The sequence below is a fragment of the Pectobacterium betavasculorum genome (assembly GCF_000749845.1).
Lineage (GTDB): Bacteria > Pseudomonadota > Gammaproteobacteria > Enterobacterales > Enterobacteriaceae > Pectobacterium > Pectobacterium betavasculorum.
In genome coordinates this window covers 1-57,671 of sequence record NZ_JQHM01000007.1, presented here as the reverse complement: position 1 = coordinate 57,671, position 57,671 = coordinate 1, and the positions used below count along the sequence as shown (strand labels likewise).

Genomic DNA, 57,671 nt, shown 5'->3' with positions numbered 1-57,671 from the left:
ATTACCGACGTCGCCGAGCTGGATGGCATGCCGGAAAGCGCGCTGGCCGCCGCCAAAGCGCAGGCGGAATCCAAGGAGCAAGAAGGCTGGCTGCTGACGCTGGATATCCCGAGCTATCTGCCAGTGATGACCTACTGCACCAATCAGGCACTCCGTGAAGAGATGTACCGCGCCTACGGTACCCGCGCGTCCGATCAGGGGCCGAACGCGGGCAAGTGGGACAACAGCGAAATTATGGCGGAAGAGTTGGCGCTGCGTCACGAACTGGCACAGCTGCTGGGCTTCGACAGCTACGCGCACAAGTCGCTGGCGACCAAAATGGCGGAAAACCCACAGCAGGTACTCGATTTCCTGACCGATCTGACGAAACGCGCCCGTCCGCAGGCGGAAGAAGAGCTCGCCCAACTGCGCGCCTTCGCTAAAGAACACTTCGGCGTAGATGAATTACAGCCTTGGGATATCACCTACTACAGCGAGCAGCAGAAGCAGCATCGGTATTCCATCAGCGACGAGCAGCTTCGCCCGTACTTCCCGGAAGACCGCGCGGTGAATGGCTTGTTTGAAGTGGTTAAACGCATTTACGGCATCACAGCGAAAGAGCGTAAAGACGTCGATGTGTGGCACCCGGATGTTCGCTTCTTCGATCTGTTCGATGAAAGCGGTGAACTGCGCGGCAGCTTCTACCTCGATTTGTACGCTCGTGAACACAAACGTGGCGGCGCCTGGATGGACGACTGCGCGGGTAAACTGCGCAAAGGTAACGGCGAACTGCAAAAACCAGTCGCCTATCTGGTCTGTAACTTCAACCGTCCGGTCAACGGTAAACCGGCTCTGTTCACGCACGATGAAGTCACCACCCTGTTCCACGAATTCGGCCACGGCTTACACCACATGCTGACCCAGATCGATACCGCCGGTGTCGCTGGCATCAACGGCGTACCGTGGGATGCGGTCGAACTACCGAGTCAGTTCATGGAAAACTGGTGCTGGGAACCGGAGGCGCTGGCCTTTATCTCTGGCCACCACGAAACCGGTGAACCACTGCCACAGGAGTTGCTGGATAAAATGCTGGCAGCAAAGAACTATCAGGCCGCATTGTTCATTCTGCGTCAGTTGGAATTCGGCCTGTTCGATTTCCGTCTGCATGCCGAGTTTGACCCTGCGATAGGTGCCCAGATTCTGCCAACGCTGGCGGAAATCAAAGCGCAGGTGGCCGTGGTGCCAAGCCCAAGTTGGGGTCGTTTCCCACACGCATTCAGCCACATTTTCGCGGGCGGTTATGCCGCAGGCTACTACAGCTATCTGTGGGCCGACGTGCTAGCGGCCGATGCTTATTCCCGATTTGAGGAAGAAGGTATCTTCAACCGCGAAACCGGTCAGTCATTCCTGGATAACATCCTGACCCGCGGCGGTTCCGAAGAACCCATGGAGCTGTTCAAACGCTTCCGTGGCCGTGAACCTCAGTTGGATGCCATGCTTGCGCATTACGGCATCAAAGGATGAGTATCTGCTTAATCGCAGAAGAAGGCGCCGATAGTGGCGCCTTATCTTCTTTGGCTGAGCGCTGGGGGCTGGTGTCCGATCCCACGGCGGTGATGGCGCTGGTGCTAACAACGGAACGTCTGGAGTTGCGTAAGCAGGATGAGCCGAAGCTCGGCGCTATCTTCGTAGATTTCGTGGCCGGGCCGATGGCACACCGCCGTCGCTTTGGCGGCGGACGCGGTGAAGCCGTTGCTAAAGCTGTTGGTATCAAAAAAGATTACCTGCCGGACGTCGTGGATGCGACAGCCGGGCTGGGGCGTGATGCCTTTGTACTGGCGGCATTGGGTTGCCATGTACGCATGGTGGAGCGCAATCCGGTGGTTGCGGCGCTGCTGGACGACGGGTTGCAGCGTGGCTATCAGGATGCAGAAATCGGCCCGTGGCTACGGGAACGGCTTACACTCTTGCATGCGTCGAGTATGACCGCGCTGCGTGACATCACACCGCCGCCGGATGTGGTTTATCTCGATCCGATGTTTCCACACAAACAAAAGAGCGCGCTGGTGAAGAAGGAGATGCGGGTGTTTCAGTCGCTGGTGGGTGCGGATGACGATGCCGATGCGCTGCTGGAGCCCGCCCGCGCGCTGGCGAAAAAACGCGTCGTGGTGAAGCGGCCAGACTATGCACCGCCGCTGGCTGGCGTACCGGCACAGTCTATGCTGGAAACCAAAAGCCACCGTTTTGATTTCTATCTTCCCGCCTGAACAATCTCATCGCCGCGACGCTAAGCGTATCGGCGACTAAAAACTTAGCCTGCTTCGCATTTCCTACGCTGCTTTTGCAAAGTCTGTGGCACTAATGAGAAGCAAATCGCATAATTCCACGCTATCAGTTCTTATTACACTAAGATGACATAATGAAAAAAACGCTTCTGTCACTTCTGCTTTGTTTGAGTACCTCTGCTATGGCCATTCAAGAACCGGTAAATATCACGATTCTGGGTACATCCGACCTGCATGGCACCTTTGTTCCCTGGGATTACGCTACCGATACCGCCAATATGGCCGGCAGCCTGAGCCAAATTGCGACGCAGGTGCATAAAGTTCGTGCGCAGCAGCCAAATGTGATTCTGGTTGATGCGGGCGATACCATTCAGGGCAACTTTGTCGAAACCTTCAAAAATGACAAAACCAGCCCGATGATTCTCGGTTTTAACGCCATGAATTATGATGTCTGGGTGATGGGCAACCACGAGTTCGATTTCGGACTGAACGTGCTTTCTACCTCGCTTGAGCAGTTCAATGGCACCGCGCTGGCGGGCAACATTTTTTGGGAGAGCGGTAAACCTTACTTACCCGCCTATAAAATAGTCGAACGACAGGGTGTGAAGATTGGCATCATCGGCATGGATACGCCGATGACCGCTGAATTCGCCAAGGGCACCGACCGTGTGAAAGGGCTGAACTTTACCGATCCCGTCGGAGCGGTAAAAACCGTTATCCAGCAAATCCACGGCAACGTGGATGCCATCGTGCTGGTCGCGCATATGGGGATCGATAACGAGAACCAACGGCCGGGCACTGGCGTGGGTGATATTGCTCGCGCTAATCCTGAATTAGCCGCCATCGTCGCCGGCCATATGCACGTAAAAGTGGATAAAGAGGTGATTAATGGCGTGATCGTCACCGAACCGGACAGATATGGCCGCGCGTTATCGCGTATCGATTTGCAGTTTGAGCAACAGAACGGCAAATACGTGCTGATCAATAAAGACAGCTATACCTATTCGATTAAAGACGTAGATTCTGATCGTAAGATGGAAGACATCTACGAGCCTTACCACAACACCCTGCGCGCCAATGCCAACCGTCCTATTGCCCAACTTCTCGGACACGATCTGGTGCCGCAAGATGCCGTGAAAGGCATTCCTCAGGTACACGTACAGGACACCGGCATTAGCGCCCTGTTTCAGGAAGCCAGTCGTCATTACGCCCCCAAAGCACAGGTTATCGCGCTGCAAATTGATAACGATAGGCCCAAGCTGAACGTCGGCACTATTGCCGCAAAAGACATCGCCTTTAACTATCAATACGCTGGCGGTGAAATCACGGTTTATCAGCTAACCGGAAAAGAACTGAAGAAATACATGGAATGGTCAGCAGGTTACTTCAACCAGCTGCAAGACGGGGATGTGACTTACAGTTTCAATCCGCAGCGTCGTGCTTCCAAGTATTCCACCAATGATTTCTTCGACGGCGTGACGTACACCATCGATCTGACGAAACCCGCTGGGCAGCGCATTACCGATCTGAAAATGAACAACGGTACGTCAGTTACCGACGCCATGCCGATCCGTCTGGGCATGAACAGCTACCGTATGGGCCACCTGACGCAGAAAGGCGGCGTGCTGGAGGGTATGCAGTTCCCAGTGCTGTCGGATACCAAAGTGGAATATGGCGAAGAGGCAGGCACGATTCGTAACCTGACCACCCGTTATTTGACTGAGGTGAAGAAAGGACAATACGAGGGCACGGTGCCGCAGCGCTGGAAGCTGGCGGGGTTGCAGGGCTATGAGCGTGAACGCAAAATTGTCGAATCACTGCTCAACAGTGGAAAAATCGGCGTACCGACCTCAGACGATGGCCGCTACAGCAACGTGCAATCCATCAACGTGAAGTCGTTACTGCTGCCGGATGCTACGCAGAGGGCAAAACGCGTGGCGGAACTGACGCAACAGCGCGACAGCGCCCCCAACGCGTTGGCCAAACAGCGGCTGAACGATCGGCTAGCGATTATCGCGGCGATTAACTGACAGGCCATTATCTCTCGCTACGGGCTTTCCAGCGTTCGCTCGTCAGGTAGCCGTTCACGCCCACATCCAGGAAAGGGCGTGGCGGCAGGTAGTTTGCCTGTCCGAGCGATTGCATATCGCTAATCAAGGTTTTTGACTATCCAGACGGCACACTTGCGTTCAAATATGCCCACAGGATGCTGTCGTATCGGTCGTTCGACAAACTGGCCTGGGTTGACCAGAGGTCCATCGTAGATAATAAGCGGATAGACAAATTTTGGGGCTGCCCGAAACAAAAATGGCAGCCTCGGAGAAGGATTAAATACCGTCGAGAAGAAAATCAATCGCGGCTTTGATCTGAGTACGATAAAGGGACGCATCGCAGAACACCGCCCCCAGAGAACGAACGGGAATGCTCGCCATCTCATGCGTCATAGCTGCATATTCTTTATCGTCGGTCAGTCTGACAAGCGGAACCAGCCGTTCGGGACGAGTGCTGCCAGGGTACTTTTCAACAGGTAGCAGGGGGATCACAATCCTGCGGTTCAACTGGCCGATAATATCGCTGGTTACATCAAGCAGCAAGGGATAGACGGCGCTCTTTCCGGTGTTGCTATATACAGTGAACTGCATTCTTAAAATGTCCTGTACTCATCACTGAAACAACCGTGTTCATCGTGAAATCGGTTAAGAGCTTCCAGCGCTTCGCTATTTTCCTCCTGCCACTTTTTCGCTTCGTACTGACGTAGTTCAGCATCAAGGGCTGCGGTCAGGGTGGCACTGAGATTAATTCCAGCCTCACGCGCACGGCTGAGTAAGGATCGTTCTACGGTCATGGTAACGCTTTGCGTTGCTCGTTGTGTTGTAGCCATAAATACCCCGCGTCAAGTGTCGTGTAATAAACACGGCCCATTAGACGTAGCATAACACCAAAAAGACAATGTAGCGGAAAAATCCGAGTTTCCGGCGTAAAAGGCCACAATGGTGTAAGCCTTGAAGAAAATGGAGTGGCTAGTGTGTCGAGTTGCGCAGCCAACACACCTGTAACTTGAAGTATGGCGGGTAAGAGCGCCTGCGAACACAGGCGCTCAGGGGGAATTATCCGTTACACCACGCCCTGCGCCAGCATCGCGTCGGCCACTTTTACAAAGCCCGCCACGTTAGCACCGCGCACATAGTTCGTCTGGCTATCTTCACCACCGTACTGCACACACGCAGTGTGAATATCCAACATGATGTGATGCAGACGCGCATCCACCTTCTCTGCTTTCCAACCCAGGCGTGCCGCATTTTGCGCCATTTCCAGCCCAGATGTCGCTACGCCGCCTGCGTTAGCCGCTTTGCCGGGCGCAAACAGCACGCCCGCATCCAGGAACGCATCGGTCGCTGGAATCGTGGTCGGCATATTGGCACCTTCCGCCACGGCTTTCACGCCGTTAGCAATCAACGTCTGCGCCGCGGGGAGATCCAGTTCATTCTGCGTCGCACAAGGCAGCGCGATATCTACTGGCACTTCCCACGGCGTTTTGCCTGCGAGGTAGGTCAGTTTCGCTTCACGCGCGTAATCTTCCACGCGGCCATAGCGTTTGTTTTTAATCTCTTCCAACAGCGCCAGTTTCTCTGGGGTAAAGCCGTTTTCATCCACCACCGTGCCGTTAGAATCCGATACCGTGACCACACGAGCACCCAGCTCCATCGCTTTTTCAATCGCGTACTGCGCCACATTACCGGAGCCGGAGACCGCAACCCGCATGCCTTCGAAGCCCAGACCGTGGCGTTTCAGCATCGCTTCCGTGAAGTAAATCAGGCCATAGCCCGTCGCTTCAGGACGAATCAGACTGCCGCCAAACGACAGCCCTTTGCCGGTAAAGACGCATGCAGTGTTGTTGGTCAGCTTCTTCATCATGCCGGTCATGAAGCCGACTTCACGACCACCTACACCGATATCACCCGCCGGAACGTCCGTATCCGCCCCCAGATGACGATACAACTCCGTCATCAGCGCCTGACAGAAACGCATGACTTCGCCCTGACTTTTTCCTTTCGGATTAAAGTCCGAGCCACCTTTGCCGCCGCCCATTGGCAACGTCGTCAGCGCATTCTTGAACGTCTGCTCGAATCCAAGGAATTTCAGAATTGACAGGTTAACGGACGGATGGAAACGCATGCCGCCTTTGTACGGGCCGATCGCGGAGCTGAACTGGACACGCCAGGCGCGGTTCACCTGTACCTGACCTTTGTCATCCGTCCACGCCACGCGAAACTGAATCACACGTTCCGGTTCTACCAATCGTTCCAGCAGGCTGTAATCCGCATAGTGAGGGTTCTGCTCCAGAAAAGGCCACAGCGTGGAAAGCACTTCATTAACGGCCTGTAGAAACTCAGGCTGATGCGGATCGCGTTGTTGAACAGAATCAAGAAAACTTGCCAGAGATACGATTTGTGCCATGAACAGCTCCTGATTGAACGAATAAGCTCCCTTCTGCTTCTTTAATTTTTAGACACGTAGAAGCTTGCGGGATCGGTGAAAATGATGTTGTGTCCTCTGGACTATAACACTGGCGATGGATATTTAAGCAAGCGTTTTCTTTTCAGATAAACGTTATAATCCAATGAGATAGGAAGGGTTTTTTGGATGTTTTGAGAGGAAAGTATGAGATAAGTTTTTGTTATATAACAAAAGGCACAGCCAGGAAGCCATGCCTTTCGTCACTGAAAAAAAATGCAAAAAAAGCTAATTTTTATTCGTCTTCCTCATCACGCAACGGCACGATGAGCATGTCCACATGTACGGTATTAATCAACTGACGTGCAGAAGACATCAGTTTGCTCCAGAAGTCCTGATGGTGCCCACACAGCACGAGGTCAGCATCGTATTTCCTAATCGCATCAACCAGCACTTGCCCTAAATCGCCGCTGCCACTCAGCGTTTCGCTGATGGGATAGCCCGCATTCTGGGACAGCTCGGTTAACGCATTTTGGGTTTCTTCAGAGATACGCTGTTGCATATCTCCCAGATTGACGTCGATAAGCCCCGTGTAGAGATCGGAGTAATTCACATCGACGTGGATTAACGAGACTTTCGCATTGTATGGTCTTGCCATTGAAACGGCTTTTTCCACTAACACTTTGCTTTCTGGAGAAAGGTCAACAGCAATAAGGATGTGTTTGTAAGCCATAATAAGACTCCTTCCGTAAAGACTAATTAAGGGTTAGCAGATATTTCTCCTGCCAATCTGATACTTAACGGCGGATTATAGAATAACACTTATCCGTGCTATCGGACTGTTCAGTCGATCACAACCCGTTTTCAAACCTGTTAATTCTATTAATAAGTGTAGTAGAAACCGCTCCTTTTCACAGTTAAATCGCGCAGCTTCTCCTTTCGGAAAGGGCATTACCTCGTCGAAAATCGTCCTTCATCCTGATTGCATCTGCCTCTCTGGCACAAACGAACATTCTTCTTCTACACTACAAGTAGGGGGTGGTGAGCCTGTCCACTGCGCTCTGGGATAGAACACGAGAATGGGGCTAGCCGTGATGCTGTTGGCTATCCAAAATGGCAATAAAATCGTGCGCAAGCGCATGGCATAACTATTCGTGGTTGAAAAACTCGTCGCAGAGAAACATCGTAGATAAGCGTTGCGGATAATAGCGCTTGTCATCAGGCACAGGTGGACAACGGGAAGATAGGGTCACCGCCTCTGACGAATAGAACGACCGGGAGGGAAGCATGATTAGTACATTTGCGCTTTTCTGGGCTTTATGTATCGTCTGCATCATCAATATGGCGAGGTATTACTCTTCATTACGCGTGTTACTGTTGATTTTGCGTGACTGTGACCCGCTGCTTTACCAATACGTTGATGGAGGAGGTTTTTTTACATCGCACGGTCAGCCAAGCAAGCAAATCAGGCTGGTAGGCTATATCTACGCGCAACGCTATCTTGACCATCACGACCCTGAGTTTATTCGCCGCTGTGAGCGGGTGCGGGGACAATTTCTGCTCACGACCGCCCTGTGTGGCCTCATTGTCATCAGCCTGATTGCCATGATGATATGGTATTAACGCATTGTATTTATATAATTATTGGGACTTACACACTCTCTGGTATTCACACCATCGTTGGTATTAACAATATGAACGTCGATAAAAAGTAAAAAGGCGATTCCCCACAGAATCGCCTTTTTTTATGCCGGACATCCTTGTCCGCCTCCCCTTCGGGCCGCCGCAAGCGACGTTGAAAACGTTCCCTACGTTTTTTATGCTTTATGAATATACCGCGCTTAGATCAGCTTCAACGCCAGCCAGTACAGCGTACCGGACATCAACATTGAGACAGGCAGCGTCAATACCCAAGCCAGCAGAATGCTTTTTATCGTTTTGCCCTGTACGCCTCCGCCGTCCGCAATCATCGTCCCGGCAACCGCCGAAGATAATACGTGCGTGGTGGAAACCGGCATACCGGTGTAGCTGGCAACGCCAATCGATAGAGCCGCTGTCACCTGCGCTGAAACGCCCTGTGCGTAGGTCATACCTTTCTTACCAATCTTCTCACCGATAGTTACAGCAACACGTTTCCAGCCCACCATCGTGCCCAAAGACAGCGCCAATGCAACCGCGATGATGATCCAGAGAGGCGCGTATTCAACCGTCTGTAACATGTCTTTACGCAGATTGCTTAGGTAGCGTTTATCTTCGCCCGATGTTTCTGGCAGCTTAACCACCCGATCCATCGTATCCGCGATGCACATCAACAGGCGACGCACTCTGCTACGATCGTCAGGGTTCAACTGGTCGTAACTTTTCAGGTTATTCAGCAGGCCCTGTGTACGTTCAATCGCGATCATCACGCGTGAACTGTCACAGTGAAACTCTTTCTGACCATTGCCGGGAATCGTGCTTTCTGGCGCAGGAATGACTGGCGGAGACAGATCGATAACGTGCGCCAGCGCGTCGCCATGCTGCTTGTAGTATTCCTGTAAATTGACAACGGCATCGCGGGTACGGCTGATGTCATAGCCAGATGCGTTCATATTGACGATAAACCCAGCGGGCGCGACGCCAATCAGCACCAGCATAATCAAGCCGATACCTTTCTGACCGTCGTTTGCACCGTGAGAGAAGCTTACGCCAATCGCCGATAAAATCAGCGCAGTACGCGTCCAGAATGGCGGCTTACGTTTGCCGTCCTGCTTTTCGCGATCGACAGGCGTCAGGTGCACACGCTTACGCTTTTTACTGTTGTTCCAGAACCGACGCAGCAGCAACAGCAGCAGACCTGCGACCACCATCCCCACAATCGGTGATAGCAGCAGCGATAGGAAAATGCTGATCATTTTTGGCACGTTCAACGCATCAACAACGGAAGTATCCGTCAACAGCGCATTGGTCAAACCAATACCGATAATGGCGCCAATCAATGTGTGAGAACTGGAGGCAGGAATACCAAAATACCAGGTACCCAGATTCCAGATAATGGCAGCCAGCAGCATGGAAAAGACCATCGCCAGACCGTGCGCCGAGCTCACGTTCAGCAATAAATCCGTGGGAAGAAGGTGGACAATCGCATAGGCAACGCTCAGGCCGCCCAGCAGTACACCGAAGAAATTAAAGATACCCGCCATAACAACGGCAAACTCGGCGCGCATGGCTCGGGTATAAATAACAGTGGCAACGGCATTCGCAGTATCGTGAAAACCGTTAATGGCTTCGTACATCAATACAAACAACAAAGCCAATATCAACATCAGGCCGGTGTAGTAATCCAGTCCGGCAAATAAATGTAGCATAAACGTTAGGCCATTTAGTGGTCATGAACGCGGCGCATTATCGGCGACAAGCAGGGGTCGGGAAAAGCAAAATATGACATTTTTTTGACTTAAAATGTGACAATGACCGGTTGAGAAAGAACTTAATCAATAAAAATCAAATAATTATATATTTTTACTAAATTATGCAAATTGTTACGCTGGTATCGAACAGAAACCAACACTACAATTTGCCGCCCCATGGCTTATCAGCCTGCGGCAATCCAAGAAGATAAAATCACTCATCGGAGAAATGCATTGTGGAACAGTTTGATGCTGTCATCATCGGTGCCGGTGCAGCAGGCATGTTTTGCGCAGCACAGGCAGGACAACGCGGGCTGCGTGTTCTACTGCTCGATAACGGCAAGAAGGCTGGCCGGAAAATATTGATGTCCGGCGGTGGTCGCTGCAATTTTACCAATATGTATGCAGAGCCAGCAGCGTATCTGTCCCACAACCCTCACTTTTGTAAGTCAGCACTGGCACGTTATACCCAATGGGATTTTATTAGTCTGGTCAACAGCCACCGCATCGCTTACCACGAGAAAACGCTCGGCCAGCTGTTCTGCGATGATTCCGCACAACAAATCGTGGACATGTTGGTAACAGAGTGCGAGCGGGCTAACGTTACTCTCCGTCTGCGCAGCGAAGTTGCCTCGGTGGAGAAATCAGACAATCTGTTCACCATCCACCTGAGCAACGGGACATCATTCCAAAGTACATCGCTGGTTGTTGCCTGCGGTGGACTGTCGATGCCCGGCCTTGGCGCGACGCCGTTCGGTTATCAGCTCGCCGCACAATTTGGTATCAACGTGCTCCCAACCCGCGCCGCGCTGGTGCCCTTTACGCTGCACAAGCCGCTGCTTGAACAGGTGCAAACGCTCTCCGGCGTTTCGGTGCCAACCATCGTCACCGCCGAAAACGGCGTAACGTTCCGTGAAAACATTCTATTCACGCACCGTGGGCTCTCTGGCCCCGCGATGTTGCAAATTTCCAGCTACTGGCAGGCCGGTGAATTCGTTACCATCAACTTGCTGCCCGACCGCGATCTTACGCAGCTTATTAATGACGAACGTACTGCCCATCCGAACCAAAGCCTGAAAAACACGCTGGCGCAGTGGCTACCTAAACGATTGGTCGAATGCCTGCAAGCGTTAGGACAATTACCTGACGTCACATTGAAGCAGCTTAACAGCACACAGCAGACGCACGTTGAACAGAGCCTGCAACAGTGGCGCGTACAGCCAAACGGCACGGAAGGCTACCGCACGGCTGAAGTGACCATCGGTGGCGTTGATACCAGGATGCTCTCCTCTAAAACCATGGAAGCTAATGCAGTACCAGATCTGTATTTCATTGGTGAAGTTGTCGATGTCACTGGCTGGCTCGGAGGCTATAACTTTCAGTGGGCGTGGAGTTCTGCATGGGCGTGTGCACAGGCGCTGCCTTTTAGCAAATAGGCACTATAATAACCTCTATTCAGCGCTCTCCTTGAATTCATGGAGAAAAGGACGTCTCTACATAAGCCTCTGCTGCCGGACAGGAGATATGGATGAATCTCAGACGTAGTGAACATAAAATCAATATGTTGCAGCTACTGGTTGCAGGAATGCTGCCACTGCTACTCGGATTGCTGTTCACTTTTGTAGAGTCCAGGTTAATGGTAAAGCGTGATTTGGAATCTACTGCGCGAATCGCCATGAATCATGCTGAGAATATTTCGACACAGGCATGGACAATGGTGGATCGTCTCCAACGTTTTCGTGGTCAATCCTGCAACGCTATCGGTGATGAACTACAGCGTCTCGGCTCAGTGTTTTCTTACTTCCGCGCGATTGGGGTTACCCATAATACCAACGTCTATTGCTCTTCAACCTTTGGCAGCACGCTGACGCCACTCAGTCGCGTCATTCAACAGCCGTTACCGGAAACTTACTCTGAACGTTGGAGTCTGTCGATTGCTGGCTCAGATAACGTGAAAGAACGCCCGGCGCTAATCTTCGTCCAGATGCCTCTCACGGGTTACGGCGCTTACGCTATGGTCGATGCGCAATACCTTATTGATCTTATGATTGCGATTAGCCAGATTCGTGGCTACGAACTCATTCTGCAAATGGACAACGGTCACCCCATTCAAACTGGCCCGACGATTACACCCCGTACAGGTTTATTTTCTACCTCTGCGCTTCAAATCAAGTCGAGCCGTTTCCCGATTACCCTCTATATTACTGCCCCTGCTTCTCAGGAAATAACGAACTGGAAACAGGCATTTTTCACGTTCCTGCCGCTAGCAATTATTCTCTCTCTGCTTTTCACAACGGCGATGTGGTATTGGCAAAAACGTAAATTATTATTCCGCGATGAAATTCGTAAAGGCATCGCTAACGGCGAATTTTCCGTATATTACCAGCCAATTTACGATGCGGAGTCGCGCTCCTGTACCGGAGTCGAAACATTACTACGCTGGCGGCGCAGTAATGGCCAGTGGATTAGACCGGATATTTTCATCTCTGCCGCCGAAGCAGAAAGTATGATTATTCCCATCACCCGGCATTTATTTGATCTGGTCGCATCTGATATCGCCAGTTGGCAGGTAAAGCCAGGATTTCATCTGGGGCTCAATGTTGCAGCCGAGCATTTGCATCACCCAAGTTTCGTGCCAGACGTACACCGCTTCGCAGAGAGAGTCGCCTCCCATTCATTAGGCATTACGCTGGAACTGACAGAACGTAACCTCATCAGCAACGGCCCTGAAATCATACAGCGTCTGCATCAGTTGCGTGAGGATGGCTTTATGATAGCCATCGATGACTTTGGTACCGGCCACTGTTCACTCTCTTACCTGCAAAATTTCCCTCTGGATTGCCTGAAAATAGATCAGGGATTCGTGAGTGCGATTTCATCACCGGACGAAGAAGCCCCTATTCTTGATGCCATCATTAATTTAAGCCATCGCATCAAGCTTCAATCCATAGCGGAAGGCGTGGAAACCGAGCAGCAACTCATGTATTTACAACGGCGCGGCGTCAAATACATACAGGGATTCCTTTATGCTAAGCCGATGAACAATGAGTCGTTGCTGGTCTGGCTTCACTATAATGGCAATAAATCGATTGAGAGCTTTATGAATAAAAATGAAGAAGGGGAAAAGAAGTAACAACCGGCAGAAACTGGTCCACCGGTTTTCTATGTCAGAATTCTATATCAGATAAATCAGAAACGATAACCAACACCAATATTAAAGCTGTCTACACGCGTTTCATAAATTTTCGTGCCTTCGTAGCCAATATCAATCGCCCAATTTGCTACTGGCGTAATTTGGATACCAGCGCCGTAAGCAAAGCGGGTTTCTTTCTCACTACCTGAATCGACAAAATTGCCGTAATCGTATTTCCAATCTACTTTTCCATGGCCAACACCCGCTAGACCATAAATACTAACGACGTCGTTAAAACGGTAGGATGGCCCAGCCATCAAGGAATAGTATTTAAGTTTAGTCGTATCATTGGAGTTGAAGTCACGATCATAATAATCTTCTTTTGCCCCCAGATAAGTGAAAGAGCCAATAATGCCAAGAGCGGAATCGCCCTGATAATGGTATTTGGCCGTAATCCCTTTTGGATCTTTAAAATCATCGACTTTCGCCTGGGCATAACCCAAAGATACCGTTTGTGTCGCCTGAGCAACAGACATTCCCATGGCACAAGCAATCAGAGTAGAAAGCAGCAGTGTTGTTTTTTTCATGATCGAAACATCTTCCATGTTTGAATAAAAAGACGGTTTCAACAAAGCGAATATACAACTATCGCGAATGTTGGCCGCACACAAACTTACATTTAAATACGGCGAGGTAAAGTCAGTATTATTTTTAAACAACTGGAAAGATTATTATTTTAATCATTAAAAAACAAAAAGATAACGGCTATCCAGAGTAATTAATACGCACTTTTTCACTCTATTTTTGGGAGCATTCCGAACTAACCGCGGGGAAATATGGCAACGTTTGACATCAAAAAATACGAAGAGAAACCCTAGACTTATAAAGGACTACCATTTTTTTAAATGACTAGTTTCATAAATGAGTTGTATGAACGGACAATGTTGAAACAGGAGGCAAGGTGAAAATGATTTACTGAGGAAGAAAATTGGTCGGCGAGAGAGGATTCGAACCTCCGACCCACTGGTCCCAAACCAGTTGCGCTACCAAGCTGCGCTACTCGCCGAATGCGGGCGCATATTACTGCTACCTTATTAGAGCGTCAATACCTTTTTAGCAAAAGGATTTCGGCTGCTGTTAAAGTATCCACTCCTTGTAGTTACAGCCTGCAACAGACGTCCTTGTCCGTGATTCATATCAATTATACCCGTCATACTTCAAGTTGCATGTGCGTTGGCTACGTTCAGTCACCCGAATCACTTACCTGAGTAAGCTCATCGGGACTCCTTCGCTTGCCGCCTTCCTGAAACTCGAATTATTTAGGGTATAGCGGGTTTCTGACACCAGTTATTTTTAGGGTTAATACCGCCGTCAGGCGATGTGTATCCCACACATCCAAGAATCGTGTCAAACAGCTCTTCATGGCGGTGTGTTTTGCCAATGCGCTGTTGCGCCTTCAACTGCTCAAACGCATGCAGATTATCGGTGTCAGCCAGAAACTTATCCGAGGTCCATACCATCATCGGTGAACGGAACTGCTCAGGTGGTGCCATCTGACGCGGAGTGCCGTGCAAGTGGTAGTTATCATCGATAGATTCACCATGATCGGAGGCATAAAACACAATCGCTTTCTTATCCCGCACCTGATCGATCACGCTATCAATAAAGCTATCGGTATAGAGCACGCTGTTATCAAAAGCGTTGATTAACTGTTCACGCGTACAGGATGCATCAACGCCCATACACTCCGGCTGATAACGCGCATAGCTGCGAGGATATCGCATGGAATACAGGTAGTGAGAGCCTTTGGTATGCAGCACAATCAGGTGCTTACCTTTAGGGTAACGTGCCAGCGATTCTTTGACCTCATCAACCAGCAACATGTCCTGCACTGATTTGCCATCATTGTGCTTCTCTGACGCAATCATTTCGCGGAAGGAGTAGTTGTTCGCTTCAATGCTATTGTAAAACCACACCTCACTTTGCATAGCAAAGAGCTCGGAGGTGAAGCCCAACTCTTTCATTACGGCAAAGACATTCTGTTCTTTCAGCGTGCGTTGCGGGTTGTCTTCCGTACCGCCTTCTCGCACAAACATACAGCGCATGGAAAGCTTGGTTGAGGTATCACACGATTGGCCACGGAATGCGACCAGATTTTTTTCTTTTGATAGCTTCGGCGTAGTATCTCGCTCGTAACCGAGCAGCCCCATATGATCCCAGCGGGTCGTTTCACCGATAATGAAAACCACGTAGGTATCATCAATTCCTTTCGGCGGTACATAGGTAAAATGCTGAGCTGGATCGAAAAGATTAGAAGAATCCTGACTCTCGTCATACTTGGTATACGCAAATAACCCTAACGCAGATAGCCAGTTAGAGGGTAGATAGGAGTGAGCCACCACGCCGCCATAGCTGGGCAAATCCACATTGGATTCTCGCTCGGACACTGACTGAATGTTGTCCATATAGCGAAGCGGCATCCAAACCAATGCAACGACAACGGCAAGAACCAGAAGAGGAATCAAACGCTTTCCCGGTGATTTAAGCTGTTCGATCAACGTATGACGCAGCGAGTTTTTCCAGATCAAAAACAGCGGTAGCGCACTCACTACCAACATCCACAGGAAAAAACGGAAACCAATAACTTCTTTAGACAGATCAATATCCGTAGTCATGACCGCTGCAATAATGCCATAGCCAATCACGACATTAAAAAATGTCATGTAATAGCTTGCCGCAACGGAAATTAGCACTAAGAAAGAAGCAATAACTCGATAAAAGCGGCGTCCCCCGAGTGATATAATTCTCATCAGGAAAAAGGTGAATAAGATACTCGCGGTCAATTCGACCAGAGCGGGAATAAATGTTGGAACCTGGCCACCGGCAGAGAGTGAAAAATAATCAAAACGCCGATAATATACTGAGATATTAAGAAAAAGGCCAATATAGATTGCCAGGAAAAACGATAACTTGGGTTGCGAAAAAGATGCTACAAACTTCATTATGACAAGTGCTCCAACAAAACCTTTCTTATTATCTGAAGCTATACGACAACATCCTTATGCCTGAGTTCAACGGAAATAATTAGCGTCTCAGGCATTTTTGTATCGCAAAACAGCAAATAGGTTTACACCATTTAATTCGTAAATTTTACTTATGATTAAGTAAGGGAAACAGAAAAAAATGGCCCTTTTTTGTGAATAAATGCACGAAAAATAAAAAGTGCGATTCAAAAATGTCCTGAAAAATCACCACCGCTTACCGATGTATTCCTTCACGATCTAATCGAGCAATTAATTCCATAACGATTGGGCGATTCAGGAACGCCATAATCTCTTCTGCACGCCGTTCTCCAATACCTGAGAACTGTCGCCATTGTTGCGCCGTCCGTTGCTGTAACGCTAACCAATCTACATTATCCAATGCGCTAGTTGCGGAACGTGGGACGGGGATACCCAACGCAAGTAACCAGCGAGATAACGGCAACTGCCGTGCCGACTGCAAGCTCTTATAGATATCTCGCGCCCGCCTATCACCCATGCCATTGACCGCATTAAGCTGTGCCTCCGTCAGAAATAACCATGACAGCACATCTTCCAGTAAATCATGTTGTATCAAGCGCAGCCAGATTCCCTCACGCACTCCCGCCAGATTTAAACCATACTCCCCACTCAGCCAAACTAAGCGCGCCAGAAATTGCTGCTGGCAAACTGTACTATACCGAAAACAGCTAAAAACATGGAAATCATGTTCACTGGGGGAAACGATGGCAGGCCGTTCAGTCCCCCGCCATACCACATCATCCAAACGTGGAATCCCCTGCCCAGCCAGGCTGACGCTCACCCGATCGCCTGGCACCACATCCCATTGCTTCCAACGAGACAGCGAGCCTACATTCACCCGACTGACCGATTTATCATCCAATTTCAAAGGACTAAGCTTCAACACCACGGCAATCTTACCCGTACGTCCGACAGAAAATGCAACATCGGTGACTTCCGCAACCCGATGAACAGGTGGATATTTCCATGCGATCGCCCAGTCGGCCGATGTGTTACGCCAATAGCGCCCCTGCGGTTCTTTAGTCTGGCGGATAACCACGCCATCCGTCACGAAGGGTAACGGGCTATGATACCAGTGATAGCGCCATTTCTCCGCATCGGCGAATGACCCAATAGCATGAGTATAATTCGCCGTCATGGCAAACCCCATATCCTTCAATTTCTCCAGACGTTCAGCCATCGCTTTTGGGCCATCCGGCCATTCCCAGACAAACAGGCCAATCTGCGACAATACGGAAGATGGGTGACGACGACGCATCTCACCAGCCACTATTGAGCGGGCATTAACACCGCCCTGAGCCTGCTGTCGATGATCGGTCACCTTTAGGAAAAGCTCCCCTTGTAATACCAATGAGGAAGGCGCGTCGGTTAATAAATGAGGAATTCCCGGAATCAAGCGAACTTTCTCCATCCAGTCTTCACCTTGCAGACCGTTACCTCGGCTGACCGCAGACGTGAGTTTGCCGTGCTGATAAACCAGCGTGACGGCAACACCATCAACTTTTGGCTGAATCCATAAATCCTCACGCTGTGCGATCCATTGCACAAGCTGTACGCGATCGGACAATTTTTTCAATCCCGTATGGGCAACAGGATGAGGTTGTTTACCATTAGCGGGTAGCCGGGCAGGAATCGCATTTTGGGACGGGAAACAGACCTGCCACTGGTTCAGTTGTTCACGCAGTTGATCATAAACGTCATCTTCTATCGGGCTTTTCCCTTCGGTGTAATACACATCATCCCACTGCGCTAACTGCTGGCGTAATGCATCAATTTCTTTGCTTGAACGCGTGTTATCCCAATCAGGGCAAACGTCAGCCGCAACAGCAAAACCGCTGATGCCCCCGACAACGATGACGATCAAAAATGCGCTGTTCCTGAGCCACATAGAGCCTCCAACTATCCATAGCGAATAGCAGCAGTACATAGCAACAGTGGAAAAAATACGAGGCGAAAAAATAAGGAATGCCAAACGCGCCGCAAGATGATTTATCGTTTGCAGCCTCTGTAAAAAAGACGGGAACGCGCTTCGCAGTCTAAAAAAGAAACGTTGGAAAAAAGTTTTCCCGATGGCATAACGAAAAAACAGTTAACGGAGAATTTATCGCAGCGCGACTGATGACATATTGGCGTGTATAATGCGGGGATATGAGCATTTTCGTGCTGCATATCTACATTCATCACCGTAACCGTTAATAAAACTTCATTATGGCTCAAGGCACGTTATATATCGTTTCTGCTCCCAGTGGAGCTGGGAAATCCAGCCTGATTCAGGCGTTATTAAAAACTCAGCCGCTTTACGACACTCAGGTATCAATTTCGCATACCACACGAGCGAAACGACTGGGAGAAAACCACGGCGAACACTATTTCTTCGTCGACGTCGATGAATTCAAGCGTATGATTCAGGATCGTGAGTTTCTGGAGCACGCCGAAGTCTTCGGTAATTACTACGGTACATCCCGCCCTGCAATTGAGCAGGTGTTAGCGACAGGCGTTGATGTTTTTCTGGATATCGACTGGCAGGGTGCTCAGCAAATTCGAGCGCAGATGCCGCTCGCACGCAGTATTTTCATTCTGCCGCCGTCAAAAGAAGAACTGGTTCGCCGTCTGCGTGGGCGCGGACAAGACAGCGATGACGTCATTGCGCGTCGTATGTCGCAGGCCGTGGCTGAAATGACGCATTACGGCGAGTATGATTACCTGATTGTGAATGATGATTTCGATCTGGCGCTGCTCGATCTGAAAACCATTATTCGCGCCGAACGTCTGCGTTTGAGCAGACAAAAAGTTCGGCATGATGCATTAATCACCAAACTATTGGCAGACTGACGCCTCTTTCAGTATGATGCCCAGTCATTTTATTTCCTGTGGAGTAGCACATTATGGCACGCGTAACTGTTCAAGACGCTGTAGAGAAAATTGGTAACCGTTTTGACCTGGTGTTGGTCGCTGCTCGCCGCGCCCGTCAAATCCAGACTGGCGGTAAAGATCCGCTGGTTGCTGAAGAAAACGATAAGTACACCGTGATTGCACTGCGTGAAATCGAAGAAGGTCTGATCAACAACCAGATTCTGGATGTTCGTGACCGTCAGGAACAGCAAGAGCAGGAAGCCGCAGAGATTCAGGCGGTAACCGCGATTGCTGAAGGCCGCCGTTAATCACACCACGAGTCGCCCTTGTACATTTTTGAAAGCCTTAATCTGCTGATTCAACGTTATCTGCCAGAAGACCAGATCAAGCGTTTACAGCAGGCTTATCTGGTTGCACGTGATGCTCACGAGGGGCAGACTCGCTCCAGCGGTGAACCCTATATCACACACCCTGTTGCCGTCGCCTGTATTCTGGCGGAAATGCGTCTAGATTACGAAACGCTGATGGCAGCACTGTTGCATGATGTCATAGAGGACACCCCCGCCACCTATCAGGACATGGAACAGCTTTTTGGTAAAAGCGTTGCTGAACTGGTAGAAGGCGTTTCCAAGCTGGACAAACTGAAGTTCCGCGACAAGAAAGAAGCGCAGGCTGAAAACTTTCGCAAAATGATCATGGCAATGGTGCAGGACATTCGCGTCATCCTGATCAAGCTCGCAGACCGTACCCATAACATGCGCACGCTGGGTTCATTACGCCCGGATAAGCGTCGCCGCATTGCCCGTGAAACGCTGGAAATATACAGCCCACTGGCACACCGACTGGGTATCCATCACCTCAAAACCGAGTTGGAAGAACTGGGTTTTGAGGCGCTGTATCCGAATCGTTATCGCGTCATTAAAGAAGTCGTTAAGGCCGCTCGCGGTAACCGCAAAGAAATGATTCAGAAAATCCTGTCGGAAATCGAAGGGCGTTTGACGGAAGCCGGGATTGCCTGCCGCGTAAGCGGTCGCGAAAAACACCTGTACTCCATCTATTGCAAAATGCACCTGAAAGAGCAGCGTTTTCACTCCATCATGGATATTTACGCGTTTCGGGTCATCGTGAAAGAGTTGGATACCTGTTATCGCGTGCTCGGCCAGGTTCACAGCCTGTATAAACCGCGCCCGGGTCGGGTGAAAGATTATATCGCCATTCCCAAAGCCAACGGCTATCAGTCGCTGCACACCTCTCTGATTGGCCCGCACGGCGTGCCGGTCGAAGTGCAAATTCGCACCGACGACATGGATCAAATGGCAGAAATGGGTGTTGCTGCGCACTGGGCTTATAAAGAGGGCGAGAGCAGCACCACTGCGCAGGTACGCGCGCAGCGCTGGATGCAAAGTCTGCTGGAACTTCAGCAAAGCGCCGGTAGCTCGTTTGAATTTATCGAAAGCGTTAAGTCCGATCTCTTCCCTGACGAGATGTACGTCTTTACGCCGGAAGGCAGGATTGTTGAACTCCCCGCTGGCGCGACGCCCGTCGATTTCGCCTACGCGGTACACACCGATATCGGCCACGCCTGCGTCGGCGCACGCGTTGACCGTCAGCCTTACCCGCTGTCACAGTCGCTCACCAGCGGTCAAACCGTTGAAATCATTACCGCACCGGGTGCCAGACCGAATGCCGCCTGGCTTAACTTCGTGGTTAGCTCCAGAGCGCGCTCCAAAATTCGCCAGATGCTGAAAAACCTCAAGCGTGATGATTCCGTGAGTCTCGGACGCCGTTTGCTGAATCACGCATTAGGCAACGGCCGCAAACTCTCCGATATCCCAGAAAAGTCGATTCAACTTGAGCTCGATCGCATGAAGCTCGCAACGCTGGACGATTTGATGGCGGAAATTGGTATGGGTAATGCCATGAGCGTCGTTGTGGCGAAAAATCTGCTGAATGAGCAATCCGAACTGGGAACCACCGGGTTACGCAAGCTGCCGATCAAAGGCGCCGATGGTGTGATGCTCTCCTTTGCCAAATGCTGTCGCCCCATCCCAGGCGATCCGATCATTGCCCACGTAAGCCCCGGTAAAGGGTTGGTTATTCACCATGAATCCTGTCGCAACATCCGCGGCTATCAGAAAGAACCTGAAAAATTCATGGCAGTAGAGTGGGATAAAGTGACGGAACAAGAGTTCATCGCCGAAATCAAAGTGGATATGTTTAACCATCAGGGTGCACTGGCGAATCTGACGGCTGCGATCAACGCCGCGAACTCCAATATTCAGAGTATCAATACGGAAGAGAGGGATGGTCGCGTGTACAGCGCCTTTATTCGCCTCACCACCCTCGACCGCGTTCATCTGGCCAACATTATGCGTAAAATTCGCGTGATGCCGGATGTGATCAAAGTTAACCGTAACCGAAATTAATCGTCATGACCCCTCAACGTTATGCACGCATAAAAGAAATGCTGAACTGCCGTCAGCCCGATCTGACGATTTGCATGGAGCAAGTGCATAAACCTCATAACATTTCTGCCGTTATCCGTACCGCAGATGCCGTCGGCGTACATCAGGTCCATGCAATTTGGCCTACCAGCCGAATGAAAACGCTGGTTTCCTCTGCCGCTGGCAGTAATAGCTGGGTGCAGGTCAAAACCCATCGCACCATACATGATGCGGTCGGTCACCTGAAGAATGAAGGGATGCAGGTTCTGGCGACCAATTTGTCTGAACACGCGGTCGATTTTCGGGAAATTGATTACACCCGCCCGACCTGTATTTTGCTCGGACAAGAAAAAACCGGCATCACTGCGGAAGCGCTCAAATTGGCCGATCGGGATATCATCATTCCGATGACCGGCATGGTGCAATCGCTGAATGTCTCGGTGGCCTCGGCGTTGATTCTGTATGAAGCACAGCGCCAGCGCCAGATCGCAGGCATGTATCGGCGTGAAAACAGCCCACTGGATGATGAAGAGCAACAGCGCCTGCTGTTTGAAGGGGGCTATCCGGTACTGGCACGCGTAGCAAAACGTAAAGGGCTGCCTCGCCCTTATATTGACCACCAGGGTCAGATTGTAGCGGATACCCCGTGGTGGGCCGCGATGCAATCGTCGGAGTGCTGATGAAAGGCCGCCTGCTGAATACCCAACCGCTGAGCACCCTTGCTGGCGTGGGTGCCAGTCAGGCCGCAAAACTCGCCCGACTCGGTCTGGAAACCGTGCAGGATCTCCTGCTGCACTTGCCTTTACGCTACGAAGACCGTACGCACCTTTACCCGATTGGTGATCTCCTTCCCGGTATGTATGCCACCGTGGAAGGTGAAATCCTACGCAACGATATCACCTTTGGCAGCCGTCGCATGTTGACCTGCCAAATCAGCGACGGCAGCGGTCTGCTGACCATGCGTTTCTTCAATTTCAGCGCAGCGATGAAAAACAGTCTCGCACCGGGACAACGTGTTACCGCTTATGGCGAAATCAAGCGCGGCAAAATCGGCGCGGAAATCATCCATCCGGAATACCGTGTTCAGGGAGATAGCACGCAGGTTGAGCTACAGGAATCGCTCACACCGGTCTACCCCTCCACTGAGGGCATTCGCCAAGCGACGCTGCGCAAACTCACCGATCAAGCACTGGAGCTGCTCGCCGCAAACCACATCGATGAGTTACTGCCTGAATCTCTGAGCCGATCGCTCATTAGTCTGCCGGATGCGCTGCGCACGTTACATCGTCCCCCACCGGATGTGCAGCTCAGCGAGCTTGAGCATGGGAAACACCCGGCGCAGCAGCGGTTGATTATGGAAGAACTGCTGGCGCATAACCTAAGTATGCTCGCCGTGCGGGCAGGGGAACAACGGCATAAAGCCTCGCCGCTACAGGCGCAAGACGGTTTGAAGCAACAGTTGCTCGCTGCGCTGCCGTTCAAACCCACGCAGGCGCAAGAACGTGTCGTAGCCGAAATTGAAACGGATATGGCGAAAGACTTCCCGATGATGCGTCTGGTGCAGGGCGATGTCGGTTCTGGAAAAACGCTAGTCGCCGCACTGGCCGCATTACGTGCTATTGCCAACGGTAAACAGGTCGCGCTGATGGCACCCACAGAGCTACTGGCCGAACAGCACGCCCATAATTTCCGTCAGTGGTTTGAACCATTAGGGCTTGAAGTCGGCTGGCTGGCTGGCAAACAAAAAGGAAAAGCGCGTCAGGCGCAGCAGGACGCTATCGCTAATGGCCACGTTTCCATGGTTGTCGGGACGCACGCCATTTTCCAGCAGCAGGTGAAATTTAACGGGCTGGCACTGGTTATCATTGACGAACAGCATCGCTTTGGCGTTCATCAACGCCTTGCGCTGTGGGAAAAAGGCGAAGAACAGGGTTTTCATCCCCATCAATTGATCATGACCGCCACCCCTATTCCCCGTACGTTGGCGATGACGGCCTATGCCGATCTGGATACGTCCGTCATTGATGAACTGCCGCCGGGCAGAACCCCTGTCACCACCGTCGCCATACCGGATTCACGCCGTAGCGACATCATCGAACGGGTGAATAGCGCCTGTCAGCAGGAGGGTCGGCAGGCCTATTGGGTGTGTACGCTGATTGAGGAATCCGATCTTCTGGAAGCACAAGCGGCAGAAGCCACCAGCGAAGAGCTAAAGGCAGCGCTTCCGAATCTCAACGTTGGATTGGTTCACGGCCGCATGAAAGCACAGGAAAAACAGGCGGTGATGCAGGCTTTCAAACAGGGTGAGCTACAACTGCTGGTGGCAACAACGGTCATCGAGGTCGGTGTCGATGTACCGAATGCCAGCCTGATGATTATTGAGAACCCGGAGCGTCTGGGTCTGGCACAGTTGCACCAATTGCGCGGGCGCGTCGGGCGTGGTGCGGTGGCCTCTCACTGTGTGCTGCTCTACAAAACACCAATGAGCAAGACCGCACAAAAACGTCTACAGGTTCTACGCGATAGCAACGATGGCTTTGTTATCGCTCAACGCGATCTGGAAATTCGTGGTCCGGGTGAATTATTAGGTACGAGGCAGACAGGCAATGCCGAGTTCAAAGTGGCCGATCTCCTGCGCGATCAGGACCTGATTCCACAGGTGCAGCGCGTTGCCCGTCATCTGCATGAGCACTATCCCGAGCATGCTATTGCGCTAATTGAACGCTGGCTACCCGAGCGCGCCCGTTACACCAACGCCTAATCGCAGCAAAGCATTCTTCATTTCTCTTAAAATCTCGCCGCCAACGCACATGTAGCTTGAAGTATGACGGGCATACTCCCTTAAATAATAAGGTCTTGCTCACCAGACAAAATTCATATCGCAAAGATGCGTTGGCAAACGTTTGCTTTCAACAAAGAGATCATTAAAATGCGCTCTTTGTCGTTTCAGGAACGCCAACTTACATCATGACTACCACCACGGAAACGTCCCAAACAGAAGCCGCTGCCACTCCTCAGCGCAGTGAACTCATCTATCGTCTTGAAGACAGACCACCGCTGCCGCAAACGCTGTTTGCCGCCAGCCAGCATCTGCTTGCTATGTTTGTTGCGGTGATTACTCCCGCGCTACTGATCTGTCAGGCATTAGGTTTACCCGCTCAGGATACGCAGCACATCATCAGCATGTCGCTTTTCGCTTCCGGTCTGGCCTCTATTCTGCAAATTAAAACCTGGGGACCCGTCGGTTCTGGTCTGCTGTCTATTCAGGGTACTAGCTTTAACTTCGTGACGCCGCTGATTATGGGTGGACTAGCGCTGAAAAACGGGGGGGCAGACGTTCCGACAATGATGGCAGCACTGTTCGGTACGCTGATGGTTGCTTCCTTCACCGAAATCATTCTTTCACGCTTTCTGCATTTAACCCGCCGCATCATTACCCCGCTGGTTTCCGGTATTGTGGTGATGATCATTGGGCTGTCGCTGATTCAAGTCGGCCTGACCTCCATCGGCGGCGGCTATGCCGCAATGGGTAATAACACCTTCGGCGCACCCAAGAACTTACTCTTAGCGGGAGTGGTGTTGCTGGTTATTATTCTGCTTAACCGCCAGCGTAACCCTTACCTGCGCGTCGCGTCGCTGGTGATTGCCATGGCGGTGGGTTATTTGGGTGCCTGGGTGATGGGAATGCTGCCAGAAAACGCGCCTGCATCACACGATACGGTCATCATGGTGCCCACACCGCTGCATTACGGTTTAGGCTTTGATTGGAACCTGCTCATCCCGCTGATGCTGGTCTTCATGGTGACATCGTTAGAAACCATCGGCGACATCACCGCAACCTCCGACGTTTCAGAGCAGCCGGTAAGAGGCCCGCTGTACATGAAACGCTTAAAAGGCGGCGTACTGGCAAACGGCCTGAATTCATGCCTTTCTGCCGTGTTCAATACCTTCCCCAACTCGTGCTTCGGCCAGAATAATGGCGTCATCCAGCTTACCGGTGTTGCCAGCCGCTATGTCGGTTTCGTGGTTTCGCTGATGCTGATCGCACTGGGACTATTCCCTGCCGTCAGTGGATTTGTGCAGCATATTCCAGAGCCGGTTCTCGGCGGTGCCACTATCGTGATGTTTGGTACGATCGCCGCCTCTGGTGTGCGCATTGTATCCCGTGAACCGCTGAACCGTCGTGCGATCATGATCATTGCGCTGTCACTGGCTGTCGGTCTTGGTGTATCACAGCAGCCGTTGATTCTGCAATTCGCACCGGATTGGATTAAAACATTACTGTCCTCTGGTATTGCCGCTGGCGGGATTACGGCAATCGTGCTGAATATGGTCTTCCCACATGAAGAAAAATAGCGCCAGCACGCAATAATTTCTGTTCAGTTCATGTAAAAGCGAGCGGTGATGCAACACCGCTCGCTTTTTACTGTCTGTAACAGCATTACCTATTGAGCCTTCAGGGAAATTGCGGCATAAGAACAGTTCTCCCTGACGATTGGCATGGACTGACACGATGAAATTTATCGGGAAATTATTGCTGACCCTACTACTGCTAGCCTTTTTAGCGCTGGTGGTCGTATATGTATTACTGCAAACCAGTTGGGCAGCAGGCTGGGTGAGTAATTGGGTAAACCAGAATACTGACTACCAGTTGTCACTGGGCAAAATTAATCATGATTGGTCAACTGTCGATCATATCCAGCTCACCGATGTCAGTTTTGGCCAGAAAAACCAGCCACCGACGCTCACTGCAAAGCAGGTCTCAGTTGGCTTTAGCGTGCGCCAGATTACCGAACCGCGCCATTTCGCTAGTCTGGAACTGGAAGGCGGTACGCTAAACCTGTCCTCACAGGCCGCCACGCTCCCTATCGAAGCCGATGTGCTACAGCTGCGTACAATGGCACTACAGGCAAAGGACGGCGATTGGCGTCTGAATGGTCAACAGATTAACGGCGGTATTATGCCGTGGCAGCCTGAAGTAGGTTATCTACTGGGCAAACAAGGGCAGTTCCAACTCAGCGCCCGTTCACTCGAGCTCAACGATATTCCCGCCAGTCAGGTATTGGTGCAGGGTGAAATCAACCACAACCAGCTGACTCTAAGCAATTTCGGCGCTGATGTCGCTCAGGGACAGTTAACGGGCAACGCCAGCCGTGCAGAAGATGGCAGTTGGCAGATTGGTAGCCTACGGCTCAGTAATGTTCGTTTGCAAACGCAGAGAACGCCGGAAGCCTTCTGGCAGCCCGTCACCGAACTGCCTTCCGTTACGGTTGATCGCTTTGACCTGATTGATGCCCGTATTGAAGGGCCGGGATGGGCGTTTATCGACCTGGATGTTGCCCTGCAAAATGTCACGTTTAAGCAGAATGACTGGCAGAGCGAAGGCGGAACGCTGTCGTTCAATGCGACCGATATTGTAAACGGCAACATGCACCTTATCGATCCTATCGTGAATCTGGATTTGTCACCGGCGGGCGTTAACATCAAGCAATTCTCTACCCGTTGGGAAGGCGGCCTGCTGCGAACCAATGGCAATTGGCAGCGTAATAATCGCCGTCTACAACTAAATGAATTTGTTGTCGCAGGGATGGAATACACGCTCCCCGGCGACTGGCGTCAACGGTGGCAAGCGCCCCTGCCATCGTGGCTGGCAGAAGTGAATGTGCGAAAGTTCACGGCAAATCGCAACCTGCTGATCGATATCAATCCAGATTTTCCTTTCCAGCTAACCGCATTGGATGGCTACGGCAGTGATTTACTGCTGGCTAGCAATCACCAATGGGGCATGTGGACAGGATCGTTGAATCTTAATGCCAGCGACGCGACATTCAATAAAGTCGACGTCCGCCGTCCGTCGATGGCACTAGTGGCCAACGATAATCAGATCGCCATTAACGAACTTAGCGCATTTACGCAAAATGGCATGTTGGATGCCAAGGCAACCATCAATCAGCAACCAGCACGTAATTTCTCCCTGTCGCTGACAGGACGCGCCGTACCGCTGGAGGTTCTGACGCGTTGGGGATGGCCAGAACCCAAAACTGCACCGACAGGCAACACGAATTTGCAATTGCAGTTGAATGGTCGGCTTGCCGCCGATACGCCGCTGAAGCCGACGTTAAACGGTACGCTGCAAGGCGTGGATAGCAACGCCCACCCTATCAGGCAGCAAATGCATCAGGGAACAGTGACAGAAACGCCATAAATATTACATTTTCAAAATACGGACGAACAAAACATCCACAGTGTCATAGCGTGCTGAAACAACAGGGTAAACACTCATATTGGCTACTTAAGCATAGTTTTAGGGGGAAACACGGTGATGAGGCTCCCGCAGGGATGCCTCGCACCGTGGTAGCACCCGGTATCTCGATCCTTAAACCATCGACATTAGGATAAACCCCGTGAAAATCACGGGATTTACTAAAACGAGATGGATATCACGAAGTACTACTGGTTAGCGCGAAGCGTGATGTACGGATGAGAAGAACGTCATAAGACGCCGCAGCGTCTTAATCCGCTTCGGACCCGCCCTCTTCCAATGGTGCATCCGGCTGAGCAGGCAGCACGATATAAACACCTTCAAATAACGCCCCTTTATTGTCATCACCGAACAGCTCGACGTTTAACTGCACACGCGCCTTACGACCACGCGCAAGACGATCCAGATCGCCACTCAGCGACCCTAAATCAGCAATAGCACTCGGTCGGCCACTGACTGGCGAACTGTAACGAATGTGCGCATCCGCCAGAATGATCGTTCCACCAAGGTGCCGCTCGCGCAGCAATAGCCAGATCAATCCCCACCCAGTGAGCGTAGCAAGAGAAAACATGCTGCCAGCAAAAAGCGTGTGGTGCGGGTTTTGATTGCCCGTTTCAGGCATAGTGGTGATAAATTTTTTCCCGGTGTACTGGCTTATCCGCACGCCCATTTTTTCACTCAGGGGAATGTGCTCATACCAAGCCTGTTGCAACTGCCCGCACCAGTCAGGGCGGTGCAGAATATCATCCAGCGTTGCCACGGGTTTGATCATCAGGAAATGCCGTACAGGTGTGGTTTGCGGGGCGGTAATTTCCCCCTGATTAACAAAGCCCAGCTTGGAGAAGAAATCCATTGCGTCTTCACGGGCGCTACAGACCACGCGCTTGACGCCTTCCTGACGCGCGACAGACTCCAGGGTAATCGCAAGCAGCGTTCCTAACCCTTTCCCCCGCACGTCGGGGTGAACAGCTAAAAAGCGGATTGCCGCTTCATTATCCGCATTGATAGAAAGACGCCCAATCGCAACCAGCCTTCCCTGTTCATCCACCACGGTTTGGTGATGCGCCAGAGCATCATAGGCATCACGCTCAGAGCCTAACGGCTGGTGTAGAGGTTTACGCAACATTTCCCAGCGGAATTGATAGTACGCATCCAGTTCTTCTGCGCTTTCAGGTACTCTCAGATGATACATAACCCTTCCTCTGTGCCGATGATGCTTTATTGCACCATGCTTCATAAGATCTCAAACTGCTGACAAACTGATACACGGAACGACAGCGGTGATACCACTTTTATAACGGATGTCTGTAGCCAATTATGTCTGTAGCCAGAACGTCACCGGGCCATCATTCACTAATGTCACTTTCATATCCGCCGCAAACTGCCCTGTTTCCGTGTGAACGCCTTGCTCACGACACTGTCCGACAAAATATTGATAGAGGCGATCGGCCTCTGAGGGATGTGCGCCGCGAGAAAACCCAGGTCGCATGCCACGCTGCGTATCAGCTACCAGAGTAAACTGGGAAACCACCAGCACCTTACCGCCAGCCTGACGCACATTGAGGTTCATTTTTCCGTCATCGTCGCCGAATATCCGGTAGCCCAATACACGTTCGCAAAGTCGTGTGGCTTTTTGTTCGTCATCATCCCGCTCAACCCCCAGCAATATCAGCAAACCGTTATCAATTTTCCCAATGATATTGCCTTCTACCGTAACGCTGGCGCTGGATACTCGCTGAATTAGCGCAATCATAAAACCCGACTACTCCTGATGTCATCATTCCCAATAGGGGCGATGTCCGCCCTTGCGATATAAATCATGCTTTGGCCGTCGTCGCCTGCATAGCGAAAAAGTCTGGAACCACGTGACGATCGGTCACCAGAATACTGTGAATGCCCAGACTCTGCGCAGCATCAACATTTGCAGAATTATCGTCAAAAAACACGGCTTGCGCTGGCGTAAAGTCTTCCTGAGTCAGGACATATTGATAGATAGCCAATTCTGGCTTGCGTAATCCAATGTCTTGAGACAGATAGAGCCTGTCAGCCGCAGCCCCCACTTCTGGGTATAGCACCGGCCAGTGTGAACAATGGAGACGGTTGGTATTCGACAGAATCACCACGCGGTGCCCTTCCTGACGCAGGCGCTGCATGATGTCGATAACCTCAGGGCGCAGGGCGACAAAAATAGCCTGCCAGCCAGCGGTGAATTGCTCGAAGCTCAGGGCGATACCCATTTCCTGACACAGTCTGGTGGCAAACTCTTCATCGCTGATTTCGCCCCGCTCATGCTGTTCAAACGCCTCTCCCATGACAAAACGCTCTTGCAACGTCGCGAGCGGCGCGCTGCTCAGATTACTCCAGACGCCCAATACCCTTTTGAAATCAATATCAATGACGACATTACCCAAATCAAAGATATACAGCATGGCAGCCACCTCCTGACGCAATCGTAGGATTTTCACTCACTCATGACATAACGACTAACTGAGCGGAATCAATTCATTTTCAGCATCTTTAAGATAATCAGTCAAACACGTTATGACCTCAAGCGCTGATTAGTTACACACTATGCCTGAAAGGATGGAGCTTATGGCGCAGGGAATTGAACCGCCCGGATAGGCGGTTATCTCTTTATGCAGACGCCACATCATCCTGAGAAGGGCTAGCCAGGACAATTTCGACCTGTTGGGATTGGAGAAAGTTTTGCAGTGCGGGGCCGGGATACTCATCCGTGAACAGCGCTGTCACCGAAGAAGCATTGCCAATATCCACGGCAGCAGAAGCGTAATATTTCGTATGATCGGCGACGAGGAGAATGTGTCTGGAGTGAGCCATCATGGTCTTCGCGACGCTAGCTTCATTAACATCAAACTCCAGTAGCGCACCATCGCTTTCGATGGCTCCCACGCTGGTGACGAGATAGTCCGCACGAAAATCAGCAACAAATGCCGTTGCCGAAGGGCCGATGATCCCACTGTTATGTGGCCGCAATGTTCCACCGGGAACCATCACTTCAAAGCGTGGGTTGTTATACAGAATATGCGCCACACGTAGGCTATTGGTGATAACCCGTAAATGGTTATGGTTTAGCAACGCACGCGCAACGTGTTCAACGGTCGTGCCAATGGTAATAAACACGGTTGATCCATCGGGAATATAATCGGCCACCGCTTCCGCGATGGCCTTTTTCTCTTCAGTCCAGGAGACTTCACGCTGCTCAAACGCCGTATTCACCACGCTGGATGCCCTGCCCGCACCGCCGTGATGACGCGTAATCAATCCCTGCTCGCTCAATTTACGGATGTCACGACGTACGGTCTGCGTGGATACCTCCAGCAGACCCGCCAGCTCGTCGATATTCATATAACCGCGCTCGCTAATCAGCGTAATCAGCTGATCGTGCCGCGGGTTACCGGTCAGTTCGGTAAGACTCATGAAATTTCCTCGAAAAACCATTGCTCTGGCATTTTATACAAAAAGTGACAAAAAGGATCGGGTTTGATCACAGTCAGGAATCCCCGCGCGTCCACCTGGACGCGTACATTTCAGTGCAGCAACACCACTGGCAAATCTAACGGCCTCGTCCTGTGAAGCCCCAGAAGCCAAGCTGAATGCCAACGCTCCGTGAAAAACATCGCCAGCGCCGGTAGTATCGACCACATCAACGGAAAATCCAGGTTGATGCTGTAACACATTATTTTTTATCCAGTCACAACCTTCACGACCACGCGTCACATAGACATGACCATTTGTGAGCGTTTTTGCGTGTTCTAATGCCGTACTGATCTCTTTCCCCCCTGCCAGGCGTGCCAGACCGGGCTCAGAGAAGACGGCATGATCGCTTAATACCACCAACTCGCTGATATCCTGCGGCGTAACATCACCATCCAGCACTGTCATAACACCCGCGCGACGTGCCAGCGTGAATGCCTGTTTCGCCCCCTCGTGCCAACGAACATCTGCCAGCACCACATCCCACTGGGAAAAATCGATTTCATCAAGCCAGTCAGCATCATGCAGTAAATCCGGGCTGGGATAATTGACGATTATCCGTTCCCCGCGCGCATCAACCATAATTGCCGACTGTGAAGACATCGATTTCAGGTAACGCCGAGTATAGCGGGTATTCACCCCCAGCGATTCCAGCTCCGCCAGCAGACTATTTCCCGTATCGTCATCGCCCACTCGACCAATAAAGTCCACCTGAGCCCCCAGCTTCGCCGCAGCTACCGCGGCCGTCGCGGCTGGACCTCCGCCCACTTCGGTATAGCGTTGCGCGACATATTTCCCCCCCTCTGTTGGTAATCCTTCGACGTAGTAGATGCGATCCATCACGGTAATACCTACACAAGCAATACGAATCATGGTCATTCCTCAAGTGTTTTGGGATAGGAGCATTTTAATTTTATGAAATGTTTAAAAAGTGACGCCTGTCAATTTATTGACCATAAATTACAAATACGATCAAAAACAGACAAAATAAGTCGATTTTAAATGACATAAAATGACACCAATGAATCAGGAGAACGTTATGGCAGTGATAGCATTTATCGGATTAGGCCAGATGGGTTCACCCATGGCGAGCAACTTGCTCAAGCAGGGGCACCAGCTCAGCGTCTTTGACGTTAACCCAGATGCCGTTCAACGCCTGGTGGAGAAAGGCGCACAGCGCGCGGGTAGCCCAGCACAGGCAGCGAAAGCTGCTGAGTTTGTGATCACGATGCTGCCTAACGGCGATCTGGTTCGCACCGTGTTATTCGGTGAACAGGGCATCTGCGAGAGCCTGTCGGCGCAAGCGTTGGTCATCGATATGTCCACCATCCATCCATTACAGACCGACAAACTGATTGCTGACATGCACACAAAAGGCTTCAGCATGATGGATGTCCCGGTTGGTCGCACATCCGATCACGCGGTTGCAGGAACATTGCTGCTGCTAGCGGGCGGGTCGCCAGAACAGGTGGAGCGCGCTACGCCAATACTCATGGCGATGGGTAACGAGCTGATTAATGCAGGCGGCCCAGGCATGGGGATTCGCGTCAAACTTATCAACAATTACATGAGTATCGCTCTGAATGCCCTCTCCGCTGAAGCCGCTGTGCTGTGTGAAGCACTCGGTCTCTCCTTTGATGTGGCCTTAAAAGTGATGAGCGGTACGCCTGCCGGAAAAGGCCACTTCACGACGTCCTGGCCGAACAAAGTGCTGAAAGGCGATCTTTCTCCCGCCTTTATGATCGATTTAGCTCACAAAGATCTTGGTATCGCACTGGATGTCGCCAACCAACTGCACGTTCCGCTGCCACTCGGTGCGGCCTCCCGCGAAGTTTACAACCAGGCACGCGCCGCAGGCCGTGGTCGGGAAGACTGGACCGCCATTCTGGAACAGGTGCGTAACAGCGCCGGTCTGGTTGCCAAAGTAAATCTGTAACGACTGTATAAAGGAAAATTGAATGAGTAATTACACCATCAAAGACATTACGCGCGCCTCCGGTGGTTTTGCCATGCTGGCTGTCGATCAGCGTGAAGCGATGCGCTTAATGTTTGCCGCTGCGGGTGCAGCATTACCAGTTAACGACAGCGTTCTGACTGATTTCAAAGTGAATGCAGCGAAAATCCTTTCTCCTTACGCGTCAGCCATTCTGGTGGATCAGCAGTTCTGCTACCGCCAAGTGGTAGAACAACATGCAGTGGCCAAAAGTTGCGCCATGATTGTTGCCGCCGATGAGTTCATTCCGGGCAACGGTATTCCTGTCGATAGCGTCGTTATTGATAAAAAAATCAATCCGCAGGCGGTGAAACAGGACGGGGCTAAAGCCTTAAAACTGCTGGTGCTCTGGCGCAATGATGAAGATGCTCAACAACGTCTGGATATGGTGAAAGAATTCAATGAAATGTGCCATAGCAATGGCCTGGTCAGCATTATCGAGCCGGTTGTACGCCCACCGCGTCGCGGCGATAAATTTGATCGTGAACAGGCCATCATCGACGCAGCGAAAGAGCTGGGTGATAGCGGTGCCGATCTCTACAAAGTCGAAATGCCACTCTACGGTAAAGGCACGCAGCAGACGCTGCTCACCGCCTCACAACACCTGAACGAACACATCAATATGCCGTGGGTCATTCTCTCTTCCGGCGTTGATGAAAAACTCTTCCCCCGCGCAGTCAGCGTAGCCATGGCCGCAGGTGCATCCGGCTTCCTGGCTGGCCGTGCCGTCTGGTCATCAGTCGTCGGCCTGCCAGATACCGAACTGATGCTGCGTGATGTTTCGGCGCCGAAGTTACAGCGTTTGGGCGAAATCGTCGATGAAATGATGGCCCGCCGCTGCTAATACGAGGATGACAGAATGAAATGGTTTAACACATTGAGCCACAACCACTGGCTGGAGCAAGAAACCGACCGCATCTTTAATTTTGGTAAAAATGCGGCTGTTCCTACCGGATTTGGCTGGCTGGGTAACAAAGGACAGATAAAAGAAGAGATGGGCACACATCTCTGGATCACTGCACGCATGTTGCACGTTTACTCCGTCGCGGCGGCGATGGGCAGACCGGGAGCTTATGCTCTGGTTGATCACGGCATCAACGCCATGAATGGCGCACTGCGAGATAAGAAGTACGGCGGCTGGTACGCCTGTGTGAATGACGAGGGCGTAGTGGATGCGTCTAAGCAGGGGTATCAGCACTTTTTTGTTCTGCTGGGCGCGGCCAGTGCGGTCACCACGGGACATCCTGAAGCCCGGAAACTGCTGGATTACGCCATTGAGGTTATTGAGAAATACTTCTGGAGTGAAGAAGAGCAGATGTGCCTGGAGTCCTGGGATGAGGCGTTCAGCAAAACCGAAGACTACCGTGGCGGCAATGCCAATATGCACGCGGTGGAAGCCTTCCTGATTGTTTATGACGTTACCCATGACAAAAAATGGCTGGATCGTGCTATCAGAATCGCCTCGGTGATCATTCACGATGTTGCCCGCAGTGGCGAGTATCGTGTCAACGAACACTTCGACGTTAACTGGAACCCTATCCGCGATTACAACAAAGATAATCCCGCTCACCGTTTCCGCGCCTATGGCGGTACGCCAGGCCATTGGATCGAGTGGGGCCGCCTGATGCTGCATCTTCATGCGGCGTTAGAAGCAAGATGTGAACAGCCACCAGCCTGGTTACTGGAAGACGCCAAAGGCCTTTTCCATGCCACCATCCGCGATGCCTGGGCTCCCGATGGCGCAGACGGTTTTGTCTACTCCGTGGATTGGGATGGCAAACCTATCGTCCGCGAAAGAGTGCGCTGGCCCATTGTGGAAGCAATGGGGACAGCCTATGCCCTGTATACCCTCACCGGTGATAGCCAGTACGAAGCCTGGTATCAGAAATGGTGGGACTACTGCATCACTTACCTGATGGATTACGAGACGGGTTCATGGTGGCAGGAGTTGGACACGGATAACAAAGTGACCACCAAAGTCTGGGACGGAAAACAGGATATTTATCACCTGTTGCATTGCCTGGTGATCCCACGTCTGCCGCTGGCTCCAGGGCTGGCTCCGGCGGTTGCAGCTGGTCTGCTGGACGTTAACGCGAAATAGGCCATGCGAATAACCTAATTTCCGACAGATTACCGAATTACCCTACATTTACGGAGACTATAATGCGTTCACAACAACAACAGTCAACCGCTATAGAATTTACGACATCAGAGAATGCATTCACACTAACGTACCAACAGCGTCTGATATTACGTCATACCGCAGACAACCCTTGTCTGTGGATTGGCGCAGGCGTAGCCGACATTGAGATGTTCCGTGGCAATTTCAGTATTAAAGATAAGCTCGATGAGAAGGTGGCGCTGACCAATGCCACATTCAGTGAATCGCCTAATGGCTGGCAAATCGATTTCAGCCGTGGCGCAACCATCAGCGCGACGTTGCACATCTCTACCGATGAAATGGGGCGTCTGACGCTCAGCCTGCAAAACGGTACTCCTACCCATAACCGCATCTGGTTACGTCTGGCCGCTCACCCGGACGATCATATTTACGGCTGTGGCGAACAGTTCTCTTATTTCGATTTACGTGGCAAACCCTTCCCGCTGTGGACCAGCGAACAGGGTGTAGGCCGCAACAAAAATACCTATGTCACCTGGCAGGCGGACTGCAAAGAGAACGCAGGCGGCGACTATTACTGGACCTTCTTCCCACAGCCAACCTTTGTCAGTACGCAAAAATACTACTGCCATGTCGACAACAGTTGCTATATGAATTTCGACTTCAGCTCACCGGACTATCACGAGGTGGCACTGTGGGAAGACAAAACGACGCTGCGCTTCGAATGTGCCAACACCTATATTTCTCTGCTGGAAAAACTGACCGCACTATTAGGTCGTCAGCAGGAACTACCGGACTGGATTTACGATGGGGTGACGCTTGGCATTCAAGGCGGAACAGACGTTTGCCAGAAGAAGTTGGATACCATGCGTAACTCAGGTGTGAAGGTAAATGGCATCTGGGCGCAAGACTGGTCTGGGATCCGTATGACCTCTTTCGGCAAGCGCGTCATGTGGAACTGGAAGTGGAATAGTGAAAACTATCCGCAGTTGGATAGCCGCATCAAGCAGTGGAACGCCGAAGGCGTACAGTTCCTCTCTTACATCAATCCCTATGTCGCCAGCGATAAAGATCTCTGCGCTGAAGCCGCAGAGCACGGCTACCTGGCAAAAAATGCCTCTGGCGATGATTATCTCGTTGAGTTTGGCGAATTTTACGGCGGCGTAGTTGACCTGACCAACCCAGCAGCTTACGACTGGTTCAAGGAAATCATCAAAAAGAACATGATTGAACTGGGCTGTGGCGGCTGGATGGCGGACTTTGGCGAGTACCTCCCAACCGATACCTACCTACACAACGGTGTCAGCGCCGAAATCATGCACAACGCCTGGCCTGCGCTTTGGGCAAAGTGCAATTACGACGCATTGCAGGAAACCGGCAAGCTCGGTGAGATCCTGTTCTTCATGCGCGCGGGTTACACCGGTAGCCAAAAATACTCCACGATGATGTGGGCAGGCGATCAAAACGTTGACTGGAGCCTGGACGATGGTCTGGCATCTGTGGTTCCTGCTGCATTGTCGTTGGCGATGAGCGGCCACGGCCTGCACCACAGCGATATCGGCGGTTATACCACTCTGTTTGAGATGCGACGCAGCAAAGAACTGCTGCTGCGCTGGTGTGACTTTAGCGCCTTCACCTCCATGATGCGAACCCATGAAGGCAACCGCCCTGGCGATAACTGGCAGTTTGATGGGGATACAGAAACTATCGCCCATTTTGCTCGCATGACGACCGTCTTCACCACCCTAAAACCGTACCTCAAGCAGGCCGTCGCACAAAATGCGGCTACCGGACTACCCGTCATGCGCCCGCTATTCTTGCACTACGAAGACGATGCACAAACCTACTCTCTGAAATATCAGTACCTGTTGGGACGAGATCTACTGGTTGCACCGGTTCACGAACAGGGTCGTCACGACTGGACACTGTATCTGCCAGAAGATCGCTGGGTCAACGTTTGGACAGGGGAAACGCATCAGGGCGGTAATACGACCGTAGACGCCCCTATCGGTAGGCCTCCGGTCTTTTATCGCGAGAAGAGTGAGTGGGCAGCGCTGTTTTCAACGTTGCGCAGCATCTAATAAGGCTCGCCCGCGAAAACTCTCGCGGGCAAATGAGGGATAATCATGAGTCAAAATACCGTCAATCCGGCAACCCTACGCTTGCCGTTTAAAGAAAAATTGGCCTATGGGATGGGGGATTTGGGTTCCAATATCCTGCTGGACATTGGCACGCTCTATTTACTCAAATTTTATACCGATGTGCTTGGTTTGCCCGGTACTTACGGTGGCATTATTTTCCTTATTGCAAAATTCTTTACCGCATTTACCGATATGGGTACGGGAATTATGCTCGATTCACGACGCAAAATCGGGCCAAAAGGGAAATTCCGCCCGTTCGTGCTCTACGCAGCCTTTCCTGTCACCCTACTGGCGGTTGCTAACTTTGTCGGCACTCCGTTTGAAATCACCGGGAAAACGGTGATGGCGACGGTACTATTTATGCTCTATGGCTTGTTCTTCAGCATGATGAACTGCTCTTATGGCGCAATGGTTCCCGCAATTACCAAAAATCCGGACGAACGCGCGTCGCTTGCTGCCTGGCGACAAGGTGGTGCAACCCTCGGCCTACTGCTGTGTACCGTTGGCTTTTTACCCGTAATGAATCTGATTGAAGGCAATTCACAGCTGGGCTACATCTTCGCCGCCACGTTGTTTTCGCTGTTCGGCTTATTCTTTATGTGGTGGTGCTACGCTGGGGTGAAAGAGCGCTATGTAGAAGTGAAACCCGCCAATAACGCGCAGAAACCGGGATTATTGCAATCCTTCCGCGCCATCGCTGGCAACCGTCCTCTGTTTATTCTGTGTATCGCCAACCTCTGCACGCTTGGTGCCTTTAACGTCAAACTGGCAATTCAGGTCTATTACACCCAGTACGTCCTGAACGATCCTATCCTCCTCTCCTGGATGGGTTTCTTCAGCATGGGCTGTATCTTTATCGGCGTCTTCTTAATGCCAGGCATGGTCAGACGCTTTGGTAAGAAGAAGGTCTATATCGGCGGCCTGATGATTTGGGTTACAGGCGATCTTCTCAACTACTTCTTTGGCGGCGGCTCGGTCAGTTTCGTGGCTTTCTCTTGTCTGGCTTTCTTTGGTTCGGCGTTTGTCAACAGCCTGAACTGGGCGTTGGTCTCAGACACGGTGGAGTACGGCGAATGGCGTACGGGTGTGCGTTCCGAAGGCACGGTTTACACCGGTTTTACCTTCTTCCGCAAAGTATCTCAGGCGCTGGCTGGTTTTTTCCCAGGCTGGATGCTGACCCAGATTGGCTATATCCCAAATGTGGTGCAATCCGCGGGAACCGTCGAAGGGTTACGTCAGTTGATCTTTATTTACCCCTGCGCTCTGGCTGTCGCCACCATTATCGCGATGGGCTGTTTCTACAATCTCAATGAGAAAATGTACATGCAGATTGTAGAAGAAATAGATGCCAGAAAAAAAACCGCTTAATAACAATACAACGCCCTACGGGGCGTTATTGAGAGGCGATTATGTCTGACCATGATCCGCTAACGCTAAAACTGAGCCTACGGGAAAAATTAGCCTATGGAGTGGGTGACTTTGGCTCAAATTTGATGCTCTGTACCGGCACACTGTATCTGCTTAAATTTTATACCGATGAACTAGGGATGCCTGCGTATTACGGTGGAATTATCTTTCTGGTGGCGAAATTCTTCACAGCCTTCACCGACATGCTAACCGGCGTATTGCTAGACTCACGACGTCACATCGGCGCAAAAGGGAAATTCAGACCCTTTATTTTGTATGCGTCGTTTCCTGTCGCGCTGGTTGCAACCGCACAATTCTTAGCCACCGATTTTACGCTGACGGTTAAAACGGCACTGGCAACAGCACTGTTTATGTTGTTCGGCCTGTTTTACAGCCTGATGAATTGCTCATACGGAGCGATGGTTCCCGCCATTACCAAAAACCCACATGAGCGCGCTCAACTCGCCGCCTGGCGTCAAGGAGGGGCGACGATTGGCCTGCTGTTATGTACCGTAGGCTTTATGCCAATCCAGGCTCTTTTTGTTAGTTCGCCTTCACTGGGTTACCTCGTTACCGCCATGATCTTCTCGGTCTGTGGATTAGTCAGTATGTGGTGGTGCTTTAGCGGGGTGAAAGAACGTTATATCGAAATCGTGCCAGATCATCACAAGCCCAGCATTCTCAAATCGTTCTGTGCAATTTTCCATAATCCTCCCCTTCTGGTGTTGTGTATTGCTAACCTGTGTACGCTGGCGGCGTTTAATATCAAACTGGCAATCCAGGTCTATTACACCCAATACGTGCTCAACGATATTCATCTGCTGTCATGGATGGGTTTCTTTAGCATGGGGTGCATTCTGGTCGGCGTGCTGCTGGTTCCTATGACCGTAAAGCGCTTTGGTAAAAAACAGGTTTACCTCGGCGGTCTGGTATTATGGGCAATGGGCGACGTACTAAACTTTTTCTGGGGCGAAACCTCGCTCTTATTCGTCACCTTCTCTTGCATGGCATTCTTCGGGACGGCCTTCGTTAACAGCCTCAACTGGGCGCTAGTCCCGGATACGGTTGATTACGGCGAATGGAAAACCGGTATTCGCGCAGAAGGATCGGTTTATACGGGCTACACCTTTTCACGGAAAATTTCTGCGGCGCTGGCGGGTTTCTTACCCGGCATTATGTTGACGCAAATCGGCTATGTTCCGAATATCGCCCAAAGTGATGTGACGCTACTCGGCTTGCGTCAGCTCATTTTTCTCTGGCCCTGCGGACTGGCGATTGTCGCGGCACTCACTATGGGTCTATTTTATAATCTGAATGAAACACGCTTCGCTTTTATTATTGAAGAAATTAGCCAAAGAAAGAAAAAATTGACGTAACCGGATACGGTAAATAACTAAAATCTTACCTCTTTTCTGGAAATGATGTAGAAAACCAAGAAACTGAACAGAGAAGGAATATCAGGAAAAGTGGAAGAAAGCACATAAAACTCAGGGCACCCGAAGGTGCCCTGTTACGTGACAATACAAATCGGTCTGAAATTAGACGTCTTTGCTGCCGCGGCTCGCGCGCTTACGATCGTTTTCGGTCAGGTGACGCTTACGAATACGAACAGACTGCGGCGTAACTTCAACCAGTTCGTCATCATCAATGAACTCTAGCGCTTGTTCCAGAGACATTTTGATAGCCGGAACCAGCGTGGTTGCTTCATCAGTACCTGATGCACGCATGTTGGTCAGTTTCTTACCGGTCAGACAGTTTACAGTCAGATCGTTAGAACGTGAGTGAATACCGATGATCTGGCCTTCATACACTTCTGCACCGTGTCCGAGGAACAGCTTACCGCGATCTTGCAGGCTGAAGAGCGCAAACGCGACAGCTTTACCCTGACCGTTAGAGATCAGTACGCCGTTCTGACGCTGGCCGATTTCACCCGGACGCACGTCATCGTAGTGGCTGAACGTAGAGTACAGCAGACCTGTACCAGACGTCATCGTCATGAATTCAGTACGGAAACCGATCAGACCGCGAGCTGGGATCAGGTAATCCAGACGGATACGACCCTTGCCATCTGGGATCATGTCTTTCACATCACCTTTACGCTCACCCATGGCTTGCATGACTGAACCTTGGTGCTGTTCTTCGATGTCCAGCGTCACGTTTTCAAACGGCTCTTGGTTACGACCGTCGATAACACGGTTAATAACCTTCGGACGTGATACGGCCAGTTCAAAGCCTTCGCGGCGCATGTTTTCGATCAGAACCGACAGGTGCAATTCACCACGGCCAGAAACGCGGAACGCATCAGCATCTTCGGTTTCGTCAACGCGCAGGGCAACGTTGTGCACCAGCTCTTTGTTCAGGCGCTCCAGAATCTGGCGCGACGTAACATACTTACCTTCTTTACCACAGAACGGTGAGGTGTTGACGTTGAAGAACATGGTAACGGTAGGTTCATCCACGCTCAGTGCTGGCAGCGCTTCGACATTCTGCGGATCGCAGATGGTGTCGGAAATGTTCAGCTCGCCCAAACCGGTAATCGCGATGATATCGCCCGCTTCCGCTTCAGTGGCGTCGATACGTTCCAGACCCAGGTGAGTCAGAACCTTACCGACTTTAGCGTTACGGGTTTTGCCTTCACTATCAACAATAGTGACTTGTTGGTTAGGCTTAACTTTACCACGCTTAATACGGCCGATACCGATAACGCCAACATAGTTGTTGTAGTCCAGCTGAGAGATCTGCATCTGGAACGGCGCATCCATCTCAACCTGAGGCGGAGAAACGTGATCGACAATCGCCTGATACAGCGGAGTCATATCTTCCGCCATGTCGGTATGGTCGAGACCCGCGATACCATTCAGCGCAGAAGCATAAATGATCGGGAAATCCAGTTGCTCGTCAGTCGCATCCAGGTTCACGAACAGGTCAAATACCTGATCGACAACCCAGTCAGGACGCGCACCAGGACGGTCAACTTTGTTGATAACCACAATAGGTTTCAGACCGTTGGCAAACGCTTTTTTGGTCACGAAACGCGTTTGAGGCATCGGGCCATCCATCGCATCAACAACCAGCAGTACCGAGTCAACCATCGACATAACACGCTCAACCTCGCCGCCGAAGTCGGCGTGTCCCGGGGTATCTACGATGTTAATACGGTAGTCTTTCCAATTAATGGCGGTATTTTTTGCGAGGATGGTAATTCCACGCTCTTTCTCCAAATCGTTGGAGTCCATTACACGCTCAGTTGCTTCGACACGTTCACCGAACGTTCCGGATTGTTGCAACAGCTTGTCAACCAGGGTGGTTTTCCCATGGTCAACGTGCGCAATAATGGCGATGTTACGCAAATTTTCGATCACAGCTTTGCCTCAGGCATTTAGAAATAGCGCGCTATTGTACACGTATTAATCGAGGGACTAAACAAGATCACAAGCATCTATGATAAACAACCTAGAACTGCCTGCTTTGTGATCCCTTTCACGGTGCAAAAGCGCTACAAGCGAACATGAACGCACCAAACAAGTGCAATAATTCACATAATAAGCACCATTTTGGTGCTTTAGACTATAATGGTGCAGTGGGTTTACGTGAGAAAGCCCCAAAGGGCAACACATTGCACGCATTTAAAAAGTTGGCACACTTTTAGCTTTAGTCTACTCACGGCAACAACATCAATCCACAACGATATTCGTTCCACGACGATAAATGACCAATCGGGAGAACCAAGTATGTCCGCAGAACATGTTTTGACGATGCTGAATGAGCACGAAGTGAAGTTTGTTGATTTACGCTTCACTGATACTAAAGGTAAAGAACAGCACGTCACCATTCCGGCTCATCAAGTCAATGCCGACTTCTTCGAAGAAGGTAAAATGTTTGATGGTTCCTCGATTGGCGGCTGGAAAGGTATTAACGAGTCAGACATGGTTCTGATGCCAGATGCCAGCACCGCGATGATTGATCCGTTCTTCGAAGATTCCACGCTGATCATTCGTTGTGACATCCTTGAGCCTGGCACCATGCAGGGCTACGACCGTGACCCGCGCTCTATCGCGAAACGTGCGGAAGATTTCCTGCGTTCTTCTGGCATCGCCGATACCGTACTGTTCGGGCCTGAGCCAGAGTTCTTCCTGTTTGATGACATTCGTTTCGGCAGCAGCACTTCCGGTTCTCACGTTGCTATCGACGATGTCGAAGCCTACTGGAACTCCGGTAAAGCCTACGAAGGCGGTAACAAAGGTCACCGTCCAGGTCTGAAAGGCGGCTACTTCCCAGTTCCACCAGTCGATTCATCACAGGACATCCGTTCTGCTATGTGTCTGACCATGGAGCAAATGGGTCTGGTTGTTGAAGCTCACCACCACGAAGTGGCTACTGCTGGTCAGAACGAAGTAGCTACCCGCTTCAACACCATGACCAAAAAAGCTGACGAAATTCAGATCTACAAATATGTCGTGCACAACGTGGCTCACGCCTACGGTAAAACCGCGACCTTCATGCCAAAACCCATGTTCGGTGATAACGGTTCTGGTATGCACTGCCACATGTCTCTGTCTAAAGACGGCACTAACCTGTTCGCTGGCGACAAATACGGCGGCCTGTCTGAAATGGCGCTGTTCTACATCGGCGGTGTTATCAAGCACGCTAAAGCCATTAACGCCCTGGCGAACCCAACCACCAACTCATACAAGCGCCTGGTCCCAGGTTACGAAGCCCCTGTTATGCTGGCTTACTCTGCCCGTAACCGTTCTGCTTCAATCCGTATCCCGGTTGTCGCTAGCCCGAAAGCACGCCGTATTGAAGCACGCTTCCCGGATCCAGCCGCTAACCCGTACTTGTGTTTCGCTGCACTGCTGATGGCTGGCCTCGACGGCATCATCAACAAAATCCACCCTGGCGATGCGATGGATAAAAACCTGTACGACCTGCCGCCAGAAGAAGAAGCAGAGATTCCAAAAGTTGCAGGTTCTCTGGACGAGGCCTTGGCTGCACTGAACGAAGACCGCGAGTTCCTGACCCGTGGTGGCGTGTTCACTGACGACGCTATCGAAGCGTATATCGAACTGCGTAAATCGGAGATTGACCGCGTTCGTATGACGCCGCACCCAGTTGAGTTTGAACTGTACTACAGCGTTTAATAACGAAAGCATCTAATATTTATACCCTAAATAATTCGAGTTGCGTGACAAAACGCTAGCGTTTTGAACAACGCCAAAGCGTTGGCCCTTTAGGGCAAGACTCATTTATGGGTCTTGTAACGCGGCAACCGCACGACAAATCGGTCTTATAACGATTTGAACAGCGCTTGCGGCGACCCTTCAGGGCGAGGCGCAGAATGTGCCGAGTATTGCCAACGCACAAGCAGCTTGAAGTATGACGGGTATATCTCGGCGTGGTTGGGTGTGCTGATACCCGACCATCACCGATAAACAACAGAATACCAAGAAGTTTGTTTTTGTTGCCGTGGAAACGCTTCAGCCCATCTTCGGATGGGCTTTTTTCACCATCGGCATTGGCCGTTGCGACGTAACATCCATCATCCACACTACAATGCACCATGCTGGTGCGGGAGTCTGCATTATGGCAACAGGCACGCTGCCCGATGCTGGGCAGATCCTAAATTCCCTGATAAACAGCATCTTATTGCTGGATAACGATCTGGCAATTCACTATTCCAACCCGGCAGCACAGCAATTACTGGCACAAAGTTCGCGTAAATTATCCGGCACACCGCTGCCAGATTTACTGGGATATTTTTCTCTGAATATCGATTTGCTGCGTGAAAGCCTGGATTCAGGGCAAGGTTTTACCGATAACGAAGTCACTCTCGTCGTGGATGGCAAAGCGCACATCATGTCGCTCACCGCTCAGCGGGTACAAAACGATTTTATTTTACTGGAAATGGCGCCGATGGATAATCAGCGCCGTCTCAGTCAAGAACAGCTTCAACATGCACAACAGCAGGCCGCACGTGATTTGGTCCGAGGTCTGGCACATGAGATAAAGAATCCGCTTGGCGGACTGCGCGGTGCTGCACAACTGCTCGCCAAAGCCTTGCCCGATCCAGCATTGACGGAATATACCAAGGTCATCATCGAACAGGCAGATCGCCTGCGTAATCTGGTTGATCGTCTGCTCGGGCCACAGCAGCCCGGCCTGCACGTCACCCAGAGCATCCATCAGGTCGCTGAACGCGTTTGCCAACTCGTCTCGCTGGAAAAACCAGATAATGTGACGCTGGTGAAAGACTATGACCCCAGCCTGCCAGAGCTGACGCACGACCCCGACCAGATTGAACAGGTACTGCTAAATATTACCCGCAATGCACTACAGGCGTTGGGTGAGGAAGGCGGGACGATTACAATACGTACCCGAACGGCTTTTCAGTTTACTTTACACGGTGTGCGCTATCGTCTTGCTGCACGTATTGACGTGGAAGATGATGGCCCCGGCGTACCTGCTCAACTTCAGGACACACTATTTTACCCGATGGTGAGCGGACGCGAAGGGGGAACCGGTTTAGGGCTTTCCATCGCCCGCAGTCTTATTGATCAGCACTCCGGTAAAATTGAATTTAACAGTTGGCCAGGACACACCGAATTCTCGGTTTACCTGCCCATTCGCCAGTGAGGTTCACAATGCAACGAGGGATAGTCTGGATTGTCGATGACGATAGCTCCATCCGTTGGGTGCTTGAGCGCGCGCTTGCTGGTGCGGGTTTAACCTGCGCAACGTTTGAGAACGGAAATCAGGTGCTGCATGCGCTAACGACACAAACGCCTGATGTTTTGCTGTCCGACATCCGCATGCCTGGGATGGATGGGTTAGCGCTCTTACAGCAAATCAAACAGCGCCACCCAATGCTCCCGGTCATCATTATGACGGCGCATTCCGATCTGGATGCTGCGGTCAGTGCTTATCAACAGGGCGCGTTCGACTATTTGCCGAAACCGTTTGATATTGATGAAGCCGTCGCGCTGGTTGAGCGTGCAATCAGCCATTATCTGGAGCAGCAGCAGCCAGTACGCAACCAGCCGCTCAACGGTCCGACAACGGACATTATCGGCGAAGCACCTGCCATGCAGGATGTCTTTCGCATCATTGGTCGTCTGTCTCGCTCATCGATCAGTGTGCTGATTAACGGCGAATCGGGGACGGGTAAAGAACTGGTGGCACATGCCCTACATCGCCACAGCCCGCGTACCAAAGCCCCTTTTATCGCCCTGAATATGGCGGCCATTCCCAAGGATCTGATCGAATCGGAATTGTTTGGTCATGAGAAAGGCGCATTTACGGGCGCGAACCAAATTCGTCAGGGCCGCTTTGAACAGGCCGATGGCGGTACACTGTTTCTGGATGAAATCGGCGATATGCCGCTCGACGTGCAAACACGCCTGTTGCGTGTATTGGCAGACGGGCAATTTTATCGCGTTGGTGGCTATGCGGCGGTGAAGGTGGATGTTCGCATCATCGCGGCAACACACCAAAACCTTGAGCAGCGCGTGCAGGAAGGAAAATTCCGTGATGACCTGTTTCACCGACTGAACGTCATTCGTGTTCACCTGCCGCCGCTGCGTGAACGTAGGGAAGATATTCCTCGCCTGGCGCGTTATTTCTTGCAGGCCACGGCCAAAGAGCTGGGCGTCGAGCCGAAGAATTTGCACCCGGAAGCGGAAACAGCGCTAACCCGTTTACCGTGGCCTGGCAACGTTCGTCAATTGGAGAACACCTGCCGCTGGTTGACGGTCATGGCTGCCGGTCAGGAAGTGCTGATTCAGGATCTGCCGCCTGAGCTGTTCGAGACCACTGCGCCCGATTCTACCGTGCATATTTTGCCAGACAGTTGGGCCACGCTATTGGCACAATGGGCCGATCGCGCGCTGCGTTCCGGTCATCAAAACCTGTTGGCAGAGGCACAGCCGGAAATGGAAAGGACGTTGCTGACGACGGCACTTCGGCACACGCAGGGACATAAACAGGAAGCCGCAAGACTACTAGGATGGGGTAGAAATACTCTGACGCGTAAACTAAAAGAGCTGGGAATGGAGTAGCGAGATTGCTTTTTTATTGCTCAATTGTGAATAAATAAATTGATGATAAAAAATACAATCTGGCGCACGAAATTGTCATTAATTTGTCCTTTACTTGCCTCGAGTCAGCAGTATGATCGTGTCGCTGATTCGGGAGGAACACCATGCTGGACTCATTAATTTCCGTTGCAACACATGGCGCTGAAATTGGCTCTGCGGCAAGCCATTCGCCGCAGGCTGCTATTGCCGCCGTTTTGTGTGCTGCAATGATTAACTTCTTTAGTTGATCATCGAAAAATTAGAGAACAGCCAGTCGGTACTAACATCGACTGGCTGTTTTTTTGGTTAAATCACGCGGGAAAATTGCTGCGTTCTGAGCTTGCTACGTAAATAAACATCAAAACACATACAGATATTGCGGATCAGCAAACGTCCTTTCGGCGTTACCACCAGCGCGTCTTCCTGACTATCGACTAGCCCATCAGCCACCAGCGGTGCCAATAACGCTAAATCCTGCTCAAAGTAGGTTTTAAAATCGATAGCATATTCCGCTTCAATGGGCGCATAGCTGAGTTGGAAATTACAAATCAGCGTCTTAATCACATCGCGACGGAGACAATCATCACGCGTCAGCTGTAACCCACGCCACAAGCCATTTCCTTTGTCTTTGACCTGCGCATAATACTGTTTCAGCTCTTTCTGGTTCTGGGCATAGCTATCACCGATCATACTAATCGCCGAAACGCCCATACCGAGAAGATCGCTATCGCCCTGCGTCGTATAACCCTGAAAATTGCGATGCAGCTTCCCTTCCCGCTGCGCTACCGCAAGCTCATCATCCGGGCGGGCAAAGTGATCCATACCAATAAACTGGTAGCCCGATTGCGTCAGCGACCCGATCGTCTGTTGCAGAATATCCAGCTTTTGCTCCGCGCTCGGTAAATCCGCTTCTTTAATCTTGCGCTGCGCGGCGAACAGGCTGGGCAAATGCGCATAGTTAAAGACGCTAAGCCGATGCGGATTTAATTCAGCAACGCGCTGTAGCGTAAAAGCGAAGCTTTCTGGCGTTTGTTTCGGCAGGCCGTAAATCAAATCAATATTGGTTGAGGTGAAACCAAGTGCCTTCGCCCGCTCAATGAGGGCAAAAATAAAGTCTTCATCCTGCTCACGATTGACCAGCTTCTGAACGTCTTTATTAAAATCCTGCACCCCCATGCTCAGGCGGTTAAACCCTTCAACACGCAGATGATCGAGGACATCCAGTTCAATTTCCCGCGGATCGACTTCAAGCGACAGCTCAGCCTGCTCGGAAAAAGAGAACAGCTCGCGCAACAGAGACATTAGCCGGCTAATTTGTACTTTATTCAGGTAGGTTGGCGTACCGCCGCCCCAATGTAATTGCGTCACCGTTCGCCCAGCGAATAGCGGCGCACGCTGGCGAATTTCCTGCTCTAGCACGTCAAGGTATTCATCAGCTTTATGCTGCTGGCGCGTAACCAGCTTATTACAGCCGCAGAAATAGCACAGCCGATGGCAAAAAGGGATATGGATATACAGCGACAGCGGTCGCTGCGGATAACGGGCGATGGCATGCTGAAATGCAGGCTCATCGTAAGCTTCACTGAACTCTAACGCTGTGGGATATGATGTATAACGTGGCCCAGAATAGTTATATTTTTGAATCAGGGCCAGATCCCAGTCAACGGACGGTATCGACATATTCGCTCACTCCTTCCAGTTTTTACTCGGTGGGTTATCCTTCCCCTCCTTCAGATCACCAAAAATGGCATTCAAAAACGCTCCCGGCGTTTTGTTACTCGTCTCATCCATGAGACTCGCCCTAAGGGCCGTCACGTTGTGACGTTCAAAAACGCTCCCGGCGTTTTGTTACTCGTCTCATCCTTGAGACTCGCCCTAAAGGGCCGTCACGTTGTGACGTTCAAAAACGCTCCCGGCGTTTTTGTCTGGGGCGTTGGCGTCGAACTTGATTCACGCGCCCGTTAAACAGGGCGCGATGCAATCGGTGCTTACGCTTCGACAATAGCCATAGTTTACTGAACAGACAGAGCAGATAAAACGCAACCAGCAATATCAGAAACAGAAACAGCCATTTCATTGATTAGAACGTGTCTTTCGGGCTATTACGTTTCAAAAGCTGCAACATATCTTCCTGCTGCTCTTCTTCGTCATCATCACCCAGCTCGATTCCAAGCTCTTCCATCAGGATGTCGATACGATCCAGCGTTTCATCAACCCATGACTGATCTTTGGCGCTTAGCGTTTCACCGCTATCCAGACGATCCAACAATGCATCCAGACGCGTATCGTTTTCTAACATTTCCAGCTCGTCTTCCGGTGACATCGTCGGCTTGGCAGCAACAACGTTCTCCACAGGCTCAGAAGGCTTCGACTTAGGTTTTGGTTTAACGATAGCGCTATCCAACACGCCAAGCTGTACAGGCTTTTTACTGCCGATACGTGGATCGGCGACTTTACGTTGGCCAGCATTCTGATCGGTAGACGCTTTTTCCTGAGCTCGGCTACCCGCTGCATGGCCACGATGTTTTTTATCTCTTTTCCGCTCTCGCGCTTCACGCTCTAGCTCTTCGCGGGTTTTTCTTTTTACTTTGGGCTTTCCTGCCTTATCGGCAGCCCCTTTGACAGGTCGGTTCATAATGTTGTTCTCAGGTACACAGATATAAGGGAAGTGCGGCGGAATCTAGCAGAAAGCAGGGTAATAAAAAAGCGCCCACATCAGACAGGTGAGCTTTTCTTTTCACACTCACCCGTCGCATTTCGAGGCAGATAAAGCCGCCTTTATTGTCAGTTACAGGTATAATCCCCAACCAGACAGAGATCCAGATAGAGATAACCATCGTGACCCAGCAATATAACTACCACATGACGCGTTTTATCATCAGCGCCCCGGATATTCGCCATCTGGCAACAGATAGCGGAATTGAAGTGGCCTTTGCTGGGCGCTCTAACGCCGGTAAATCCAGCGCGCTGAACACGCTCACTAACCAGAAGAACCTGGCACGAACCAGTAAAACGCCGGGCCGTACCCAGCTGATCAACCTGTTCCAGGTGGCAGACGGCGTGCGTTTAGTCGACCTTCCCGGCTATGGCTATGCCGAAGTACCGGAGCAAATGAAGATCAAATGGCAACGTGCGCTCGGTGAGTACCTGCAAAAGCGTAACAGCCTGAAGGGTCTGGTTGTGCTGATGGATATTCGTCATCCGCTGAAAGATCTCGATCAGCAAATGATTCAGTGGGCAGTCGATGTCGAACTTCCGGTCTTGGTACTGCTGACCAAAGCCGATAAGCTGGCTTCAGGCGCACGTAAAACACAGTTGAATTTAGTTCGCGAAGCTGTCGTCCCATTTATGGGTGATATTCAGGTCGAGGCATTTTCGTCGCTGAAAAAAATCGGCGTCGATAAACTACAGCAAAAATTGGATAACTGGTTCAGCACATTGCAACACGTAGAAGAAGAACAAGACGCTGAATAATCCTTTCGCGTGGTGCAGAGAGTCATAACTCGCATCACGCCCCACTTTCCCGCGATGATCACCCACCAGATACGCCCTTTTCACAGCCGAAATCGCGCTAACACGTTACTGTCTGCCACGCCGTTGCCGACATTTTGCGGGTAAAAAAACCAGGATAAAGCCCATAAAAAACGCCCCGCTCAAAACTGAGCGGGGCGGCTAATATTCAGCCAAATCCGATTACGTGAAGTAAAAGGTCTGAAAGATAGAACATCTTACCTCTGTACCCTACGTCTTTAACTCTACCCTATTTTTTCGCGGGAACAAAGGCTTTTTTGTTGTTTACTTTCATAGAAAATGGTTATCGATTACACAAAGTTAAACCAGGTCACACAATACTGTTATTTAATTACAGAAATAGCACAGAAATCGGCCATTAATGCGCTTGATCCCAGTTCATGCCCGTACCGATGTCTACCTGTAACGGAACATTCAATTGCATACAACCTTCCATTAATGCTTTGATTTTACTAATAGATTCTTCAATAACCGAATCATGAATCTCGAAAACCAATTCATCGTGAACCTGCATGATCATCTTCACCTTCGGCGTATCTTTCTGTAGCCAATCGTCAATCGCGATCATCGCTTTCTTAATAATATCAGCAGCGGTGCCCTGCATTGGGGCGTTAATCGCCGCACGTTCTGCGCCTTTACGCGCCATCGCATTACGAGAGTGGATATCAGGCAGATAGAGACGGCGACCGTCAAGCGTGGACACATAGCCATGCTCTGCGGCCTGTTGGCGCGTCCGCTCCATGTAATCCTGCACACCGGGATAACGCTCAAAATACAGGTTCATGTATTTCTGCGACTCGCTACGAGGAATATTCAACTGGCGTGACAAGCCAAACGCGCTCATGCCGTAGATCAGACCGAAGTTGATCGCTTTCGCACTACGACGCTGTTCTGATGTCACCTTATCCAACTCAATACCAAACACCTCTGACGCCGTTGCCCGGTGGATATCCAACCCGTTCGCGAACGCATTCAACAACCCTTTATCACCCGATAAGTGCGCCATGATACGCAGTTCAATTTGCGAGTAGTCAGCTGCAACAATGCTGTATCCCTTAGACGCAATGAATGCCTGACGAATACGACGTCCTTCATCGTTACGCACCGGGATATTTTGCAGGTTAGGATCGCTGGAAGACAAACGACCAGTCGCAGTAACAGCCTGATGATAAGACGTATGCACGCGCTTCGTCGCCGGATTGATCATCAGCGGTAGCTTATCGGTGTAAGTAGATTTCAGCTTGGCCAACCCACGATATTCCAGGATTAGCTTCGGCAGAGGATAATCCAGTGCCAGTTCAGCCAGCACTTCCTCATTCGTTGACGGCGCACCCTTTGGCGTTTTCTTCAGAATCGGCAGCTTTTGCTTTTCATATAGGATGCCCTGTAGCTGCTTGGTCGATGAGAGGTTGAATTCTTCGCCAGCCAACTCATGCGCTTGTGTTTCCAACTCAGCCAGACGCGTCGTTAGCTCTTTTGAGTGTTCTGCCAGAATTGCAGGATCGATCAGCACACCTGTACGCTCGATGCGGGATAAAACCGGAACCAGCGGCATATCGATGGTCTGGAAGACCTGACACAAATCGGCATGTGGCTGGAGTTTCCCCCACAGCGTCTGGTGCAGGTGCAGCGTAACGTCCGCATCCTCGGCCGCATAAGGGCCAGCCTGTTCCAGTGCGATCTGATTAAACGTCAGCTGATTTTTTCCCTTACCTGCGATCTCTTCAAAGGTAATGGTTTTGTGTTTCAGATAGCGCTCGGCCAGGCTGTCCATATCGTGACGACCCGCCACACTGTCAAGCACGTAAGATTCCAGCATGGTATCAAACGCAATGCCGCGTAAATCGATGTCATACCGCTGCATCACGCCTTTATCAAATTTGAGATTCTGACCAATCTTAAGCAGCTTCTCATCTTCCAGCAGCGGTTTGAACAATGCCAATACTTGGGCACGATCCAACTGCTCAGGCGCATCCAGATAGTCATGTGCCAATGGCAGATAGGCCGCCTCACCAGGCTTAATCGCGAATGACAGACCAATCAGATTGGCGGTAAGCGTATCCAGCCCGTCAGTTTCCGTATCGAAAGCGAAAATCTCAGCCTTTTTTATACGCTCAATCCAATCCAGAAGCGTTTTTTCATCAAGAATCGTGACATAACCGTCGGCAGAAAGCGTAGGCGCGTTATTTTCTTCAACGGCCTGCTCAATCACCGCATTATTCACAGCCTGAACAGGCTGGCTGCTCTTTTTACCCTGCATCCAAGTGCCTGATTCAATATCAGATAACCAGCGTTTAAATTCATAACGGGAAAAGAGACGATGCAGTTCATCCACATCCAGCTCGTTGACGGTAAGCTGATCGCAGCTGAGCTCCAGCTCAACATCCGTTTTAATGGTGGCAAGCTGATAAGAGAGGTAAGCCACTTCTTTATGCTGTTCCAGCTTCGGTGCCATGGTTTTAGCGCCACGGAAGGAAAGCTCAGCAATTTTATCAAGGTTGGCATAGAGCAAATCCAGCCCACCAAGCCCTTGCAATAGTGCCTGCGCGGTTTTCTCCCCAACGCCAGGTACACCGGGAATGTTATCCGATGCATCCCCCATCAACGCGAGGAAATCGATAATCAGCTCAGGTGGAATACCATACTTATCACACACTTCCTGTGGGCCAAGAATCGTGTTGTTCATGGTATTAATGAGCGTCACGCTCGGTGTCACCAACTGCGCCATATCTTTATCGCCAGTACTAATCAGCACCGACTTGCCCGCTTTTTCCGCCTGCACTGCGAGCGTGCCAATCACATCGTCGGCTTCTACACCGGAAACCGCCAGAAGAGGTAGCCCCATCGCTTTCACCATACTATGCAGAGGCTCTATCTGCTCACGTAGATCCTCCGGCATCGGTGGGCGGTGAGCCTTATAGTTTTCGAACAACTCGTCGCGAAACGTTTTCCCTTTCGCATCAAAAACGACGGCAACGTGGCTGGGCTGATATTGCAGCAACAAACTGCGTAGCATATTCAGTACGCCATACATTGCACCGGTTGCTTCTCCCGCGCTGTTTGTTAACGGTGGGAAAGCGTGATAAGCACGATACAAATAGGATGAACCGTCTACCAGTATTAAAGGGTTTTCTGCAATCTGAGCCATAGCCTGCCGTGATCGTTGTGGTCTGTCATAGCGCTAAGCATGCCATAGGTCAGGGAAAGAGACGATCCTTAACGTAAGATATTGGCTAATTTTGCATGGATCCTCGCAAGATCTTCCTGTGGATAACTTTGTGAATAGTTTTTCCAGTTTAATTACCAATTCTTATTAATCTCTTACTGTGTGTTTTTATATTCATATATTTCATTAAGTTATAATATAAATTATTTATTTTAGAAACACAGTAAACCGTCATCCCTTTTGTGGATATAAACAAAAAGATAAATAGATATTGTAATATGGTGAGATATAAAAAATAAGAAGTTGAGCAGCGAGGAGCTATAAAACCATGCGGTTTTACCCGCATGGCTTATTAAGTGATTACTTTTTGGTAATGAGGAATTTCACCACGTCAGCGTACTGTTTTACATATCCATCCATTGAACTGGTATCAAGACCATCATTCTTGATCATATATTTACCGTTAACGAACATGGCTGGAACGCCGCGTAATTGTAAATCTGCAGCCGCTTTTTCCTGCTGAGCAACCAGAGATTTCACAACAAAACTATTCAGAGCATTATCAAATTCTTCCGCAGTCACGCCTGCTTTAACAAAGACCTCACGAATATCTTCTGGCTTTTGTACAGTCTGTGTTTTCTGAACAGCATCAAACATCAGCGGGGTAATTTTATCTTCTACGCCCAGCGCCATGGCGACAGCCCAAGCTTGTGTCAGGTTTTTACCCAATGGGCCCAAGAAGTCCACGTGATAACGTGTCATCTTCGTTCCTTCTGGCAGCGCTTTTTTTACTGCATCTGGAACGTGATAAACCTGTTCAAACTGATAACAGTGCGGGCAATAGAATGAGAAAAACTCGAGAACCTGGGGCTCTTGAGTTGCAGGTTTATCTAATTCTACATATTGCTTGCCGTCAGAAAATTCTGCGGCAGAAGCACTAAATGCCAGAACAACGCCAATCAGCGCAAGCCATAATTTTTTCATAAAGTTAACTCTCTCCATTTAATTTCAGTACATTGGCATTAGCTGTAGAGGGGGTTCCTGCAACAGCTGAGTTTGCCCAATAAATATTGCCGTTTGCTTCAACCAGAAATCAGCATCCGTCATCCAGGGGAAATTTTTCGGAAAAGCAGGGTCTTCCCAACGACGCGCAACCCAAGCCAGATAATAAACCTGTCGCATCGCACGAAGAGGCTCAATCAGCGCGAGTTCTTTCTCCTGAAAATCCGCAAATTCGCTATAGGCTTCTAATAAAATATCCAATTGAATACGCTGTTCACGACGATCGCCATGCAACAGCATCCATAAATCCTGTATTGCCGGGCCATTGCGAGCATCATCCAAATCAACAAATAATGGGCCATCACGCCACAAAATATTGCCTGGGTGGCAATCCCCATGTAGACGCAGTGGGTTCCAGTCGTTATTCCAATAAGTTTCAACTTTATCAATCAGTTGACGGGTTGCCTGTAAAAAATCATGTCGATGTATTTTCGGTATTAGCGGACACGTCTCCAGCAACCGATAAGGTTCATGCAGATATTCATTTACCCCAATCGTCGGGCGCTCGGTGAATAACGATTTTTGACCCGTCTGGTGAATCCGACCGAGAAAACGACCGACCCACTCTAACTGATCTTCATTATCCATTTCATACTGCCGGCCGCCCACACTGGGGAATACGGCAAAATGAAACCCTTCATAGACATTCAACGTCTGTCCATTAAGCGACACGGGGGCGACGATAGGAACTTCATCTTCTACCAATTGCTGGGCAAAAAAGTGCTCTTCCTGAATCTGCGCCGTACTCCATCGTTCCGGGCGATAAAATTTCACCACAAATCGTTTACGATCTTCATCCGCAAACTGATATACCCGATTTTCATAGCTGTTCAATGCCGTCAGACCGGAATCAACGCGCAGCCCGACATCCAGCAAGGCATCCACGATCAGATCTGGGAATAGCGTCTGGAAATTAAATACCGAACTACTCATCGCGGCCACAGATGGTCAGAGATGGAATAAGATAAATACGCGCGATAGCTGACATAATGAACGTGTTATTCCTTTGCACTAGTCTTTAATAACCCCACGGGCACGAAGCAAAGCTGTTTTGAAATCTTCCTCGTAGTCTTTCTTCAGACCGGGAATGACTTGCTCTTTATCGGCATCACGCATTTTTAGATGGTAAATAAGGATATCATCTGTCAGTTCATTTAACTGCCCCTCGAACCCCGCCTCCTGTGCAAGGTTTTGTAAAAATTGCACTAGGTTTAAATCGGGCTCTTTTTGCCAGGCTGGATGCAAGAGTTCAATCAGTTCATTAACGCGATGACATTTCATTTTTTTCTCCTTAAAAACGATTTGTACTCAATAAATTTCAAGAAGTAGAAAACAGCTTGAGCAATGTTGAGCATATAGCGATAAAAATAACAGCCTTACGCACATGAGGAAAGAACTTGGTCTTCTATGAAAGTTTCTAGAGAATAACGTATGGTTTCTCCCTCACAAGCTTTCGGTACAGAGAAAAGTGGGAATAGATAATTGGGAAGTGAAATGATTACAGGCGTTATTCTTGCGGGCGGACGTGCAACACGCATGGGCGGACATGATAAAGGTCTGATAGCACTGAACGGGGTATCGCTATATCTGCATGTGTTATCTCGGCTTAAAACACAGGTCGACGAAGTCATCATCAGTGCTAACCGCAATCAGGATGTATATGAGCAAAGCGGATACCGAATTATCAGTGACTCTGATGCAAACTTTCTAGGCCCGCTGGCAGGTATTCTGAGTGGATTACATGCATCCACATCCGAGTGGGTCGTATTCGTACCTTGCGATGTCCCAGCACTCCCCCTCGACCTGGTACACCGTTTGTGGCAAGCACGGGGGGAAGCAAATGCTGCTTATGCCACAGACGGAGAACGTCCACATCCTACATTACTCTTAATCAATAAAAACCTTATTGAACGGCTGGAAGCTTACTTGCATCTCGGAAACCGTAAGGTAATGCTATTTATGGAACAGGTCGGAGCAAAACCCGTTTCATTCAATGATCAGCCTGAAGCCTTTCACAATTTGAATTCGCCTGAGGATCTATCAAACTGGGAGGATAATCACCGTGAATTCTAATCATTTACCTTTGCTCGCTATTGCTGCCTACAGCGGTACAGGTAAAACAACATTACTTAAGCACATCATCCCTCTGCTGGCTAATCAGGGTATCCGAATCGGATTAATTAAACATACGCATCATCAGATGGATATTGATACACCAGGTAAAGATAGCTACGAGTTGCGTAAAGCAGGAGCTGCGCAAACTATTGTTGCTAGTAGCCAAAGGTGGGCGTTGATGACAGAAACATCTGAACAGGAAGAACCTAGCCTTTACGATCTGGCAGGGAAAATGGATACATCAGCTCTCGATCTTGTGCTGGTTGAGGGCTTTAAACACGAAAAAATCGCTAAAATAGCCTTATTTCGTCAATCTTTGGGCAGAGAATTAAGTGATTTGATCGATGAATATGTCATCGCAATTGCAACAGACTCGGAGATAGACACCATATTTCCACTGCTTGATATCAATCAACCAGTGCAGGTGGCTAACTTTATTCACCGATGGATTCAAAATGGCCGTTTATAGTACGCGTTTGGTTACAGTTCATATCAACTCATTGGAGTAATGTCGGGTAGAAAACAACTTCCGCCCCCAGGGACCGTCCTTGCATCACGTCACATCATACTATTAACAAACCGCGACAGAGATACGTGGATACGCTCTCCCAGTCCTCCCTCCAAAATGTCACATAGCAAAAAGCCCCGGTCTTCGACAGGGGCTTTCCACTCGTTTGATATCTGGCTGTTTATCGCAGGCGTCCTGTC

47 protein-coding genes and 1 tRNA gene (1 of these 48 running past the window's edge) are annotated in these 57,671 nt (G+C 50.5%); 26 read left to right on the top strand and 22 right to left on the bottom strand.

All coding sequences use genetic code 11. From position 1 onward, the window contains the following. The 3 genes from prlC to KP22_RS14615 form a co-directional block, all read left to right on the top strand. A protein-coding gene (gene prlC, locus KP22_RS14625) for an oligopeptidase A (RefSeq protein WP_039324992.1) crosses the window boundary here: on the top strand, positions 1-1,503 show its 3' portion. Its footprint begins 540 nt before the window's first position; 1,503 of the gene's 2,043 nt are visible here — the last part of the coding sequence; its start codon lies off the left edge, out of view; the stop codon is at positions 1,501-1,503. Then, positions 1,500-2,246 carry a 16S rRNA (guanine(1516)-N(2))-methyltransferase RsmJ gene (rsmJ, locus tag KP22_RS14620; RefSeq protein ID WP_039306905.1) on the top strand — a complete coding sequence of 249 codons (747 nt, stop codon included), beginning with the start codon at positions 1,500-1,502 and terminating at the stop codon, positions 2,244-2,246. The genes prlC and rsmJ overlap by 4 nt, the downstream gene beginning before the upstream one ends. 152 nt (positions 2,247-2,398) lie before the next feature. Further along, positions 2,399-4,294: a bifunctional metallophosphatase/5'-nucleotidase gene (locus KP22_RS14615; protein ID WP_039324990.1), complete on the top strand. Its 1,896-nt coding sequence runs from the start codon at positions 2,399-2,401 to the stop codon at positions 4,292-4,294. A gap of 297 nt (positions 4,295-4,591) precedes the next feature. On the opposite strand, the gene KP22_RS14610 is transcribed toward KP22_RS14615, so the two are convergent. From KP22_RS14610 to uspA, 4 genes are all read right to left on the bottom strand, one after another. Next, complete coding sequence (locus KP22_RS14610) at positions 4,592-4,906, bottom strand: CcdB family protein (protein WP_039306899.1); 315 nt, start codon at positions 4,904-4,906, stop codon at positions 4,592-4,594. A gap of 2 nt (positions 4,907-4,908) precedes the next feature. Then, the gene (locus tag KP22_RS14605) at positions 4,909-5,145 is read right to left on the bottom strand and encodes a type II toxin-antitoxin system CcdA family antitoxin (protein WP_039306895.1); all 237 of its coding nucleotides are present in this window, start codon (positions 5,143-5,145) and stop codon (positions 4,909-4,911) included. 233 nt (positions 5,146-5,378) lie between these two features. Further along, positions 5,379-6,722, bottom strand: a complete 1,344-nt coding sequence (gene gdhA, locus KP22_RS14600) for an NADP-specific glutamate dehydrogenase (protein ID WP_011091696.1) — start codon at positions 6,720-6,722, stop codon at positions 5,379-5,381. A 292-nt stretch (positions 6,723-7,014) separates the two neighbouring features. Next, entirely contained in the window at positions 7,015-7,452 is a 438-nt protein-coding gene (uspA, locus tag KP22_RS14595; RefSeq protein ID WP_039306892.1) for a universal stress protein UspA, read from the bottom strand. Positions 7,453-8,006: 554 nt separating this feature from the next. Here uspA and uspB point away from each other — a divergent pair. Beyond that, on the top strand, positions 8,007-8,342 hold the full coding sequence (gene uspB, locus KP22_RS14590; protein ID WP_039306889.1) for a universal stress protein UspB: 336 nt from the start codon (positions 8,007-8,009) through the stop codon (positions 8,340-8,342). Between the two features lie 218 nt (positions 8,343-8,560). On the opposite strand, the gene pitA is transcribed toward uspB, so the two are convergent. Beyond that, on the bottom strand, positions 8,561-10,066 hold the full coding sequence (gene pitA / locus KP22_RS14585) for an inorganic phosphate transporter PitA (RefSeq protein WP_039324988.1): 1,506 nt from the start codon (positions 10,064-10,066) through the stop codon (positions 8,561-8,563). Between the two features lie 278 nt (positions 10,067-10,344). On the opposite strand from pitA, the gene KP22_RS14580 reads away from it, so the two are divergent. Both KP22_RS14580 and KP22_RS14575 read left to right on the top strand, forming a co-directional pair. Then, positions 10,345-11,544, top strand: a complete 1,200-nt coding sequence (locus KP22_RS14580; protein ID WP_039306883.1) for a BaiN/RdsA family NAD(P)/FAD-dependent oxidoreductase — start codon at positions 10,345-10,347, stop codon at positions 11,542-11,544. Between the two features lie 92 nt (positions 11,545-11,636). Beyond that, complete coding sequence (locus KP22_RS14575; protein WP_039306880.1) at positions 11,637-13,241, top strand: EAL domain-containing protein; 1,605 nt, start codon at positions 11,637-11,639, stop codon at positions 13,239-13,241. 56 nt (positions 13,242-13,297) lie between these two features. Here KP22_RS14575 and KP22_RS14570 read toward each other — a convergent pair whose 3' ends face one another. From KP22_RS14570 to ligB, 4 genes are all read right to left on the bottom strand, one after another. Beyond that, positions 13,298-13,828 (bottom strand): Ail/Lom family outer membrane beta-barrel protein, encoded by a 531-nt coding sequence (locus KP22_RS14570; protein ID WP_039306875.1) that lies wholly within the window; start codon positions 13,826-13,828, stop codon positions 13,298-13,300. Positions 13,829-14,230: 402 nt separating this feature from the next. Next, positions 14,231-14,307 (bottom strand) — tRNA-Pro (locus KP22_RS14565). Between the two features lie 253 nt (positions 14,308-14,560). Beyond that, positions 14,561-16,243: a kdo(2)-lipid A phosphoethanolamine 7''-transferase gene (gene eptB, locus KP22_RS14560; protein ID WP_039324985.1), complete on the bottom strand. Its 1,683-nt coding sequence runs from the start codon at positions 16,241-16,243 to the stop codon at positions 14,561-14,563. 256 nt (positions 16,244-16,499) lie between these two features. Beyond that, on the bottom strand, positions 16,500-18,191 hold the full coding sequence (gene ligB, locus KP22_RS14555) for an NAD-dependent DNA ligase LigB (protein ID WP_039324983.1): 1,692 nt from the start codon (positions 18,189-18,191) through the stop codon (positions 16,500-16,502). Positions 18,192-18,511: 320 nt separating this feature from the next. Between ligB and gmk the strand changes: the two genes are divergently transcribed. The 7 genes from gmk (at position 18,512) to KP22_RS14520 (ending at position 27,805) form a co-directional block, all read left to right on the top strand. Then, positions 18,512-19,135: a guanylate kinase gene (gene gmk, locus KP22_RS14550; RefSeq protein ID WP_039306865.1), complete on the top strand. Its 624-nt coding sequence runs from the start codon at positions 18,512-18,514 to the stop codon at positions 19,133-19,135. A 53-nt stretch (positions 19,136-19,188) separates the two neighbouring features. Beyond that, positions 19,189-19,464 carry a DNA-directed RNA polymerase subunit omega gene (gene rpoZ / locus KP22_RS14545; protein ID WP_039306862.1) on the top strand — a complete coding sequence of 92 codons (276 nt, stop codon included), beginning with the start codon at positions 19,189-19,191 and terminating at the stop codon, positions 19,462-19,464. A gap of 18 nt (positions 19,465-19,482) precedes the next feature. Continuing rightward, positions 19,483-21,582 (top strand): bifunctional GTP diphosphokinase/guanosine-3',5'-bis pyrophosphate 3'-pyrophosphohydrolase, encoded by a 2,100-nt coding sequence (spoT, locus tag KP22_RS14540; RefSeq protein WP_039324981.1) that lies wholly within the window; start codon positions 19,483-19,485, stop codon positions 21,580-21,582. Between the two features lie 5 nt (positions 21,583-21,587). Next, complete coding sequence (gene trmH, locus KP22_RS14535) at positions 21,588-22,280, top strand: tRNA (guanosine(18)-2'-O)-methyltransferase TrmH (RefSeq protein WP_039306860.1); 693 nt, start codon at positions 21,588-21,590, stop codon at positions 22,278-22,280. Beyond that, a complete protein-coding gene (gene recG / locus KP22_RS14530; RefSeq protein WP_039324980.1) occupies positions 22,280-24,361 on the top strand; it encodes an ATP-dependent DNA helicase RecG in 2,082 nt (693 codons plus the stop codon). Before trmH ends, recG begins: the two co-directional genes overlap by 1 nt. A gap of 206 nt (positions 24,362-24,567) precedes the next feature. Then, positions 24,568-25,956 carry a nucleobase:cation symporter-2 family protein gene (locus tag KP22_RS14525; protein WP_039324978.1) on the top strand — a complete coding sequence of 463 codons (1,389 nt, stop codon included), beginning with the start codon at positions 24,568-24,570 and terminating at the stop codon, positions 25,954-25,956. A gap of 157 nt (positions 25,957-26,113) precedes the next feature. After that, a complete protein-coding gene (locus KP22_RS14520) occupies positions 26,114-27,805 on the top strand; it encodes an AsmA family protein (protein ID WP_039324976.1) in 1,692 nt (563 codons plus the stop codon). A gap of 307 nt (positions 27,806-28,112) precedes the next feature. Here KP22_RS14520 and fabY read toward each other — a convergent pair whose 3' ends face one another. The 5 genes from fabY to KP22_RS14495 form a co-directional block, all read right to left on the bottom strand. Beyond that, a complete protein-coding gene (gene fabY, locus KP22_RS14515) occupies positions 28,113-29,054 on the bottom strand; it encodes a fatty acid biosynthesis protein FabY (RefSeq protein WP_039324974.1) in 942 nt (313 codons plus the stop codon). Between the two features lie 123 nt (positions 29,055-29,177). After that, entirely contained in the window at positions 29,178-29,615 is a 438-nt protein-coding gene (gene dtd, locus KP22_RS14510) for a D-aminoacyl-tRNA deacylase (RefSeq protein WP_039306848.1), read from the bottom strand. A 64-nt stretch (positions 29,616-29,679) separates the two neighbouring features. Continuing rightward, positions 29,680-30,291, bottom strand: coding sequence for a glucose-1-phosphatase (gene yihX, locus KP22_RS14505; RefSeq protein WP_039324972.1), 612 nt, complete (start codon positions 30,289-30,291; stop codon positions 29,680-29,682). 205 nt (positions 30,292-30,496) lie between these two features. Next, positions 30,497-31,300 (bottom strand): DeoR/GlpR family DNA-binding transcription regulator, encoded by an 804-nt coding sequence (locus tag KP22_RS14500; protein ID WP_039324971.1) that lies wholly within the window; start codon positions 31,298-31,300, stop codon positions 30,497-30,499. 33 nt (positions 31,301-31,333) lie between these two features. Further along, entirely contained in the window at positions 31,334-32,230 is an 897-nt protein-coding gene (locus KP22_RS14495) for a sugar kinase (RefSeq protein ID WP_039306832.1), read from the bottom strand. A gap of 166 nt (positions 32,231-32,396) precedes the next feature. On the opposite strand from KP22_RS14495, the gene yihU reads away from it, so the two are divergent. The 6 genes from yihU (at position 32,397) to KP22_RS14465 (ending at position 40,393) form a co-directional block, all read left to right on the top strand. Next, positions 32,397-33,293: a sulfolactaldehyde 3-reductase gene (gene yihU / locus KP22_RS14490; protein WP_039306829.1), complete on the top strand. Its 897-nt coding sequence runs from the start codon at positions 32,397-32,399 to the stop codon at positions 33,291-33,293. A gap of 22 nt (positions 33,294-33,315) precedes the next feature. Continuing rightward, a complete protein-coding gene (gene yihT, locus KP22_RS14485) occupies positions 33,316-34,194 on the top strand; it encodes a sulfofructosephosphate aldolase (protein WP_039306826.1) in 879 nt (292 codons plus the stop codon). A 15-nt stretch (positions 34,195-34,209) separates the two neighbouring features. Then, positions 34,210-35,451: a sulfoquinovose isomerase gene (gene yihS, locus KP22_RS14480; RefSeq protein ID WP_039306825.1), complete on the top strand. Its 1,242-nt coding sequence runs from the start codon at positions 34,210-34,212 to the stop codon at positions 35,449-35,451. Between the two features lie 62 nt (positions 35,452-35,513). Further along, positions 35,514-37,550, top strand: a complete 2,037-nt coding sequence (locus tag KP22_RS14475) for an alpha-glucosidase (RefSeq protein ID WP_039324969.1) — start codon at positions 35,514-35,516, stop codon at positions 37,548-37,550. A 45-nt stretch (positions 37,551-37,595) separates the two neighbouring features. Further along, complete coding sequence (locus KP22_RS14470) at positions 37,596-38,978, top strand: MFS transporter (protein ID WP_039306823.1); 1,383 nt, start codon at positions 37,596-37,598, stop codon at positions 38,976-38,978. A gap of 41 nt (positions 38,979-39,019) precedes the next feature. Then, positions 39,020-40,393 (top strand): MFS transporter, encoded by a 1,374-nt coding sequence (locus KP22_RS14465; RefSeq protein ID WP_039324966.1) that lies wholly within the window; start codon positions 39,020-39,022, stop codon positions 40,391-40,393. A 162-nt stretch (positions 40,394-40,555) separates the two neighbouring features. Here the strand turns inward: KP22_RS14465 and typA are convergent, their stop codons facing one another. Next, positions 40,556-42,379: a ribosome-dependent GTPase TypA gene (gene typA / locus KP22_RS14460; protein ID WP_039306817.1), complete on the bottom strand. Its 1,824-nt coding sequence runs from the start codon at positions 42,377-42,379 to the stop codon at positions 40,556-40,558. A 369-nt stretch (positions 42,380-42,748) separates the two neighbouring features. Here typA and glnA point away from each other — a divergent pair, with 369 nt between their 5' ends. The 4 genes from glnA to KP22_RS22455 all read left to right on the top strand — a co-directional run bounded on the left by glnA (position 42,749) and on the right by KP22_RS22455 (position 47,337). Further along, entirely contained in the window at positions 42,749-44,158 is a 1,410-nt protein-coding gene (gene glnA / locus KP22_RS14455; protein ID WP_014913638.1) for a glutamate--ammonia ligase, read from the top strand. A gap of 442 nt (positions 44,159-44,600) precedes the next feature. Beyond that, on the top strand, positions 44,601-45,650 hold the full coding sequence (gene glnL / locus KP22_RS14450) for a nitrogen regulation protein NR(II) (RefSeq protein WP_039306814.1): 1,050 nt from the start codon (positions 44,601-44,603) through the stop codon (positions 45,648-45,650). A gap of 8 nt (positions 45,651-45,658) precedes the next feature. Beyond that, a complete protein-coding gene (glnG, locus tag KP22_RS14445) occupies positions 45,659-47,071 on the top strand; it encodes a nitrogen regulation protein NR(I) (RefSeq protein WP_039306812.1) in 1,413 nt (470 codons plus the stop codon). A gap of 143 nt (positions 47,072-47,214) precedes the next feature. After that, positions 47,215-47,337: a YshB family small membrane protein gene (locus KP22_RS22455; RefSeq protein WP_156107281.1), complete on the top strand. Its 123-nt coding sequence runs from the start codon at positions 47,215-47,217 to the stop codon at positions 47,335-47,337. A gap of 58 nt (positions 47,338-47,395) precedes the next feature. On the opposite strand, the gene hemN is transcribed toward KP22_RS22455, so the two are convergent. Next, positions 47,396-48,769, bottom strand: a complete 1,374-nt coding sequence (gene hemN, locus KP22_RS14440; protein WP_039324963.1) for an oxygen-independent coproporphyrinogen III oxidase — start codon at positions 48,767-48,769, stop codon at positions 47,396-47,398. Positions 48,770-49,169: 400 nt separating this feature from the next. Next, positions 49,170-49,724, bottom strand: coding sequence for a Der GTPase-activating protein YihI (yihI, locus tag KP22_RS14435; protein WP_039324962.1), 555 nt, complete (start codon positions 49,722-49,724; stop codon positions 49,170-49,172). A 200-nt stretch (positions 49,725-49,924) separates the two neighbouring features. Here yihI and yihA point away from each other — a divergent pair, with 200 nt between their 5' ends. Further along, a complete protein-coding gene (yihA, locus tag KP22_RS14430; RefSeq protein WP_156103759.1) occupies positions 49,925-50,563 on the top strand; it encodes a ribosome biogenesis GTP-binding protein YihA/YsxC in 639 nt (212 codons plus the stop codon). Between the two features lie 205 nt (positions 50,564-50,768). Here the strand turns inward: yihA and spfP are convergent, their stop codons facing one another. From spfP to KP22_RS14410, 5 genes are all read right to left on the bottom strand, one after another. Further along, positions 50,769-50,816 carry a small protein SpfP gene (spfP, locus tag KP22_RS23120; protein ID WP_071892919.1) on the bottom strand — a complete coding sequence of 16 codons (48 nt, stop codon included), beginning with the start codon at positions 50,814-50,816 and terminating at the stop codon, positions 50,769-50,771. 162 nt (positions 50,817-50,978) lie between these two features. After that, positions 50,979-53,768: a DNA polymerase I gene (gene polA, locus KP22_RS14425; protein ID WP_039324959.1), complete on the bottom strand. Its 2,790-nt coding sequence runs from the start codon at positions 53,766-53,768 to the stop codon at positions 50,979-50,981. A 378-nt stretch (positions 53,769-54,146) separates the two neighbouring features. After that, on the bottom strand, positions 54,147-54,770 hold the full coding sequence (dsbA, locus tag KP22_RS14420) for a thiol:disulfide interchange protein DsbA (protein WP_039324957.1): 624 nt from the start codon (positions 54,768-54,770) through the stop codon (positions 54,147-54,149). Positions 54,771-54,794: 24 nt separating this feature from the next. Next, entirely contained in the window at positions 54,795-55,781 is a 987-nt protein-coding gene (locus KP22_RS14415; RefSeq protein ID WP_039324955.1) for a serine/threonine protein kinase, read from the bottom strand. Between the two features lie 78 nt (positions 55,782-55,859). Beyond that, the gene (locus tag KP22_RS14410; RefSeq protein ID WP_005968263.1) at positions 55,860-56,129 is read right to left on the bottom strand and encodes a YihD family protein; all 270 of its coding nucleotides are present in this window, start codon (positions 56,127-56,129) and stop codon (positions 55,860-55,862) included. A 213-nt stretch (positions 56,130-56,342) separates the two neighbouring features. On the opposite strand from KP22_RS14410, the gene mobA reads away from it, so the two are divergent. Further along, positions 56,343-56,921 carry a molybdenum cofactor guanylyltransferase MobA gene (gene mobA / locus KP22_RS14405; RefSeq protein WP_039324953.1) on the top strand — a complete coding sequence of 193 codons (579 nt, stop codon included), beginning with the start codon at positions 56,343-56,345 and terminating at the stop codon, positions 56,919-56,921. Further along, entirely contained in the window at positions 56,911-57,432 is a 522-nt protein-coding gene (gene mobB / locus KP22_RS14400; RefSeq protein WP_039324950.1) for a molybdopterin-guanine dinucleotide biosynthesis protein MobB, read from the top strand. Before mobA ends, mobB begins: the two co-directional genes overlap by 11 nt. Positions 57,433-57,671 lie beyond the last annotated feature (239 nt).

Coding starts and splice junctions, on each gene's coding strand:
- rsmJ (WP_039306905.1), top strand. CDS start 1,500: ATGAGTATCTGCTTAATCGCAGAAGAAGGCGCCGATAGTGGCGCCTTA.
- KP22_RS14615 (WP_039324990.1), top strand. CDS start 2,399: ATGAAAAAAACGCTTCTGTCACTTCTGCTTTGTTTGAGTACCTCTGCT.
- KP22_RS14610 (WP_039306899.1), bottom strand. CDS start 4,906: ATGCAGTTCACTGTATATAGCAACACCGGAAAGAGCGCCGTCTATCCC.
- KP22_RS14605 (WP_039306895.1), bottom strand. CDS start 5,145: ATGGCTACAACACAACGAGCAACGCAAAGCGTTACCATGACCGTAGAA.
- gdhA (WP_011091696.1), bottom strand. CDS start 6,722: ATGGCACAAATCGTATCTCTGGCAAGTTTTCTTGATTCTGTTCAACAA.
- uspA (WP_039306892.1), bottom strand. CDS start 7,452: ATGGCTTACAAACACATCCTTATTGCTGTTGACCTTTCTCCAGAAAGC.
- uspB (WP_039306889.1), top strand. CDS start 8,007: ATGATTAGTACATTTGCGCTTTTCTGGGCTTTATGTATCGTCTGCATC.
- pitA (WP_039324988.1), bottom strand. CDS start 10,066: ATGCTACATTTATTTGCCGGACTGGATTACTACACCGGCCTGATGTTG.
- KP22_RS14575 (WP_039306880.1), top strand. CDS start 11,637: ATGAATCTCAGACGTAGTGAACATAAAATCAATATGTTGCAGCTACTG.
- KP22_RS14570 (WP_039306875.1), bottom strand. CDS start 13,828: ATGAAAAAAACAACACTGCTGCTTTCTACTCTGATTGCTTGTGCCATG.
- eptB (WP_039324985.1), bottom strand. CDS start 16,243: ATGAAGTTTGTAGCATCTTTTTCGCAACCCAAGTTATCGTTTTTCCTG.
- ligB (WP_039324983.1), bottom strand. CDS start 18,191: ATGTGGCTCAGGAACAGCGCATTTTTGATCGTCATCGTTGTCGGGGGC.
- gmk (WP_039306865.1), top strand. CDS start 18,512: ATGGCTCAAGGCACGTTATATATCGTTTCTGCTCCCAGTGGAGCTGGG.
- rpoZ (WP_039306862.1), top strand. CDS start 19,189: ATGGCACGCGTAACTGTTCAAGACGCTGTAGAGAAAATTGGTAACCGT.
- trmH (WP_039306860.1), top strand. CDS start 21,588: ATGACCCCTCAACGTTATGCACGCATAAAAGAAATGCTGAACTGCCGT.
- recG (WP_039324980.1), top strand. CDS start 22,280: ATGAAAGGCCGCCTGCTGAATACCCAACCGCTGAGCACCCTTGCTGGC.
- KP22_RS14525 (WP_039324978.1), top strand. CDS start 24,568: ATGACTACCACCACGGAAACGTCCCAAACAGAAGCCGCTGCCACTCCT.
- KP22_RS14520 (WP_039324976.1), top strand. CDS start 26,114: ATGAAATTTATCGGGAAATTATTGCTGACCCTACTACTGCTAGCCTTT.
- fabY (WP_039324974.1), bottom strand. CDS start 29,054: ATGTATCATCTGAGAGTACCTGAAAGCGCAGAAGAACTGGATGCGTAC.
- dtd (WP_039306848.1), bottom strand. CDS start 29,615: ATGATTGCGCTAATTCAGCGAGTATCCAGCGCCAGCGTTACGGTAGAA.
- yihX (WP_039324972.1), bottom strand. CDS start 30,291: ATGCTGTATATCTTTGATTTGGGTAATGTCGTCATTGATATTGATTTC.
- KP22_RS14500 (WP_039324971.1), bottom strand. CDS start 31,300: ATGAGTCTTACCGAACTGACCGGTAACCCGCGGCACGATCAGCTGATT.
- KP22_RS14495 (WP_039306832.1), bottom strand. CDS start 32,230: ATGATTCGTATTGCTTGTGTAGGTATTACCGTGATGGATCGCATCTAC.
- yihU (WP_039306829.1), top strand. CDS start 32,397: ATGGCAGTGATAGCATTTATCGGATTAGGCCAGATGGGTTCACCCATG.
- yihT (WP_039306826.1), top strand. CDS start 33,316: ATGAGTAATTACACCATCAAAGACATTACGCGCGCCTCCGGTGGTTTT.
- yihS (WP_039306825.1), top strand. CDS start 34,210: ATGAAATGGTTTAACACATTGAGCCACAACCACTGGCTGGAGCAAGAA.
- KP22_RS14475 (WP_039324969.1), top strand. CDS start 35,514: ATGCGTTCACAACAACAACAGTCAACCGCTATAGAATTTACGACATCA.
- KP22_RS14470 (WP_039306823.1), top strand. CDS start 37,596: ATGAGTCAAAATACCGTCAATCCGGCAACCCTACGCTTGCCGTTTAAA.
- KP22_RS14465 (WP_039324966.1), top strand. CDS start 39,020: ATGTCTGACCATGATCCGCTAACGCTAAAACTGAGCCTACGGGAAAAA.
- glnA (WP_014913638.1), top strand. CDS start 42,749: ATGTCCGCAGAACATGTTTTGACGATGCTGAATGAGCACGAAGTGAAG.
- glnL (WP_039306814.1), top strand. CDS start 44,601: ATGGCAACAGGCACGCTGCCCGATGCTGGGCAGATCCTAAATTCCCTG.
- glnG (WP_039306812.1), top strand. CDS start 45,659: ATGCAACGAGGGATAGTCTGGATTGTCGATGACGATAGCTCCATCCGT.
- KP22_RS22455 (WP_156107281.1), top strand. CDS start 47,215: ATGCTGGACTCATTAATTTCCGTTGCAACACATGGCGCTGAAATTGGC.
- hemN (WP_039324963.1), bottom strand. CDS start 48,769: ATGTCGATACCGTCCGTTGACTGGGATCTGGCCCTGATTCAAAAATAT.
- yihI (WP_039324962.1), bottom strand. CDS start 49,724: ATGAACCGACCTGTCAAAGGGGCTGCCGATAAGGCAGGAAAGCCCAAA.
- polA (WP_039324959.1), bottom strand. CDS start 53,768: ATGGCTCAGATTGCAGAAAACCCTTTAATACTGGTAGACGGTTCATCC.
- dsbA (WP_039324957.1), bottom strand. CDS start 54,770: ATGAAAAAATTATGGCTTGCGCTGATTGGCGTTGTTCTGGCATTTAGT.
- KP22_RS14415 (WP_039324955.1), bottom strand. CDS start 55,781: ATGAGTAGTTCGGTATTTAATTTCCAGACGCTATTCCCAGATCTGATC.
- KP22_RS14410 (WP_005968263.1), bottom strand. CDS start 56,129: ATGAAATGTCATCGCGTTAATGAACTGATTGAACTCTTGCATCCAGCC.
- mobA (WP_039324953.1), top strand. CDS start 56,343: ATGATTACAGGCGTTATTCTTGCGGGCGGACGTGCAACACGCATGGGC.